The sequence below is a fragment of the Paenibacillus sp. 102 genome (assembly GCF_039549175.1).
In the GTDB taxonomy this organism is placed as follows: Bacteria; Bacillota; Bacilli; order Bacillales; family Bacillaceae_G; genus Bacillus_A.
Map to the genome: position 1 here is coordinate 1 of NZ_JBCGHT010000002.1, position 57,671 is coordinate 57,671.

The 57,671-nt window shown below is 35.4% G+C and carries 51 protein-coding genes, 2 pseudogenes, 1 riboswitch and 2 other annotated features (1 of these 56 running past the window's edge); of the genes and pseudogenes, 18 read left to right on the forward strand and 35 right to left on the reverse strand.

Going from position 1 to position 57,671, the window contains the following annotated elements:
- Window positions 1–334 (forward strand): annotated as a pseudogene (locus AAIE21_RS05990) (hypothetical protein); the annotation flags it as partial.
- 191 nt (window positions 335–525) lie between these two features.
- Here AAIE21_RS05990 and AAIE21_RS05995 read toward each other — a convergent pair.
- The 3 genes from AAIE21_RS05995 to AAIE21_RS06005 form a co-directional block, all read right to left on the reverse strand.
- Window positions 526–1,632, reverse strand: coding sequence for a flavin monoamine oxidase family protein (locus tag AAIE21_RS05995; protein ID WP_343265922.1), 1,107 nt, complete (start codon window positions 1,630–1,632; stop codon window positions 526–528).
- Window positions 1,633–1,724: 92 nt separating this feature from the next.
- Window positions 1,725–3,113 carry an aminotransferase-like domain-containing protein gene (locus AAIE21_RS06000; protein ID WP_343265923.1) on the reverse strand — a complete coding sequence of 463 codons (1,389 nt, stop codon included), beginning with the start codon at window positions 3,111–3,113 and terminating at the stop codon, window positions 1,725–1,727.
- A gap of 314 nt (window positions 3,114–3,427) precedes the next feature.
- Complete coding sequence (locus AAIE21_RS06005; RefSeq protein ID WP_343265924.1) at window positions 3,428–4,351, reverse strand: alpha/beta fold hydrolase; 924 nt, start codon at window positions 4,349–4,351, stop codon at window positions 3,428–3,430.
- A gap of 212 nt (window positions 4,352–4,563) precedes the next feature.
- Here AAIE21_RS06005 and AAIE21_RS06010 point away from each other — a divergent pair, with 212 nt between their 5' ends.
- On the forward strand, window positions 4,564–5,325 hold the full coding sequence (locus AAIE21_RS06010; RefSeq protein WP_343265925.1) for a DODA-type extradiol aromatic ring-opening family dioxygenase: 762 nt from the start codon (window positions 4,564–4,566) through the stop codon (window positions 5,323–5,325).
- Window positions 5,326–5,415: 90 nt separating this feature from the next.
- Here AAIE21_RS06010 and AAIE21_RS06015 read toward each other — a convergent pair whose 3' ends face one another.
- The 5 genes from AAIE21_RS06015 to AAIE21_RS06035 all read right to left on the reverse strand — a co-directional run bounded on the left by AAIE21_RS06015 (window position 5,416) and on the right by AAIE21_RS06035 (window position 10,328).
- Window positions 5,416–6,630, reverse strand: a complete 1,215-nt coding sequence (locus tag AAIE21_RS06015) for a multidrug efflux MFS transporter (protein ID WP_343266464.1) — start codon at window positions 6,628–6,630, stop codon at window positions 5,416–5,418.
- A gap of 154 nt (window positions 6,631–6,784) precedes the next feature.
- Window positions 6,785–7,321 (reverse strand): hypothetical protein, encoded by a 537-nt coding sequence (locus AAIE21_RS06020; protein ID WP_343265926.1) that lies wholly within the window; start codon window positions 7,319–7,321, stop codon window positions 6,785–6,787.
- 109 nt (window positions 7,322–7,430) lie between these two features.
- Window positions 7,431–8,297, reverse strand: a complete 867-nt coding sequence (locus tag AAIE21_RS06025; protein WP_343265927.1) for a GNAT family N-acetyltransferase — start codon at window positions 8,295–8,297, stop codon at window positions 7,431–7,433.
- Between the two features lie 13 nt (window positions 8,298–8,310).
- Window positions 8,311–9,660, reverse strand: coding sequence for a sensor histidine kinase (locus AAIE21_RS06030; RefSeq protein WP_343265928.1), 1,350 nt, complete (start codon window positions 9,658–9,660; stop codon window positions 8,311–8,313).
- On the reverse strand, window positions 9,657–10,328 hold the full coding sequence (locus AAIE21_RS06035; RefSeq protein WP_343265929.1) for a response regulator transcription factor: 672 nt from the start codon (window positions 10,326–10,328) through the stop codon (window positions 9,657–9,659). The genes AAIE21_RS06030 and AAIE21_RS06035 overlap by 4 nt, the downstream gene beginning before the upstream one ends.
- Window positions 10,329–10,505: 177 nt before the next feature.
- Between AAIE21_RS06035 and AAIE21_RS06040 the strand changes: the two genes are divergently transcribed.
- From AAIE21_RS06040 to AAIE21_RS06050, 3 genes are read left to right on the forward strand one after another with little or no spacing between them, the layout of a single operon-like run.
- A complete protein-coding gene (locus AAIE21_RS06040; RefSeq protein WP_343265930.1) occupies window positions 10,506–11,438 on the forward strand; it encodes an ABC transporter ATP-binding protein in 933 nt (310 codons plus the stop codon).
- The gene (locus AAIE21_RS06045) at window positions 11,413–12,129 is read left to right on the forward strand and encodes an ABC transporter permease (RefSeq protein ID WP_343265931.1); all 717 of its coding nucleotides are present in this window, start codon (window positions 11,413–11,415) and stop codon (window positions 12,127–12,129) included. Before AAIE21_RS06040 ends, AAIE21_RS06045 begins: the two co-directional genes overlap by 26 nt.
- Window positions 12,129–12,860 carry an ABC transporter permease gene (locus tag AAIE21_RS06050; protein ID WP_343265932.1) on the forward strand — a complete coding sequence of 244 codons (732 nt, stop codon included), beginning with the start codon at window positions 12,129–12,131 and terminating at the stop codon, window positions 12,858–12,860. Before AAIE21_RS06045 ends, AAIE21_RS06050 begins: the two co-directional genes overlap by 1 nt.
- A 58-nt stretch (window positions 12,861–12,918) precedes the next feature.
- Here AAIE21_RS06050 and AAIE21_RS06055 read toward each other — a convergent pair whose 3' ends face one another.
- Entirely contained in the window at window positions 12,919–13,632 is a 714-nt protein-coding gene (locus AAIE21_RS06055) for a DUF554 domain-containing protein (RefSeq protein WP_343265933.1), read from the reverse strand.
- 497 nt (window positions 13,633–14,129) lie between these two features.
- Between AAIE21_RS06055 and AAIE21_RS06060 the strand changes: the two genes are divergently transcribed.
- A complete protein-coding gene (locus AAIE21_RS06060; RefSeq protein WP_343265934.1) occupies window positions 14,130–15,233 on the forward strand; it encodes a CapA family protein in 1,104 nt (367 codons plus the stop codon).
- A gap of 45 nt (window positions 15,234–15,278) precedes the next feature.
- On the opposite strand, the gene ilvA is transcribed toward AAIE21_RS06060, so the two are convergent.
- The 6 genes from ilvA to ilvE are packed head-to-tail and all read right to left on the reverse strand — an operon-like array spanning window position 15,279 to window position 22,195.
- On the reverse strand, window positions 15,279–16,541 hold the full coding sequence (gene ilvA, locus AAIE21_RS06065) for a threonine ammonia-lyase IlvA (RefSeq protein WP_343265935.1): 1,263 nt from the start codon (window positions 16,539–16,541) through the stop codon (window positions 15,279–15,281).
- A gap of 33 nt (window positions 16,542–16,574) precedes the next feature.
- On the reverse strand, window positions 16,575–18,248 hold the full coding sequence (gene ilvD, locus AAIE21_RS06070) for a dihydroxy-acid dehydratase (RefSeq protein WP_343266465.1): 1,674 nt from the start codon (window positions 18,246–18,248) through the stop codon (window positions 16,575–16,577).
- Window positions 18,249–18,293: 45 nt separating this feature from the next.
- Window positions 18,294–19,307 carry a ketol-acid reductoisomerase gene (locus tag AAIE21_RS06075; protein WP_343265936.1) on the reverse strand — a complete coding sequence of 338 codons (1,014 nt, stop codon included), beginning with the start codon at window positions 19,305–19,307 and terminating at the stop codon, window positions 18,294–18,296.
- Window positions 19,308–19,322: 15 nt separating this feature from the next.
- Window positions 19,323–19,553: an ACT domain-containing protein gene (locus AAIE21_RS06080; protein WP_141526595.1), complete on the reverse strand. Its 231-nt coding sequence runs from the start codon at window positions 19,551–19,553 to the stop codon at window positions 19,323–19,325.
- Window positions 19,550–21,271 carry an acetolactate synthase large subunit gene (gene ilvB, locus AAIE21_RS06085; RefSeq protein WP_343265937.1) on the reverse strand — a complete coding sequence of 574 codons (1,722 nt, stop codon included), beginning with the start codon at window positions 21,269–21,271 and terminating at the stop codon, window positions 19,550–19,552. The genes AAIE21_RS06080 and ilvB overlap by 4 nt, the downstream gene beginning before the upstream one ends.
- A 24-nt stretch (window positions 21,272–21,295) precedes the next feature.
- Window positions 21,296–22,195 (reverse strand): branched-chain-amino-acid transaminase, encoded by a 900-nt coding sequence (ilvE, locus tag AAIE21_RS06090; protein WP_343265938.1) that lies wholly within the window; start codon window positions 22,193–22,195, stop codon window positions 21,296–21,298.
- Window positions 22,196–22,663: 468 nt separating this feature from the next.
- Window positions 22,664–22,909 (reverse strand) — a binding site (T-box leader).
- Between the two features lie 254 nt (window positions 22,910–23,163).
- On the opposite strand from ilvE, the gene AAIE21_RS06095 reads away from it, so the two are divergent.
- Together AAIE21_RS06095 and msrA are read left to right on the forward strand one after the other, a co-directional pair.
- On the forward strand, window positions 23,164–23,922 hold the full coding sequence (locus tag AAIE21_RS06095) for an SDR family oxidoreductase (protein WP_343265939.1): 759 nt from the start codon (window positions 23,164–23,166) through the stop codon (window positions 23,920–23,922).
- A 90-nt stretch (window positions 23,923–24,012) separates the two neighbouring features.
- The gene (msrA, locus tag AAIE21_RS06100) at window positions 24,013–24,549 is read left to right on the forward strand and encodes a peptide-methionine (S)-S-oxide reductase MsrA (RefSeq protein ID WP_343265940.1); all 537 of its coding nucleotides are present in this window, start codon (window positions 24,013–24,015) and stop codon (window positions 24,547–24,549) included.
- Window positions 24,550–24,623: 74 nt separating this feature from the next.
- Here the strand turns inward: msrA and speB are convergent, their stop codons facing one another.
- From speB to AAIE21_RS06115, 3 genes are all read right to left on the reverse strand, one after another.
- Window positions 24,624–25,568 (reverse strand): agmatinase, encoded by a 945-nt coding sequence (speB, locus tag AAIE21_RS06105; protein ID WP_343265941.1) that lies wholly within the window; start codon window positions 25,566–25,568, stop codon window positions 24,624–24,626.
- 227 nt (window positions 25,569–25,795) lie between these two features.
- A complete protein-coding gene (locus tag AAIE21_RS06110; protein WP_343265942.1) occupies window positions 25,796–26,434 on the reverse strand; it encodes a FusB/FusC family EF-G-binding protein in 639 nt (212 codons plus the stop codon).
- A gap of 181 nt (window positions 26,435–26,615) precedes the next feature.
- Window positions 26,616–26,882: a CD3324 family protein gene (locus AAIE21_RS06115; RefSeq protein WP_343265943.1), complete on the reverse strand. Its 267-nt coding sequence runs from the start codon at window positions 26,880–26,882 to the stop codon at window positions 26,616–26,618.
- Window positions 26,883–27,212: 330 nt separating this feature from the next.
- On the opposite strand from AAIE21_RS06115, the gene AAIE21_RS06120 reads away from it, so the two are divergent.
- Window positions 27,213–27,911, forward strand: coding sequence for a polysaccharide deacetylase family protein (locus AAIE21_RS06120; RefSeq protein ID WP_343265944.1), 699 nt, complete (start codon window positions 27,213–27,215; stop codon window positions 27,909–27,911).
- A gap of 51 nt (window positions 27,912–27,962) precedes the next feature.
- Here the strand turns inward: AAIE21_RS06120 and AAIE21_RS06125 are convergent, their stop codons facing one another.
- Window positions 27,963–29,300, reverse strand: a complete 1,338-nt coding sequence (locus tag AAIE21_RS06125) for a sodium-dependent transporter (protein WP_343265945.1) — start codon at window positions 29,298–29,300, stop codon at window positions 27,963–27,965.
- A 301-nt stretch (window positions 29,301–29,601) separates the two neighbouring features.
- Window positions 29,602–29,826, reverse strand: a binding site (T-box leader).
- Window positions 29,827–30,055: 229 nt separating this feature from the next.
- On the opposite strand from AAIE21_RS06125, the gene AAIE21_RS06130 reads away from it, so the two are divergent.
- Entirely contained in the window at window positions 30,056–31,690 is a 1,635-nt protein-coding gene (locus AAIE21_RS06130) for a putative polysaccharide biosynthesis protein (protein ID WP_343265946.1), read from the forward strand.
- 77 nt (window positions 31,691–31,767) lie between these two features.
- The gene (locus AAIE21_RS06135; RefSeq protein ID WP_343265947.1) at window positions 31,768–32,415 is read left to right on the forward strand and encodes a hypothetical protein; all 648 of its coding nucleotides are present in this window, start codon (window positions 31,768–31,770) and stop codon (window positions 32,413–32,415) included.
- Window positions 32,416–32,480: 65 nt separating this feature from the next.
- On the opposite strand, the gene cysK is transcribed toward AAIE21_RS06135, so the two are convergent.
- The 5 genes from cysK to AAIE21_RS06160 all read right to left on the reverse strand — a co-directional run bounded on the left by cysK (window position 32,481) and on the right by AAIE21_RS06160 (window position 39,582).
- Window positions 32,481–33,398: a cysteine synthase A gene (gene cysK, locus AAIE21_RS06140; RefSeq protein ID WP_343265948.1), complete on the reverse strand. Its 918-nt coding sequence runs from the start codon at window positions 33,396–33,398 to the stop codon at window positions 32,481–32,483.
- Window positions 33,399–33,607: 209 nt separating this feature from the next.
- Window positions 33,608–34,813: an MFS transporter gene (locus tag AAIE21_RS06145; protein ID WP_343265949.1), complete on the reverse strand. Its 1,206-nt coding sequence runs from the start codon at window positions 34,811–34,813 to the stop codon at window positions 33,608–33,610.
- A gap of 278 nt (window positions 34,814–35,091) precedes the next feature.
- Window positions 35,092–36,654, reverse strand: coding sequence for a Vga family ABC-F type ribosomal protection protein (locus AAIE21_RS06150; protein ID WP_343265950.1), 1,563 nt, complete (start codon window positions 36,652–36,654; stop codon window positions 35,092–35,094).
- A gap of 332 nt (window positions 36,655–36,986) precedes the next feature.
- Window positions 36,987–38,246, reverse strand: coding sequence for a GTPase HflX (gene hflX, locus AAIE21_RS06155; RefSeq protein ID WP_343265951.1), 1,260 nt, complete (start codon window positions 38,244–38,246; stop codon window positions 36,987–36,989).
- A gap of 538 nt (window positions 38,247–38,784) precedes the next feature.
- A complete protein-coding gene (locus AAIE21_RS06160) occupies window positions 38,785–39,582 on the reverse strand; it encodes a polyphosphate kinase 2 family protein (protein ID WP_343265952.1) in 798 nt (265 codons plus the stop codon).
- 115 nt (window positions 39,583–39,697) lie between these two features.
- Between AAIE21_RS06160 and AAIE21_RS06165 the strand changes: the two genes are divergently transcribed.
- Complete coding sequence (locus AAIE21_RS06165; RefSeq protein ID WP_343265953.1) at window positions 39,698–40,519, forward strand: YwqG family protein; 822 nt, start codon at window positions 39,698–39,700, stop codon at window positions 40,517–40,519.
- A 213-nt stretch (window positions 40,520–40,732) separates the two neighbouring features.
- On the opposite strand, the gene AAIE21_RS06170 is transcribed toward AAIE21_RS06165, so the two are convergent.
- Window positions 40,733–41,425, reverse strand: coding sequence for a DUF3888 domain-containing protein (locus tag AAIE21_RS06170; protein WP_343265954.1), 693 nt, complete (start codon window positions 41,423–41,425; stop codon window positions 40,733–40,735).
- Between the two features lie 346 nt (window positions 41,426–41,771).
- The gene (locus tag AAIE21_RS06175; protein WP_343265955.1) at window positions 41,772–41,966 is read right to left on the reverse strand and encodes a hypothetical protein; all 195 of its coding nucleotides are present in this window, start codon (window positions 41,964–41,966) and stop codon (window positions 41,772–41,774) included.
- 178 nt (window positions 41,967–42,144) lie between these two features.
- On the opposite strand from AAIE21_RS06175, the pseudogene AAIE21_RS06180 reads away from it, so the two are divergent.
- Window positions 42,145–42,587: pseudogene (locus tag AAIE21_RS06180) on the forward strand (arsenic resistance protein); the annotation flags it as partial.
- Window positions 42,588–42,645: 58 nt separating this feature from the next.
- Here AAIE21_RS06180 and AAIE21_RS06185 read toward each other — a convergent pair.
- From AAIE21_RS06185 to AAIE21_RS06205, 5 genes are all read right to left on the reverse strand, one after another.
- The gene (locus AAIE21_RS06185) at window positions 42,646–43,581 is read right to left on the reverse strand and encodes a metal ABC transporter substrate-binding protein (RefSeq protein ID WP_343265956.1); all 936 of its coding nucleotides are present in this window, start codon (window positions 43,579–43,581) and stop codon (window positions 42,646–42,648) included.
- Between the two features lie 17 nt (window positions 43,582–43,598).
- Window positions 43,599–44,465: a metal ABC transporter permease gene (locus tag AAIE21_RS06190; RefSeq protein WP_343265957.1), complete on the reverse strand. Its 867-nt coding sequence runs from the start codon at window positions 44,463–44,465 to the stop codon at window positions 43,599–43,601.
- Complete coding sequence (locus tag AAIE21_RS06195; RefSeq protein ID WP_343265958.1) at window positions 44,462–45,211, reverse strand: metal ABC transporter ATP-binding protein; 750 nt, start codon at window positions 45,209–45,211, stop codon at window positions 44,462–44,464. Before AAIE21_RS06195 ends, AAIE21_RS06190 begins: the two co-directional genes overlap by 4 nt.
- Before the next feature lie 794 nt (window positions 45,212–46,005).
- Window positions 46,006–47,277 (reverse strand): MFS transporter, encoded by a 1,272-nt coding sequence (locus AAIE21_RS06200; RefSeq protein WP_343265959.1) that lies wholly within the window; start codon window positions 47,275–47,277, stop codon window positions 46,006–46,008.
- 177 nt (window positions 47,278–47,454) lie between these two features.
- On the reverse strand, window positions 47,455–48,018 hold the full coding sequence (locus tag AAIE21_RS06205; protein WP_343265960.1) for an undecaprenyl-diphosphatase: 564 nt from the start codon (window positions 48,016–48,018) through the stop codon (window positions 47,455–47,457).
- 447 nt (window positions 48,019–48,465) lie between these two features.
- Here AAIE21_RS06205 and AAIE21_RS06210 point away from each other — a divergent pair, with 447 nt between their 5' ends.
- The 3 genes from AAIE21_RS06210 to AAIE21_RS06225 all read left to right on the forward strand — a co-directional run bounded on the left by AAIE21_RS06210 (window position 48,466) and on the right by AAIE21_RS06225 (window position 50,393).
- The gene (locus tag AAIE21_RS06210; RefSeq protein WP_343265961.1) at window positions 48,466–48,867 is read left to right on the forward strand and encodes an SMI1/KNR4 family protein; all 402 of its coding nucleotides are present in this window, start codon (window positions 48,466–48,468) and stop codon (window positions 48,865–48,867) included.
- A gap of 407 nt (window positions 48,868–49,274) precedes the next feature.
- Window positions 49,275–49,646, forward strand: a complete 372-nt coding sequence (locus AAIE21_RS06220; protein WP_343265962.1) for a hypothetical protein — start codon at window positions 49,275–49,277, stop codon at window positions 49,644–49,646.
- A 285-nt stretch (window positions 49,647–49,931) separates the two neighbouring features.
- Window positions 49,932–50,393 (forward strand): hypothetical protein, encoded by a 462-nt coding sequence (locus AAIE21_RS06225; RefSeq protein ID WP_343265963.1) that lies wholly within the window; start codon window positions 49,932–49,934, stop codon window positions 50,391–50,393.
- A gap of 44 nt (window positions 50,394–50,437) precedes the next feature.
- Here the strand turns inward: AAIE21_RS06225 and AAIE21_RS06230 are convergent, their stop codons facing one another.
- The 4 genes from AAIE21_RS06230 to AAIE21_RS06245 all read right to left on the reverse strand — a co-directional run bounded on the left by AAIE21_RS06230 (window position 50,438) and on the right by AAIE21_RS06245 (window position 55,044).
- Window positions 50,438–51,700 carry an MFS transporter gene (locus AAIE21_RS06230; protein ID WP_343265964.1) on the reverse strand — a complete coding sequence of 421 codons (1,263 nt, stop codon included), beginning with the start codon at window positions 51,698–51,700 and terminating at the stop codon, window positions 50,438–50,440.
- Between the two features lie 203 nt (window positions 51,701–51,903).
- Window positions 51,904–53,514: a YndJ family protein gene (locus tag AAIE21_RS06235; RefSeq protein ID WP_343265965.1), complete on the reverse strand. Its 1,611-nt coding sequence runs from the start codon at window positions 53,512–53,514 to the stop codon at window positions 51,904–51,906.
- 5 nt (window positions 53,515–53,519) lie between these two features.
- Entirely contained in the window at window positions 53,520–54,131 is a 612-nt protein-coding gene (locus AAIE21_RS06240; protein WP_343265966.1) for a DUF4166 domain-containing protein, read from the reverse strand.
- A gap of 4 nt (window positions 54,132–54,135) precedes the next feature.
- Window positions 54,136–55,044: a DoxX-like family protein gene (locus tag AAIE21_RS06245; protein WP_343265967.1), complete on the reverse strand. Its 909-nt coding sequence runs from the start codon at window positions 55,042–55,044 to the stop codon at window positions 54,136–54,138.
- A 200-nt stretch (window positions 55,045–55,244) separates the two neighbouring features.
- A riboswitch (Lysine riboswitch) is annotated at window positions 55,245–55,431 on the forward strand.
- A 231-nt stretch (window positions 55,432–55,662) separates the two neighbouring features.
- Here AAIE21_RS06245 and AAIE21_RS06250 point away from each other — a divergent pair.
- Together AAIE21_RS06250 and AAIE21_RS06255 are read left to right on the forward strand one after the other, a co-directional pair.
- The gene (locus AAIE21_RS06250) at window positions 55,663–56,892 is read left to right on the forward strand and encodes an aspartate kinase (protein WP_343265968.1); all 1,230 of its coding nucleotides are present in this window, start codon (window positions 55,663–55,665) and stop codon (window positions 56,890–56,892) included.
- 213 nt (window positions 56,893–57,105) lie between these two features.
- Window positions 57,106–57,671: the 5' portion of a response regulator transcription factor gene (locus AAIE21_RS06255; protein ID WP_343265969.1), read on the forward strand. 154 nt of this gene lie beyond the right edge of the window; 566 of the gene's 720 nt are visible here — the first part of the coding sequence; its start codon is at window positions 57,106–57,108; its stop codon lies beyond the right edge, outside the window.

Sequence of the window (57,671 nt, forward strand, 5' to 3'; positions counted from 1 at the left end):
TAAAAAAATTGAAACCCGTCAGGGTTTATTTGATATGCCCACTTTTATAAAATCTATAAAAGATAATAATAAACTATATGAAAAGACCGCATTTTGTATGAAAATATACCTTAAGTTGATGGATGTGTGGTGCTACCCCATCATAAAAGATTATTTTCTATTTATTTATCAATCTTTACAAAAAGACACCAAAGAATTAACAAAGATATTGTTTCGTCTGTTCAATCTCTTACAGAAAAACGGACGAAAATCCCATAGGTATGAGAAGAAAACAGTCTTTGATATCTTAGGTGTCGTATATAACTATTCTATGTCTTACAATCATGTAGCGTAATCCAAAAAATTGAAACCCGATAGGGTTTATTTGGTATGTAGATCTTTAAAGAAACTACACTGCATCTTTAGAAAAAAGAAAAAATCTCACGTGAAATTAAACTATTATAAGCTTAGCTTGATGGGCATGTGACTGTACCCCAGATACGACTTATGTTTTATCAAATTTATTGTATTGAAAAGATGGTGTCATTAAATCTTGTTATTTAAATTGACAATTTCAAAAACTGCCTGTTCAGCCGACTGAAGTGCACCTTCAAGATGTCCACTATATTGTGAATTTGTCTCTGTACCAGCAAAAATAATTTTCTTTTCCCATACACCTCCTACAGGTGGTTGACCATAGCTCTGATAGTTTTTAAGAGGACTGAAATCTTCCTCAACAGCCGTTTCAGCATCACTAGACCAATCTTTATAAAGAATAGCCTTTACGTTTTTAGCTTCACTTCCAAAGAGCTTAATTAACTGATCAATTACCAATTTTAAAATTTTATCTTGCCCCATTTTTTTACGTGCTTCTGGAGGCATTCCGAAAAAACCAAATAATGCACCAGAGCCTTTATTAGGAGAGGCATCATAAATTTCTTCTAAGGGACCAACTGCACTCAATACATATCCAGAAAGTCCTAATTCTCTCCAGAAGGGACGATCATAGACTGCAACTACCTTGGCCTGTCCCGCCATCCACGTCGGTTTCTTTACAATGTCAGAAATAAGATTTTTGGGGAGGAAAGGCGAAAATTCTATGTGATGCGCCACAAGACGAGGTGGCAATGCCAAAATTACAGCATCTGCATGAATTTTTTTTCTCTTTCCATCAGAAAGCTCTGCTTCAACCGTGATATCACCAGCTTCATTCAGCTGAATTTTCTTAACTCGCGTTTCTAGATCAACTATTTCTGAAGGAATAGTCTCTGCTAGAGCATCGATAAGAGACTGCACCCCTCCAGTCAATCGGACCCATTTTTCGTCAGAATTTTCTTTCAGAACACAGCGCTCTGGTGGCTTGATTTGGAATCGTTCTAAAAGTATTTCGCCTTTCTTATATTGTTCGAAAGTTTCTAAGTTTAATTCTTTAACAAGGTTAGCAATATGGCTCTCATATTGTGGCCAAAACCACGTCGGGCCAAGATCAAATTTGCCTAGGTCAGGTCTGTTTGGATCAGAAGTACTCAAAACCCTACCACCAATCCTATCTCTAGCCTCTATAACCCTACATTTAATGCCTTTCTCAGTAAGTAATGATGCAGCTCTTAGGCCACTTAACCCCGCACCAACAATGATTACAGGATTGTTCATATTTTAATCCTCCTTCTGACTGTGTTTTAGTTTGAATCAGCATAACACGAACAAAAAAACCATACAATATTAAAATTGTATGGCGAACAATATTAAGAAAACTCGTTTAGTAAACCTTTAAGGATCATTAATCCTTGCTCAAGCTCTTCAAGCGTTTTCGGTGCACAGACAGATAATCTTACAGCTCTTTCTGGAGAACTATTTCCAACTACAAAACGTTCAGCAGCATACACTTGTACTCCTTGCTTTGCAGCTAACGTTTCAAATTCAGCACCTGTAATTTTGCCTGGTAACAATAGCCAACGAAAGATACCTGTTTCAGCACCTAGACACATATAGTCTGCCAAATGACGATTTACGACTTGGTTTCTGCGAATGGTTTGTTCACGATGACCCTCAATTATGACTTCAAATTGATTCGATACAATCGTACGTGCTGTCAGTTCTGCTAATAACGGTGAAACGGTTATATTTATATTATAAAGTGCCTTTGAAATGGATTCTTTGAATTGACTCGGCACTGCTAAATAGGCCAGTCGTAACCCTGGGGCTAATGTTTTAGATAAACTTGCAATATAGATAACCTGTTCAGGTGCAAATGATGCGACTGCTGGAAAAGGTTTCTTGTTGAGAAGATGGTACGATGCATCCTCAATAATGAACTGGTTATATTTTTCGGCTATTGCTGCAATCATTTTTCGATTCTCAACAGACATAAAGGAAGCTGTCGGATTATGATAATCTGGGATCAAATAAATGCCTTTAATATTATCATTTTTACAGGCATCTTCAAAGGACATTGGACTCATTTCATAGTTCTCTGATTTTATGGGTACTATTTGTACACTAAGCATTGCTGCAACAGTTTTCAATCCAGGGTACGTATGATTGTCAACACCAATGCGATCTCCAGGCTTACAGAGGCTTGCCAGTGTAGCAGCAATCGCATTTTGCCCCCCATTGGCAAATAAAATGTGATCAAATGTTGTTTCAAACCCACTTTTTCGGATTAGCTTTATAGCAGCATCCTTTTGCCAAAGGCTTTCACCTGCACGACCATAACCGAACCACTTATCATAATCTGTCTCTTGTAGCATACTTTTTAGTTGGATTAGCAGTGGCTCATAAGAAGCATTATCTGGTAGTGTTGCTCCCATTTCAATTAAATGCTTCGGCTTTGTATCTTCAAGTAAATACGCATTCGATAACGCATCATACGATACAAATGTACCACTTCCAACTGATGCACTTAACAATCCCTTTAACTCGCAGACTTTAAAAGCCTTTGAAATGGTACTCAGATTTAAATCCAAATAATCAGCCAGTTCTCGCTGTGGAGGAAGTTTTGTTCCAGGTAATAAAACTCCGTTTAATATATCCTGTTCCAATTGCCTTGCGAGTGCCTTATAAATAGGCTTTTCATTTTTATCAAATGCTGGCTTCCAACTCATCGGATAGTTTTCAAAAGAATTAATTGGCATCAGAAACATCCTTTTTCACACAATTATATGATTGTGCCTTTTTTACCAATTATAACTTTTGTTATTGGTTTTGAATAAAGTTTAATCAAACTTACTTGGAATTTATTCTGAAAAGACTACGGAAATAGTCTAAAACATTTTTTAATGAAACATCAATGTTATAAACTACTTTTTAATCAAACTTTATTCAAAACCAACACCTTATGTAACTGAACTAATAAGTAAAAGGAATGCCACATATTAGTTATGTATAATATGTGGCATTCCTTTTTTTATAATTTAGGTCTTGATAAATATATAAGTGAGGTTTCTTTTTATATAATATGTTCATCTAACCACGAAATCAAATCTTGGAATACTTCATCCCTATTTACCTCATGGAACATTTCATGCCTTCCATTTTCATATAGACGAAGTGTTACATCTTTCACACCACAATTTTTATACATATTATATACTTCTTTTACACCTTTTCCCATGTCGCCTACTGGATCACGATCTCCAGAAAAAATATGTATCGGAAGGTCTTTCGGCGTTTTCTCATATTCCTCTAGTTTATTCACTTCAAGCACACCGTTAAATAATTCACGGTAAAAACTCGTTGAACAAATAAAACCACATAACGGATCTTCTATGTATCTATCAACTTGACTTGTATCTGAAGAAAGCCAATCAAACTTTGTCCGATTGGGTTTAAAGTTCGAATTAAAATTCCCAAATGATAAAAAGTTCAACATTGGGCTTTTTGTTTTTGCGCCGCGAAGCTTCATTTCAATTGTTGCTACTTTATGACCTATTACACCTAAAAGTCCAGGATTTCCACCCGTCCCAGAAATAAGGAATCCATCATATAGTTCACCACGAAGTTGCACAGCACGTCTTGATAAGAAAGAGCCCATACTGTGCCCTAATAAAAAGAGCGGGCAAGTATGTTCATTACGAATCAATTCCGATACAAAGACTATGTCAGTAACAGCCTGATTCCAGCCAACATTTGGTTCGAAATGACCGTAATCCGCTTCTTGTTTTGCTGTTTTCCCATGCCCCCGATGATCATGAGCATACACACCATACCCAGCTTTCAATAAGGCATCAATGTATTCTGTATATACACCAGCATGTTCTGTCATACCATGTGCAATCTGTACAATTCCACGAGGTTCACTTTCCGGCAGCCACTTGCGCAAGTAAATTTCTGATCCATCCAATACCGCAACAAAGCTTTCCTGTATGTTCATTTTGACAGCCTCCAAATCTATATGCTCTATTACAATCTATATCCTTAAAAATGAATCACCATTCATTCTTCTTACTATGTATTATATGCAATTGCTTCCATTATGACAAACACTGTATTTTTTATTTATTAAACTATTATCTTGACGAAAAAGAAATATAATTATATAGTTACTTACATAAAGTAATTAATATTTTTTAGGAGGTTTCCTTTATGATACCATCATTATTTTTAGCACATGGCTCACCCATGCTTGCCATTCAAGATACAGATTATACACGTTTTCTTAAAACACTTGGAGAAACATATAAACCAAAAGCAATTGTTATTTTTACAGCTCACTGGGAAAATGAAGTATTAACTATCTCATCTTCAGATAATGAATATGAAACAATTTATGATTTCGGCGGATTCCCTCCCGAATTATATGAAATACAATATAAAGCAAAAGGTTCCTCAGCCATCGCAACAATGCTAGAAACAAAATTTAAAAATAAAGGGATTCCAATTCGCAAAGATACAACTCGAGGATTAGATCACGGGTCATGGACACTATTACATCGTATGTATCCAAAAGCCGATATACCTGTCGTCCAACTTTCAGTAAATCCATTCCTTCCTGCAAAAGAGCAATATGAAATTGGACAGGCAATCCAAGGACTTGGACAAGAGGATATTTTAATAATTGGTAGCGGTGTTACTGTACATAATTTACGTGCACTCAAATGGGATCAAACAACACCTGAAAGATGGGCTGTCGAATTTGATGACTGGATTATAAATCATATGCAAAATAACGATAAAGATTCATTGTTTAACTGGGAAACTGCTGCTCCTCACGCACATTTAGCTGTTCCAAGAGCAGAACACTTTGTCCCCCTTTTCATCGCTATGGGGAGCGGTAATGCTGAAGGAAAAGTCATTCACCGTAGCTATGAACTTGGAACATTAAGTTATCTTTGCTTCCAGTTTTAATTGATTTCAAACAAAAAGGATGAGGCACCGTTGCTCCATCCTTTTTGTTTTATTTCTATTCAATACTTATACCGTATATTCTTCACCTAATTAACTAACTTCCAAATGCTCTTTCTTTGGTACCTCTGCCCTTCTACTATTGAAATATACCCAAATGCAGGCCAAAAATAAAAGTGATGATGTAGAGAAAAATACATATTGAAACCCGGCATGCGCAGCAATCTGCCCTCCGAGTACTGGTCCAATCATATTTCCTAAAAACTGAAAGGATTGATTATAACCAAAGATACGTCCAGTTACATGATGTGGTGTATGTTGTTTTAGTAGAGTTTGTACAGAAGGTAACAATCCAGCTTGTGCAATCCCTAATAGAAAACGCAGTATTAATAATTGCCAAGCAGCTGTCACAAATGCTTGTGGGATAAAAAGAATTCCTGCAAAGAACAATGCTACAACTAACGTTTTTTGAGGACCAATATGATCCGATAATCTTCCTAGTTTAGGAGCTGCTAAAATGACGGCTAAACCTGTTGCAGATATCACCGCCCCCGCAATCATTTCAATATGATCCGTATGAGGACCCGCTAAATGTTTTACATACAACGTAACAATAGGTTGTATGGACATATTTGCAAGTTGAATCATAAAAGTTGCTACAAACAAGCTCGTAATAAAATGTTTCGCTGGAACCATCGTCCACACTTTTTTCGGTTGCGCTCTTTTTGCTTGAACAGAATGATTCGATTCATGCAAGAAGAAAAAGACGATTATGAAGGAAAGAAACAAAAAGGCTCCTGTAACTAAAAATACGTGACGCATTCCAATAAGTTCAGATAAGTATCCTCCAAGTATCGGGCCGAGTAAGGAACCACTTACACCACCAGTTGATATCGTAGAAATCGCCCAACCAGAATGCTCTTTCGGTGTTTCCGCTGCTATAAATGTCATTGCAGTCGAAAGAAACCCTGACACTGCCCCCATCAAAAAACGAAGTGCAACTAATTGATATACATTTGTAACAAATCCCATAAGCGTCATAATCATTGCCATCCCAAGACTCGCACGAATGAGCATCAATTTCCGACCATGTATATCACCAAGTTTCCCCCATATTGGCGATACAATCGCGCCCATTAAAAAAGTTACACCGAATGCAATTCCCGACCACTGTGCAATTTCGGATGTACCCGTTACGCCTAGATCCTCAATATAAAAGGATAAGAATGGTATCACTAAGCTCATACCCGCTGCCGTAGTAAAACAACCAAGCCAACAAATCATTAAATTTCTTTTCCAGCTGGCCATTTCCACACCTTCTTTCTTAGATACCCATTCTACACCCTTTTTGTTAAAAAGTTTAGCAATATGATTCATAGATTAAACGTCATGTGCTTAAAGAAAATTTAAACAAAAATAAAAATTGCCAATAAGGGTATACCTTTATTAGCAATTTTCATTTTTAACTAGAATGTTCTACATCTTCCAACATGAACGATTCGAGTTGATTCAAAATTTGTACCCATTTATGAATGGCTTGTTCCATAATTTCACCATAAGTTGTTCCATTTGACATATAACCTAAAAACTCTTCCGTACGATACACTCCATTTAATAAAGCCTCCTGCATTTGAATGTCTTTCGGAATCCTTACTTCGTCTTGTTCGTAGCATAAGCCAATTGCAAGTAAATAGGCAATTGGAGGTAAAACATGATCCCCAAATTCAAAAATAAATGAAGTTTTCAAAAGTGGGTTTAAATAGGAGTATGTTTCATTTTTAAACTGTATACCTTTAAAAAATGGATGTTGGTCATACTCTTCTCGAATTCTTAAAAAGTCTGTTATGGAAATCTCTCCATACTTCTGGACATGTTGTATTAAACTCGTCTCGAATAAATGAACCCCATATGTAGATAAGACAACCTGATGTACTCTTTTTACATACTGACTTGCAATTTCTTGCCTTAATTCTAAACTTATGTCCCTATTCTGTAACATTGCCTGAACACAATTAAATTCAAAGTAGTATATCATAATTTCATTTAATAATTGAGTACTATCATCAAAGAATGTATGTTCATAACTTTGATTAAAATATACATTAAAATTACGTTATTGTAATTGGTATTAATTGAGCCTGACAGCCTTCCTCATAAAATTCAAGTGGACCTGCTTGACCAATAATTGCATATTCATAACCAATTTGCTTCATGTCAGACAAGCATCGATGTAACAGTTCTCTTCCCACACCTTTTACACGATGACTTTTAGCTGTTCCCATTGGTCCAAACAGCCCTTTCTTTCCTCTTACAACATCATAACAGGCAAACCCAATTATCGTTTCATTTTTCTTTGCAATGTAAATTGGCGGTTCTTTATATTCTCGAAAACCTTTATTCACCGTTCCGAACCATCTTTCGCCAAATTCATTCATAACAAACTGGAGAAGCTCTTCCAAATCAGATTGATTTGCCCGATTAATATTGCAAATTAAATCATCCATACTCGGTATTTTATAATCTTTCAAATCTACAGTCATATCTCTTGGTACGGAAACAATGTGTAAAATCCTTTGTCTCATATCTTCTCCTATTAAATTTTGAATCTCCTCATCTCGCTGAAGGATTACGCTTACAATATGTCCTTCATTTACATATACTTGATTAAACCTTTCCATCTTACGTTTAGCTAATTGTAATATCTCCATTGTCCTATAAGAAACATTGTACTCTTGTACTTCTATACATCTTTTATCTTGAAATTCCGTCTGTTGTAATTGTTTGAATTTCGCTACAAAATCTATTCCTATAGAATGAAATAAATACATATACAATTCACCACAAACTCCCGTTCCTTCTTTACACGCCCCTATAAATAAATCTAGGGGTTGAATAATACGCTCATGGTATTCAGCTTCTTTGCTTGCAATTTGAAAAATCCTATTTACTCGTTTTGTAAACTTAAATTCTTTCATATGTATTCTTCCTTTATAGTAATTTTTTAAATGTAAACCTAGCTCCCGTATCATCAGAATCAATATCCCATTCAATCTCCATCTCTTTCGCCATAACAGCAATAATGGATAATCCAATTCCTACACCTTTATTTGGCGAATGAGCATTTTGAAAACCTGGCCCATGGTCAACAACTGTAATTGTTTTTTCCTCATGGTTTACATATACTCCTATAAATTTCCCATCATCTGCATGCCTAACTACATTTTGAATTACATTATCTATAATTCTTTGAAACCAATTTTCATCGATATTCCAAAATAATTGCTTTTCTGGAATCACAATATCAATCTCAAAGCCTTTCTCATCTAATATGTCATACCATGATGCAACAAGTTTTCTCGTTAAACGTGTCATATCCGTTTGCTCTGGATGATAAGGATATTTCTTTGCCGTTATTAATGAATACGATAGTAAGTTCTCTATTAACTCCGCTAAGTAATTAATTTTTTCATCCATTCGTACAATTGTTTTCTGTCCTTTGACTGAGATGGCTTCTTCTTTTAAAGAATCAATTTGTGCACGCATTGCTGTTAAAGGTGTTCGCAAATCGTGAGACAGATCCGCAATTAGTTTTCTACGAAATTGTTCCTCCTCCTCCTCTTTCAATTTACTTTTTTGTAAAGCCTCTACCATGCGATTAAAGGACTCCTCTAATAAACCAATCTCATCTTGCTTTGATATGGAAATTCGCAATGGAAGTGTCTGGTCTTGTGGAAGTTCCATCGCTTTTTGTAGCATTAATAACCTTTTTCTAATCTTAAGAAAAAATATGATGGAACAAACAATAAATATTGTAAAACATCCAATAATAACTATTTCAAAAACAACTTCATATCTTTCGCGTATTTGAACGATTGGTGCATTTACATATTTCCTCGAAACTTGAAATACCATAAATGCGCCTTGTTTCTCTTTTCCAATGTAAGATACAACTGTAAATGGATCCCCTTCAAAACTCTTTTTCATAAATGCAATTGCATCACTTGCACTCCACTCTTGTGGTATATTTTGTTTTTCAGGAATTTTAAGATTTGTTTTCCCTTGACTATCTACCCAAAACATTGTTCCTTCTGAGTATTTTTCTTGAAATGATTGAAAAGCTTGCTCAATTTTCTCAGGATTGTTTTCATCTAAATTTTCCGCATTATTTCTCCATTCCTCTTCTATTTCCACACTAGAATACGTAACTTGTAAACCCTCCATCCATTCGATAGATTTAATGAAGAGAAACGAACTGAGTGGAACAACAAGAGGCAACAACATAATCGCTGCAAATATAATAAATAGGTACTTTCGTAATAGTGATGTACTTTTTATCATGTCTTACACCGATAACCTATTCCACGTATGGTTTCTATTATTTGAGGACTACTTGGATTCTTCTCTATTTTTTCGCGTAAATGACGGATATGAACCATCAATGATTTATCCCCTTCTATGTAGGATTCATTCCACACTGCCTCAAAAATTTGTTCTTTCGTTAATGTACGATTCATATTTTTCATCAAATAAAAGAAGATTTGATGCTGCTTTCCTGATAAAGTAATTTCTTCATCCGTGTCTGTATCAACAATCCGGTATTCTTTCATAAATATTTTTAAATGTTTCACATGCTGCACCTCTGCTCCATCTTTGTTGTACCGTCTTAGTAAAACTTCAATACGTGCCATCAACTCTTTTGGGTGGAATGGTTTTGTTATATAATCATCAGCAAATGTTAATCCATATATTTTATCTTCTAATGTTGTTCTTGCAGTTAGCATAATAATCGGGATATCTGGGTATTCCCGTTTAAAACGTTGACCTAGCGTAAAACCATCAAGCCCTGGCAACATAACGTCTAAAACAATGACATCTGCGATTTCACATACTTCATTCGTACCCTTCTCTGCAGTAAACCATGTAACTTCATACTCTTGTTTCTTCAACTCTCTTTTGACCCATTCTCCAATCTCATGATCATCCTCAACATACAAAATGTGTGTCATTTTTTCACCTTCATATATAAATTTAACCCTTCTCTTCCATCATAAGGAATACTACACAATTTGAAAACTAGTACACTCCAAAATTAGGGAATACTGTATAAATTTAAACAAAACTTAAACTCTTCTAACATTAACATTAACCTTTATTTCCTATACTTCATTTGAGGTGATAGGAACATGAATTATATTTTGAAAACGACTGGGTTAACAAAGAAATATCGGAATGATTATGTAGTACATAATGTAGATTTAAAAATTCCGAAAGGAGAGATTTATGGATTTCTCGGGCCTAACGGAGCTGGTAAAACAACCAGTATTCGCATGCTATTAGGCCTTATTAAGCCAACACAAGGAAATATCGAGATATTTCAACAAGATTTGGCAAAAGAACGTTTATCTATATTATCTAAAATTGGAGCTCTCGTTGAAAATCCCTCTTATTATGCCCACCTAAATGCCATTGAGAATTTAGAAGTTTACCGGATTTTGAGAAATGCTCCGAAAGAAAAAATTGAGGAAGTACTGCAGATTGTTGGTTTACAACATGCTGCCAAGCAAAAGGTAAAAGAGTATTCATTAGGAATGAAACAACGGTTAGGAATTGCCATTGCCTTACTTGGCGATCCGCAGCTATTAATTTTAGACGAGCCGACAAATGGACTTGATCCAGAAGGGATTCACGAAATTCGTATGCTAATTAAACAACTGGCGAAAGAAAGAGGGATTACCATCCTTATTTCTAGTCACTTATTAAGTGAAATTGATCAAATGGCAACCTATGTTGGAATCATTGCAAAAGGCAAGCTTATTTTTCAAGATAAAATAGGAAGATTGCGTCAGCACGCTCATCATTCTATTACACTTATGACAGACAAGCCAGATGCAGCTTGGAAGCTCATTCTCGCTAAAGGAATTCCTTCTTTACAAGAAGAGGAGAAAATCATTCTATCAAATGTATCAAATGAAACTGTTGGAGAGATTGTCAAAACACTTGTAACACATAACATTTCCGTGTTTAGAATTGAAGAAAATAAAAAGTCACTTGAAGAGATATTCTTACAGCTTATAAAGGAGGAAGAGACACATGTACAAACGCCTCTTTCAATCTGAGCTTTTAAAAATAAAAAGGAAGTGGGTTTGGTTTTTAATCTTTTTAGGGCCAATAGGTGTTATTTCCCTTCAAGCATGTAACTTTTTTCTCCGCTATGATTGGTTAACAGAGAAATATGCGAAAGACTTATGGGGAGGTCTTCTTTCTGAGGTTCAACCTCTTGCTTTAGTAACCTTGATATTAGGTACTACTATTATTACTTCTTTAATCGCTCACATAGAGCATCATTCTAGTTCATGGAAACATCTCTTATCCTTACCTATTAATAAGCGACATATTTTTCTAGTAAAATTCATACTGGTATTTTTCCTACTTACTGTTTCTTGTTCTTTATTATTGATTGGCATAGTTGGATTGGGTTTAACATTACAATTCGATGATTCAATTCCATGGTTTTCTATATTTAAAATAAGTTTCTATCCTTACTGGTCGGCACTACCAATTGTAGCTCTTCAATTATGGATTGCTATCATATTTCAAAACCAAAGTATCGCATTTACAATCGGACTTTTAGGAACTATTTTCACTATGTTTTCAGTAGCGCTTCCCAATTGGTTCATATGGAGATGGCCAAGCCTACACATTGACTGGGGACCTCCATTTCTATGTGTAGCAATAGGTCTAATCGTTGGTATATGTATGTTATGTATTGAAACAGCCAATTTTACTAGAAGGGATGTGCATAAATAATGCTTTGGCTTAAAAGTATACAAGCTGAATTTTATAAAATAAAAAAAACTAAAATATGGGCATTACTATTTTTAAGCCCCATTTTAGCAGGAGTAATTGCTTATGCGAATGCCTCAAACTATCCTGATTATAAACAGCATTGGGAGTTAATTTATAATATCATGGTAGTGGTGCATGGCACGTTACTTCTCCCACTATTAACAGGTATTTTCACTTCATATATTTGCCGATATGAACATTCAAATGGTGGTTGGAAACAACTTTTAGTACAACCAATAGCAAGGTATCACACCTATATCATAAAATTTTTCTTTATTCTTTTATTTGTAGGTACAATGCAACTTCTCTTCATCATAAGCTATGTTAGTGTTGGACAACTGTTGCATTTATCTAGTCCTTTTCCACTCATTCCTACACTTAAAAGTATTACAGGAGGGATAATCGCCACTTTACCTTTAATTGCTTTACAATTATGGGTATCAACCATCTGGTCCAGTTTTGCTGCACCGATTGCTTTAAATGCTATAGCTTCTATACCAGCTCTAATGATTGCAAATTCCGAAAGATTTGGTCCTTTTTATCCATGGGCACAACCATTTCTAGCTATGCTTCCTAAAGAGGACTCACAACTATTTTATATTTCTTTTGAAACACTCATATTTGTCGTAATTGGTAGCTTTGTTATTTTATTTATAGGCGGCTTCGTTCATTTTATGAAAAAAGCATATTAACCTTTTACATACCAATAGCCCAAAGCTATTTAAAATAGTTTTGGGCTATTCAACATAACTAAACATACAAATGATATCCATACATAATAGAAACAATTATTCCAACTACCAATATTCCAGGTAATAAATTGGCTACTTTAATTTTAATAAATCCAAGTAAATTTAATCCAATTGCAAAAATCATAATCCCACCAGTAGCTGTCATTTCCACAATAAACTGATTCATCAGCTTCTCTGGTACAAAACTATTAATTTGCGTTGCGAAAATCGCAATCCCTCCCTCATATAAAATGACTGGTATTGCTGAAAATAGTACGCCTATTCCAAGCGTTGTCGTTAAAATAATAGAAATAAATCCATCAATAATTGCTTTTGTAAATAGCACATCATGATTTCCGCGAATGCCACTATCTAAAGCTCCAAGTATCCCCATTGCTCCGATGGCAAAGATTAATGTCGCTGTCACAAATCCAAGGGATATACTCCCTTCCCCTTTTGAGCCAACCTTTTTTTCTAGCCAATCTCCTAAACTTTTTAACTTCTCTTCTAACTCCAGCCATTCTCCAATCACTGCACCAATGACAAGACTTATAATTACAACAAGAAAGTTTTCACTTTTCAATCCCATTTGAAGACCAAGTACAGTAACAGCTAAACCAATTGTATGCATAACTGTCCCTTTCATACTTTCTGGAATATTGCTTAATAATCTACCTAATATAGTACCAATTATGATACAAATTCCGTTCACTATTGCTCCTAATATAACCATTATGCTTTCTCCATCCTCTTCAACCATTATTTTTTTAATTTTTATATATAACATACAACAAAATACAAAAAACTTTAACGGAATTTTCAAAACTTTATAAGTAAAATTAACTTATGTATTGTATTTTTTCATCGTTTCATGTTACCGTAATATTGCATACACTATGAGATGAGCTCACAACACATACCTATAATCTAACAGAAACATTTTTCGTCCTACATATCATGTCTAGCATACATAAACGATTAAGCACTTACTCATTTTCTTACATACTATATGAAACTCTTATCAGCGGATTTTCTAAAAGTCATTTATTATATAAAGTGAAACTTTAATGAATGGGTGGTTCTTCCTCCCCCACTGATTATCAGCTCTCACCAATCGGGCTTTTATGGGCAGCTCGCCTCCCACCTATATTCTTTGCTTTCTCTGAATTTTGAAGTGAGGGTCTTACTGCCTCCAAATAGCGGGATAAAAATGAAAAAGGAAAGATAACTATGACAACTTTATTTAAACGATTTATTTTAATAGTAATTCTTATTACACCGATTGTTTTATTAATAAATAACTCCTTTACATCAAAAGCAAAAGATACGGCTGGAGTAGAAAATAAAAAAGACAATACAAAGAAAACCGAAAAAAAGAAAAAAGAAGATCCTGAAATTACTCTTACTTTTTCTGGTGATACAATGTTTGATTGGCAATTGCGACCGGTTATTCAAAAAAACGGTGCGGATTATCCATTCCAACATGTAAAAGATGAAATAACAAAAGCTGATATTTCCTTTATAAACTTGGAATCTGCATTTACAGCACGGGAGAAAAAGGCTCCTGGCCAGTTATTTTGGATTAAAAGTGATCCTTCCACATTACAAGCTATTAAAAACACAGGCTATGACATTGTGAATATTGGTAATAACCATACGCTTGACTATGGACAAGATGGTTTAATGGATACAATCTCTCACGTAGAAAAACTAAAACTTCCTTATATCGGAGCCGGAAAAAATGCAGATGATGCATACACAGCTAGAGAAATTACAGTAAAGGGGAAAAAATTCAAATTCCTTTCCTTTGTTCGCTTTATGCCTGATTTTACCTGGGTAGCCGGTAAAGACAAACCAGGTGTTGCAAATGGATATGATATCAATCTAGTAACAAAAACGATTCAAGAACAAAAGAAAGACGCCGATTATCTGATTGTATATATGCATTGGGGCGTTGAAAAATCAAATAGACCTATAGACTATCAAAAACAATATGTGCCGAAAATAGTCGAAGCTGGTGCTGATGCGATTGTTGGGAGTCACCCGCATTGGTTACAAGGATTTGAATACTACAACAAAGTCCCTGTCGCTTATTCGTTAGGAAACTTCTTGTTCCCTAACTATGTAAAAGGAAAAAGTGCTGAAACAGGTGTATTAACCCTTACTTTTAAAGGAAAAGACGTACAAATGTCATTTAACCCTTATATCATTCGCAATAATCAAATTTCACCAGTCACTCCTGATGAAAAGAAAAAAGCTTTACAATATTTACAAACCGTTTCAACTGATGTAGAAATTGATGAAACTGGAACAATTAAAAATAAACATAGTTAGAAAGAAAGGAAGCTTTTTACTAAAAAGCTTCCTTTCTTTTGTATATTAAATTAACAAATCAAACAATACCGGATTTTTATTTAACTCCATAAATTGAATATTATTTTCTTGAAAACGGGTAATTAATGGCTCATAATCTTCTTTATGTTTTAGCTCCACCCCAACAAGCGCAGGCCCATTTTCTTTATTATGTTTTTTAATATACTCAAAACGAGTGATGTCATCCTCTGGTCCTAAACCTTTATCAAGAAATTCTCGCAATGCTCCTGAACGCTGCGGGAATTCAATAATAAAATAATGTTTTAACCCTTCATAAATGAGAGAGCGTTCTTTCATTTCTTGCATTCTATCAATATCATTGTTTCCACCACTTACTATACAAACAACTGTTTTTCCTTTCAGTTCATCCTTATAAAAATCGAGTGCAGCAATAGAAAGAGCACCAGCTGGCTCCGCAACGATTGCATTTTTCTTGTACAATTCTAATATCGTTGTACAAATTTTCCCCTCAGGAACCAATACAATATCATCTAACACTTCTTTACAAGTTTCAAAAGTTAATTTCCCTACTTTTTTAACTGCTGCCCCATCAACAAAACTATCAATTTTTTCTAAGGCCACGTTTTCATTTTGTAAAAAAGCTTCTTTCATCGATGCTGCTCCCTTTGGTTCCACACCGATTATTTTTGTATCGGGACTCACACCTTTTACATATGTACCAATACCTGATGCTAAACCACCGCCACCAATTGCTGTGAAAACATAATCAACATGTTTCTCCATGTCATGTAATATTTCAACGGCAACCGTCCCTTGGCCCGCAATTACATACGGATCATCAAATGGATGCGCAAACGTCATGCTATTTTCCTCACAATAGCGCTGTGCTTCTTGGAAGGAACTATCAAATGTGTCTCCAACTAACACAATTTCTGCATAAGCACCTCCAAAAAATTGTACTTGAGATACTTTCTGCTTAGGTGTTGTTGTTGGCATAAATATTTTAGACCGAATCTTCAATAAATTACACGTATAAGCAACCCCTTGCGCATGATTACCAGCACTCGCACATACAACCCCATTTTGTAGTTGTTCTTTCGATAAGCTTTGAATTAAATTGTAAGCACCTCGAATTTTAAACGAACGAATTACTTGTAAATCTTCCCGTTTCACATATACATCACATTCATATTTCTCAGATAAAACGGAATCTCTCTGAAGCGGTGTTGTATTGACGATATCTTTCATGTGATTATGAGCCACAAGGATATCTTCGATTTTCACTCTCTCCCTTACATTTTGCACCATCTCGTATCATTCCTTATCTCTTTTTATATGGATTCAATCAAAATTTTGCATTTTTAGCACTGCACCTGTATTCGCTGATGTTACCATTTGTGCGTAGCGTCCAAGCCATCCTGTTTTCACTTTCAACTCTGGTTTTTTCCATTCTTTCCTGCGCTTTTCCAGTTCTTCATCACTTACTCTCACTTCAAGTAAACGTTCCTCTACATCAATACATACAATATCACCTTGCTCTAAAAGCGCAATTTCTCCACCAGCAGCAGCTTCTGGTGAAATATGTCCTACTGAAATACCGCGTGATGCACCTGAAAAGCGGCCATCTGTTAACAGAGCAACATCTGCACCTAATCCCATACCTGCAATTGCTGAAGTTGGTGCTAACATTTCTGGCATACCAGGTCCACCTCTTGGTCCTTCATAACGAATAACAACAACATCTCCTTTTTTCACTTTTCCAAGCATAATCCCTGCAAGCGCCTCGTCTTGAGATCCGAAAATAACACATGGCCCTTCAAATCGTTTTACCTCTGTTGCACCACTTTTAATGACAGCACCATCTTTTGCAAGGTTTCCTTTCAATATACGCAGGCCACCTTCTTCACTATGAGGATTTTCGAGAGAGTGAATTACTTCCTTATCTTGAATTTTTGCATGAGCGATGTTTTCTCTTAGTGTCTGACCAGTAGCTGTAATACGGTCTAGATGGAGCACACCCTCTTTTCTGCTTAACTCTTTTAAAATAGCGCTGATACCACCCGCACGATCAATATCTTCCATATGCCAATTTGAAGCTGGACTCACTTTACATAAATGAGGAACACGTCTTGAAACTGCATCAATGCGGCTCATGTCATAATCGAGCCCCGCTTCTTGTGCGATTGCTAGCGTATGTAATACTGTATTTGTTGATCCACCCATCGCCATATCTAATGCAAACGCATCATCAATCGCTTCTTCTGTCACGATATCGCGTGGTTTAATATCGCGTTCAATTAATACTTTTAATTTTTCAGCTGCCTGTTTGATTAGTTCCTCACGCCTTGGGTCTGTTGCTAAAATACTGCCATTACCAGGAAGCGCAAGCCCTAACACTTCGCATAAACAGTTCATAGAATTCGCTGTAAACATACCCGAACAAGAACCACAAGATGGACAACCGTGATCTTCAATATCCTTTAATTCTTCTTCTGAAATTCTCCCAGATTGATAGGCACCTACTCCTTCAAAAACAGAACTTAAGTCGACTACTTCACCTTTTGATGTCTTTCCAGCCGCCATCGGTCCACCTGAAACAAATACAGTCGGAATGTTAACACGTAATGCTGCCATCATCATACCTGGTGTAATCTTGTCACAGTTTGGAATACAAATCATCCCATCAAACCAGTGAGCATTTACTACGGTTTCAACTGAATCTGCGATAATTTCACGACTCGGGAGAGAATAACGCATACCAATATGTCCCATCGCAATCCCGTCATCTACTCCAATTGTATTAAACTCAAATGGAACCATTCCCGCTGCACGTACTGCTTCCTTTACAAGCCGACCAAATTCATTTAAATGTTTATGCCCTGGAATAATTTCAATAAAAGAATTACAAATTGCTACAAATGGTTTATCAAAATCTTCATCTTTTAAACCAGTTGCTTTTAATAAACTACGATGTGGCGCTTTGTCAAATCCCTTTTTAATCATGTCACTTCTCATCTTTTCCAAATCCCTTCCTGTTCATTTTCCCTTATCTATTTTCTACTACTTTTTCACTAAACCTTTCCCCTCTGGTTGCTGAATCCAAGTCATCATTTCTCGTAATTCTGCTCCTATTTTTTCAAGCGGATGATTTTGTTCTGCCTTTTTCATTGCATTATAAGTGGGACGCCCTGCTTGATTTTCTAGAATCCATTTCTTCGCGAATTCTCCTTTTTGAATCTCCGCAAGAACTCGTTTCATCTCTTTCTTCGTTTCATCTGTAACAATTCTAGATCCTGTTACATAATCACCAAACTCTGCTGTATCTGAAATAGAATGGCGCATATTCGTTAATCCGCCTTCGTACATTAAATCCACGATTAACTTAAGCTCATGTAGACATTCAAAGTAGGCAATTTCCGGACGATATCCACCTTCCGTTAATGTTTCAAAACCAGCTTTCACAAGTGCAGTTACCCCGCCGCATAGTACAGCTTGTTCGCCAAATAGATCTGTTTCTGTTTCTTCTTGGAAGGATGTTTCAATTACACCAGCACGTGTACAGCCAACTCCTTTGGCATATGCAAGAGCAACATCAAATGCTTTTCCAGTCGCATCTTGATGAACTGCCACTAAAGCCGGAACGCCATTTCCTTCTTGGAAAACACGACGAACAAGATGCCCTGGACTTTTTGGTGCAACCATCGCTACATCTACGTAACTTGGCGGCTCGATTTGCCCAAAATGAATATTAAATCCATGTGAGAAAAGTAACATTTGTCCTTCGCGAAGGTTCTTTTCAACTTCATTTTGATATACATGTGCCTGCTGTTCATCTGGCAATAATACTTGTACAACGTCTGCGGTTCGCACCGCTTCTGAAACTGCCATTACTTCAAAACCATCTGCTTTCGCTACCTCAAAAGATTTCCCTGGGCGGACACCTACTACAACATGAACGCCAGAATCACGTAAATTTTGCGCTTGCGCATGACCTTGTGATCCATAACCAACTACCGCCACTGTTTTTCCTGCTAATACCTCTAAATTTGCATCTTGTTCATAATATGTTTTCATCTTTTCATACACTCCTTATAATTTATTTACTTGCAAGACATCAATTAACTTTTTCAACTGATTTACGAGCAATGTCGCTTCATTTTCTGTACAAACTGTTGTAAGTTTCATTTCCGAAATCTCTCTTGTTTCTCCTTCATTTAAATTTAAAGAAGAAATATTATAACCACGCCGAGCAAAAATTCCACTTACTCTTAGTAAAACTCCAGGATCATTATTGACAACGAGCGAAAAAGTATGACTCATTCTTCCCACCTCTTCATAATCATTTCATGATTCCCTTTATTAGGAGGAACCATTGGAAATACGTTTTCGCCCTCTTCTACACAAAAATCAACAACAACTGGGCCTTGATGACAAAATGCTTCTAACATGATTTGTTTCGCTTCAATCGGATTGGTAGCGCGCAAACCTTTTACTCCGTATGCTTCTGCTACCTTCACAAAATCAGGTGATCCAATCTGTGATTCTGATAAACGATTTTCATAGAACATCTCTTGCCATTGTCTGACCATACCTAAAAACTTGTTATTAATAATAAAAACTTTCACTGGAATATTGTTTTCTGCAATTGTTTGTAATTCTTGAATGTTCATTTGAAATGAAGCATCTCCCGCAATACAGACAACTGACTTATCCTTAAAGGCAAGCTGAGCACCGATTGCCGCTGGGAATCCAAACCCCATTGTTCCTAATCCGCCAGATGTAAGAAATGTTCGCGGTTTTTGTGCCTTATAAAAGTGTGCTGCCCACATTTGATGCTGCCCAACTTCTGTGGTCACAATTGCTTCACCATTTGTTAATTCACTTACTAAATGAATCACGTGCTGCGGTTTTAATTTTGATTCATTCTGTTCATATGAGAGCGGATATTCTTCTTCCCACACTCTTACTCTCTCTATCCATGCATCAGTTTGACACTCTACTCTCATATTTCTTAACATGTGTAACGACCGCTTTACATCCCCTACAACCGGATATTCTACCGTTACATTTTTATGAAGCTCAGCTGGATCAATATCAATATGTACCTTTTTCGAATGAGGTGAAAATAGCTCTAACTTTCCTGTGACTCGATCATCGAAACGGACTCCAAATGCAAGAAGCAAGTCACATTCCGTCACTGCCATATTTGCAGCATATGTCCCATGCATACCGAGCATCCCTAAAAACAGCGGATCACTAGGTGGATAAGCACCAAGTCCCATTAAAGTTGAAACGACTGGAATACGGTTCTGTCTTGCAAATGTTAGAAGTTCTTCGGATGCATCGGCATGAATGACACCACCTCCGATATATAGGAGCGGGCGATTTGCTTTTGAAATTGCCTCTGCCACGCTCTCCAGCTGCATTTTATCTGGTTCAATCCGTGGCTTATAACCCGGAACTTGAACTTCCCCTTCAAAAAAGTTCGTTACAATAGAATTTTGAATATCCTTTGGAATATCAATTAATACCGGACCTGGCCGTCCACTTTTAGCAATATAATATGCCTCTTGCAATATACGTGATAGCTGATTTACATTTCGTACTTGATAATTATGTTTTGTAACCGGCATTGTAATTCCCACAACATCCGCTTCTTGAAATCCATCTTTTCCAATGAGAGATGTCGCCACTTGACCTGTAATTACCACTAAAGGAATCGAATCCATATACGCATCTGCTAAACCAGTAACTAAGTTTGTAGCTCCTGGGCCGGAGGTAGCAAATACTACCCCGACCTCTCCAGAAGCTCTCGCATATCCTTCTGCACCATGAATTGCGGCTTGTTCATGACGCGTTAAAATATGCTTCAAACCACTGCCATACAGCGCGTCGTAAATTGGTAGAATAGCTCCGCCCGGATAGCCAAACACAGTTGTTACACCTAATTTCTTTAAACAGTGAATCACATGTCCTGCACCTGTTACTTTTTTTACTCCTCCGTGACGCGCTTCCTTACACACTGCATGTTCCACCATTTCACTAACTCCTTCCCCTATTCGTTAAGCTAAACTTTCTGCTAGTCCCGGAACGCGCACTCCTCGCTCTCTCGTTAACTTTTTAAATTCTTCCGTTAACTGCTTCGTTACTTCTCCTGGTTTTCCATTTCCGATTTCTCTTGAATCCACTTTTACAACTGGAATTAATTCAGCAGCAGTTCCTGTTAAAAATACTTCATCTGCTACATATACATCGTGACGAGTAAATGGTCTTTCTTCACAAGGAATACCTAGTCTTTCACAAAGTTCAATGACACTATTTCGTGTAATCCCTTCAAGAGCCCCTAAGTATGCAGGTGGCGTCACTACTTTTCCATCTTTCACAACGAATACGTTATCTCCCGATCCTTCACAAACATATCCTTGCTGATTTAACATAAGCGCTTCTAGCACACCTGCTTGTGCTGCTTCAATCTTTACTAATACGTTATTTAAATAATTCATCGACTTAATACGCGGATCAAGTGCATCGGGCATATTTCGGCGAGACGCAACAGATACAACACTAAGACCGTTATCATAAAACTCTTGTGGGAACAACTTTAACTGTTCAGCAATGATGATGACACTTGGTTTCGTACAGCTTCTTGGATCAAGTCCTAAATCCCCTTTTCCTCTTGAAACAATTAATCTAATATATGCATCTGCATATTCATTTTTTTGTAGTGTCTGTAAAACTGCTTGTTCCATCTCTTCGATTGTCATCGGAATCGTTAGTAAAATCGATTTTGCAGATTCATATAAACGCTTTAAATGCTCTTTTAAACAAAATACATTTCCGCTGTAGCTACGAATCCCTTCAAATACGCCGTCTCCATATAAAAAACCGTGGTCATAAACAGATACAACAGCCTTTTCTTTTTCTACTAATTCCCCATTCATATAGATATATTGGTTTCCCATCCTACATCGCTCCTCTTTTTTATCTCTTTATTTATGTGCAATCCACCTTTTTATCGATTGCTGAGAAGAGTATATTTTATCTAAATCTTCTGTAAATTAATTATAAAAATATCCTCGCCTCAGCAATCGATTTTCTACAAACGTGTAGCAATCCATTGCTGAGACGAGGGAATCGTGGTACCACTCAGCTTCCTTATACTTCTCGCGAAATACAAGCTCTGTAAGTCCTATTAGACTTTTGTTCTTTTATCGTGAACAACTCCGCTGCTCTCTACTCATTTTTTTCGAAGGCAGTGCTCTGAGGTGATCTTCAACAAGTACAATTGTTACCACCCTCACAGCCACGGGGCAGCTCTCTGAAACAATTTATATCGTTTACTCTCCTCTTCTTTGCATTCTTCTATTCTCTTTTTTTAAAATAAAAACTCTCGCCTCAGCAATCAATCACTACATTATAGTAGCTTTGATTGCTGAGGCGAGAGTTTCGCGTTACCACTCAGCTTCCTTATACTTCTCACGAAATATAAGCTCTGCAGGTCCTATCAGACCCTCGTCCATTTACCGGAGACGATACCGCCGCCCTCTACTCGGTTTCCCTTTCGCAAGCGATGCTCCGAGGTGATCTTCAATGATTCGACCGTTACCACCCTTTCAGCCACGGGGCAGCTCTCTAAAACTATCATAATCATCTACTTTCCTCTTCTTTGCATATAAAATATATTAAAGTTAGAAAATTCTTAATTAACTTTTAAGTTGTTACACGTATTATAGGACTTTGTTCTTTTCATTGTCAACATGTTTTTTGAAAATTTATATTTTAAATTATAATCCCAATATTTAAATCTAATTTTTTTATCAAAATAAAAAAGGAATGAATCTCAATCAAACACTCATATATTACTTAAGGCTTGTCTGTTAAAAAAGCCAGCTTCATACATATGTAAAATGATTAAGGAGATGATGTGAATATGTTAAAAGGAAAAGTTGCATTGGTTACTGGAGCAAGTCGTGGAATTGGATGTGCTATTGCGAAACGCTTAGCAAGTGATGGTGCATTAGTTGCTGTGCATTATGGAAATCGTAAAAGTGATGCAGAAGAAACAGTACAGGAAATTCAATCGAATGGCGGTTCAGCTTTTTCTATTGGAGCAAATCTTGAATCCTTGCATGGTGTAGAATCTCTTTACAAATCTTTAGATTCTGAATTACAAAATCGCACTGGTGAGACTCATTTTGATATTTTAATAAACAACGCCGGAATTGGTTCTGGAGCTTTCATCGAAGAAACAACTGAAGATTTTTTTGATAGAATCATTTCCGTAAATGCCAAAGCACCTTTCTTCTTAATACAGCAAGCATTACCTCGATTACGTGATGAAGGCCGTATTATTAACATTTCATCGGCTGCAACACGAATTTCTTTACCCGATTTCGTTGCCTATAGCATGACGAAAGGTGCAATCAATACAATGACTTTCACACTAGCAAAACAGCTTGGAGCACGAGGGATTACAGTAAACGCAATCCTTCCAGGTTTTATTAAAACCGACATGAATGCTGAACTTTTAAGTGATCCGATGATGAAACGATATGCAACTGAAATCTCTGCTTTCGGCCGTTTAGGAGAAGTAGAAGATATTGCAGATACTGCTGCATTTCTTGCTTCCCCTGACAGCCGTTGGGTTACTGGTCAATTGATTGATGTGAGCGGTGGTTCTTGCTTATAAAAAACATATAGTTTTAAATCTTTTTTATTGCGCAATAAAACAATTTATATAATACTAGATAAAACATATCTATTTAGGAGGATTACAGCAATGACAGAAAAAACATACGAACTCGCAACCTTTGCAGGCGGCTGCTTTTGGTGCATGGTAAAACCATTTGATGAACTTCCAGGCATTCACAAAGTTGTTTCCGGCTATGCTGGTGGCCACACCAAAAATCCAACATACGAACAAGTAAAAACAGGAACATCTGGACATTTAGAAGTTGTTCAAATTACATTCGACCCTTCTATTTTCCCTTATCAAAAATTACTAGATTTATATTGGCCACAAATTGATCCAACTGATGATGGCGGACAATTTTTTGACCGCGGTCCATCCTATCGCACTGCAATTTTTTATCACAATGAATATCAAAAAGAGCTAGCTGAAAAATCAAAACAAGCTTTAGCAGAAAGCGGTATGTTTAAAGATCCAATCGTAACGGAAATTCGTCCAGCAGCTCCTTTTTATGAAGCAGAAGAATATCATCAACATTTTTATAAAAAGAATCCCGAAAAATACGCACAAGAACGTAAAGAATCTGGACGTGAAGATTTTATTAAAGAAAACTGGGAAAAGAAATAAAAAATCAATATTTTAAGGTCTATGAAAAGTAATTTCATAGACCTTTATTGTATTTTGATATAATAATTCCCCACTTACTTATTCGTCTCATTTTTCAACTGCAACGCAATTAAACTAGCAAAATCATGAACAAGTGTTGCAGCTAAAAGAGATGTAATTTGTGCTTGATCATATGGCGGTAATACTTCTACTAAGTCAAAACCAATATAATTAAAACCGCTTAAAGAACGCACCATATTTAACGTCTCTCGACTATTAAATCCTCCCACCTCTAATGTCCCAGTACCAGGCGCACAAGATGGATCTACAAAATCAATATCAAATGTTAAGAAACATGGTGTATCGCCAACCGTTTCTCTCATTTGCCTAAGAACGCTTTCAAAACCACGATTGCATAATTCTGCTGTTGTAATGACGTTATATCCTAAGTCACTACTAGCGTCTATATCACCAGGGTGATTCAATGTTCCACGAATTCCAATTTGAAATACTTTTTCCGGTTGTAATAACCCTTCCTCATGCGCACGTATAAACGGCGAACCATGCCAATATTTTTCTTCATAATATGTATCCCATGTATCTGTGTGCGAGTCAAAGTGAATCATCGCAACTGGGCCATGAACTTTTGCTGCTGCACGAAGACTTGCTAATGTAACTGAATGATCTCCACCAAGCCCGATTGGAATGATCCCTTGCTTCATTAATCCAAAAACAGCTTCTTCAATTAAATCATAGCTACGATGAATATTATGCGGGATAACAGAAACATCTCCAATATCAATCGCATTTGTATCATCAAACGGGTACACATGATGAATCGGATGATATGGAAACAACGTCATAGATGCTTGACGAATTGCTTGTGGAGCAAAACGCGCCCCAACGCGAAACGAAGCTGCAGTATCAAACGGCATTCCTAAAATAGCAACCTTTGCTTGCTCATTACTTGATGGCAATCTCATAAATGTACCTGTCGTACAAAATTCTGGTTTTACATCAGGTGTTAGTGGATATTTCATTTCTCATTTCCCCTTTTAAACATGATTTTTACATCCAAAAGAAACTTCCCTTAAATAATTTTTTCTTTTATTACAATGCAAAAATCATGCCATGCAAAAGAATGATTCATTACTCTATCCGCCCTTTTTTGACTATGCAAAGTTGAATAGTCCATGCTATAACGCATAAAAAAAGAGCAAAAATAATTGCCCTTTTTGTTTTCTATATTTATCACTTCAATTATAAGTTATTTTCTCAACCTCTCAATAAAATCATACAACTTATCAAGTGAAGTCATATTCTGATTACACGCTACACTATCTTTACAAATATAGTTCCCCTTCTTAACAAAGGTACCTGGCACATCACCTTTTATTTCAACTAGAAACATACCTACTTCTTCGTGACCGTGGCATAATGAACAAATACTCTTTTTATTTATACTTTGAAACGTTCCCTGCAGGCCAACAAACTTATTTCCATTTTTCGCTATAATAAACTTTCTGCTGGTTCCTTTATCAATCCAACCTAAATAAGACATTTCTTTCATATTTATTTCTTCCATTTCAGGAAGCTTTAGTTTTTTAACCTTAGGAAATAATTTTTTTAACGCTTGTGGTGTAATTTCTTGAAACGGAATAACATATGGATTTAACTTGAGTAAAAACGATTCTGCGTCCTCTCTATTTTTAACCGTCAAAATTGTATCAATTAATTCTTTTTGTTCGCTAGTTAGATTTTCAAAAACATGTAACACTTTTTCTATCGCAAGAGACTTCAGAGCAGCAATAACTCCTCTATCATTTGCTGTAGCATGCCCATTCGCTAGAATATGAGCTTGTGATTTTATAAAATTATATTGATCACTTCTAATAAATGCTTCCATTGCTATCACTCCATACAAATTGTTAATCTCTTTTTATTGTATACAATACACTTGTTTTATAAAATGCCAAACATGATTCATAAACAAAGTATACATAAAAAAACTACACCTCCAATTGTTAGACTGTGTCTAACAATTGGGGTGCAGTTCATACTTCTAAAAAAATAATCAGTGCTTTTTATTATGATTTTGAATACACGATTTTTTTTATCGTTTCCATAGAAAGAAAGTATTCTTCTGCTAACTGATGAATGGAAGTTCCATTTTTAAAAGCATGTTTAATGTCTCTATTTCGTTCATCAATTTGCTTTCTCACGCCAGATTGTGTACCCCATTTATAATATTCCTTTTCTTGTTTCGGAATGTAAATTGTTTCACCTTGTACATACTTTTGAATTTCTATAATTAAACTTTCTGGTAAAACAGTCGTTGCTTTTACGTATCTCATTTCTGCTCGCCCCTTATTTTTTATGGTTCATTTCAATAAGGTGCAAAGCCAAATATAAAACAAATGATACGAGCTCATTTTGGCGATTGAATATTACTTGTCTACCTCACGCAAAGTATCGCCATTTCCATACTTGGCTTTGCATGAGACGCTGCAGTGTCTGGCAATTGTATTATAATCGCCATATGAACACCTCCAATATACCGTTTGTTTTTTATTATATGACAATTCTTTCTTTCTTGCATCCTCATGCTTTTTAGACAAGAAATAATTTATTCATTTTGATATAATACATACGAATTGAAATTAAAGATAATGTGAGGTCGCTTTATGAAAAAAAGAATCATTACATCATTCATTATACTAATCACTCTTCTCATCTTACTATTCGGAGCCTATAAACTCATGAATTCACGAACGTATCAATTATTTGGTGAATTAACAAATCGAGTAGAAACAAATCAAAAGGTTATTGCGCTAACCTTTGATGATGGTCCTACAAAAAAGGTAGAGGAAATATTACCACTCTTAGATAAATATAATGCTAAAGCTACTTTCTTTGTAATTGGAAATGAATTAGAGAAAAACTTAAAATTTGGCCGAGCAATCGTAAGATCTGGACATCAACTTGGAAATCATACGTATACTCATAATCGAATGATTTTTAAGACACCTTCTTTTATTAAAGAAGAAGTTGAAAAAACAAATACATTCATTCGTGCAACAGGATATACAGATCAAATTGATTTCCGACCACCTAATGGAAAAAAACTAATTGGTCTACCCTATTATTTAAACAAACATCATATCGAAACAATTACATGGGATCTCGAACCTGATACGTACTACAATTCTCCTTCTGACAAAATAAAATATGTAAATGAAAATGTAAAACCCGGATCTATCATCTTATTACATTCCATGTATGATGATTCTGAAAAGTATTTACAGACTCTTGAAGGCATTTTAGATTCTTTATCTAAAAAAGGGTATCAATTTGTTACAGTAAACGAATTGCAGAAAAGATAATTCTACAATGAAAAGGCTCAAGCATAGCGTTATGCTTGAGCCTTTTGTCCTTTAAATCACGCCAATTACATTTAAAAATACGATAATAATTGCAATTGGTGCTATATAACGAAGTAAAAACAACCATAATACAAATAGTTTATATCCTTTGTTTTTACTTACACCTAGTTCTTTCATTAATGTGTCTTTCTTCATTTTTAATGGCACGAAGATTGCAACTAATAATACGCCAAGCGGCATTAGAACGTTACTTACTGCAAAGTCTGCTAAATCAAAGACTGTTTTTCCAAAGAACTTTACATCACTTAATACACCATATGATAGCGCCGATGGAATCCCAACAACGAAAATTAATAATCCAACAATCAATGCCATCTTTTCACGTTTCCCCTTACCTTTTGTTGTCAAAGAGGCAACGCTAATCTCTAACATAGAAATCGCAGATGTTACAGTGGCAAAGAAGAATAGCAACAAGAAAATAATGAAGAATAATTTTCCGAATGCCATTTTACTAAAAATAGCTGGCAGTACGATAAATAGTAGTCCTGGTCCTTGAGACGGTTCCATTCCAAACGCAAATACAACCGGGAAAATTGCAAGTCCAGCAAGTAATGTAATAACAAGTGTCAAACCAACAATTGAAAATGCTGAACGTGGTAAGCTTTCTTCTTTCGGTAGGTACGAGCTATACGTTACCATTACGGCTACACCGACAGATAACGAGAAGAATGATTGTCCCATTGCATATAAAACAATTTCAGATGTTACATGCGAGAAGTCCGGTTGTAAGAAGAAGCGAACACCTTCCCCTGCTCCATCTAATGTAAGTGCACGAACAATTAACACAAAGAATAAAACAAATAGTGCTGGCATAAAATACTTATTTACTTTTTCCACACCATTTTGTACGCCTTTACTTACGATAAAAATAGTAATAAGAATAAATAATAACTGTGATCCAACTGCTAAATATGGATTGGAAATGATTTCACCAAATGTTGCTTCGTATGCGCCATTTCCCTCCCATAGTCGACCTGTAATTGCATTCCATAAATATAATAAAATCCATCCTCCTACAACACTGTAGAAAGAAAGCAATATGAAACATGTTACAATTCCTAATTTACCAAGCCACGGCCATAATGTTTTAGGAGCGATTTCTCTATACGCATCAACAGCCTCTTTTTGTGTGCTTCTTCCAATCACAAATTCTGCTAATAATAAAGGTAAACCAATCAGTAAAGTAAAACCGATGAAAATAAGGAAGAACGCTCCGCCCCCTCCAATACCGGCCATGTATGGGAACTTCCAAATTGCGCCAAGGCCAATTGCTGAACCTGCTGCAGCTAAAACGAAACCTAATTTCGATGTCCATTGCTGTGAATTCATCTTTCTATCTCCTCTCTTTTTCTATTTTTTTTATGACATTTCATCCTTATGCCTATTGTTCTATCCTCTTCCCTTTCTAATGTAACCACTTCCTTTCAGAAATAAAAAATCGTCCCTACGCAAACGTAGGGACGATAAAAATATCGCGGTACCACCCTAGTTGTGAAGAATACTAAGAAACTACCGAAATAAAAAACGCCCCTACGCAAATACGTAGGGACGATAAAATATCGCGGTACCACCCTAGTTATGAAAATACAACTAAAATAATCCCTAAATAAAAAACGCCCCTACGCAAATACGTAGGGACGATATATATCGCGGTACCACCCTAGTTGTGAAAAAAATTCTTCACCACTTTATTTGATAACGGTATACACTACCGTCTTTCATTTCCTCACAGTATGAGATTTATGAAAGATGCTCCAGGACGAACTTCATGAATAATCTATATACTGATTCACACCAACCATCAGCTCTCTGTCATAGGGAGATTTTCACTACTTTACCCTTTCATTGCCCAAATATTATTTTCCGAATTGATTACTATCATTTTTACCACACATTAAAAATAGTGTCAACTCATTTTTTGAATATTTATGTATTCATTCTTATTTTCCCATTATAAAAATTCAAAATATGACTTTTCAATACATACTATTATACCACATATGGTTTATCCTTTATTAAATATACCGACAGGTTTATAGTAGTATAAGATAATTGTAACGCAACACGAGTAGGAGGAAAAGATTTTGTCTACTTCAAAAGTTTTAAAAGGAACTGCTTTGCTAAGCGGTGCCACAATGATTTCGCGTATTTTAGGTTTTATATACTTCTTCCCTTTTCAACTATTAGTTGGTACACAAGGGGTTGCTTTATATGGATATGCATATTCTTGGTATGGCATCTTGCTTAGCTTTTCAACAGCTGGCATTCCAATCGCTGTATCTAAATTTGTAGCAAAATACAACGCATTAGGCGACTATAGTACAAGTAAAAAACTGTATAATTCTAGTGTGAAATTGATGCTATTAATGGGCTTTGCTGGATTTTTAATCTTATTTATCGGAGCTCCTTACATATCACAATTTATTATTCGTTCAGAGACACCAGATCCTGAGTTTATCGCTGACGTCACACTTACTATGCGAGCATTAAGTTTCGCACTTATTATCGTACCAGCAATGAGTGTTACACGCGGTTATTTCCAAGGTTTTCAACATATGAAGCCAAGTGCTGTTTCCCAAGTTGTCGAACAAATCGCCCGCGTCGTTTTCATTTTAGTTGGTAGTTTTATCGTTTCAAAATTGCTAGGTGGTTCTGTGGCATCTTCTGTCGCGGTCGCTACGTTTGGCGCTGTCATCGGGGCAATTGCCAGCGTTTCAATTTTAATCATGTATTGGAAAAAATACAATCATTTAAAACCGCCGGCAGGTGAACTAAAATCAAGATCATCTAATATATCACTAAAAAATATCTATATGGAATTGCTTCGCTATGCTATTCCAATTGTATTTGTAGGGATTGCCATTCCACTATATACACTAGTGGATCAATATACAGTTGCTGATGCGCTTAGAGCGCTTGGAGAACCTTTAGAAACAGCGAACGCGATTTTCGCTTATATAACCAATTATGCGCAAAAACTCATTATGATTCCTGCTTCACTTGCAACAGGTTTTTCACTTACAATTATTCCAGCAATCACAAAATCATTTACAAGCGGGAAACTAGATGAATTACAAGGACAAATCACAAAGATTTTCCAAGTGTTATTATTCTTTACAATCCCTGCTGCATTTGGACTCGCTAGCATCGCATATGATGCATTCCGCATGGTTTATGTAAGTCCTGATAAAGCTTTAGAAGGATCTCAATATTTAATTTCTTATGCACCATCAGCTGTATTAAGTGCGATTTTTACTGTTTCAGCAGCCATTTTACAAGGAATTGATTATCAAAGAAAAACAATGATTGCTTTCTCCATTGGTATTCTTGTAAAAGTTGTAGTAAACACACCACTTCTATACTTATTAGGTGGACATGGCGCCGTACTTGGCACAATTCTTGGGTATCTCGTTTCTGATATCATGATGCTATATTACATCGTTAAATTTGCAAAGTTTGATATTAGAGAAACGGCTAAAACAGTATTTCTTATTACAATTTACTCCACAGCAATGTCCGCTGTCGTAATGGGATTAAAAGCAATTGTCGGATGGCTAATTCCGGGACAATCTTATATCGAATCATTATTAATCGTTATCGTTTGTGGCGCGGTTGGAGGAATTGTCTATCTGGCTTTCGTATCAACAAGTGGACTAGCATCACATATTCTTGGTGATCGAATTGGTCGTTTACCTGTATTGAAAAAATTAGTAAAATAAAACAAAGAAGAGGTGTAACTCAGATTAATATTACACCTCTTCTTTGTTTTTAAATTATTCCTTACAGGGAGGAACCCATGACAAAAGTATGGATTCAAAAAAAAGAAATGAATGAACACTTTTTAGACAGACTCAATCGCTCTTTAAAGATATATGGGCATATATGTGCCATTTATTTTATAAGTAAAGGTACCGAAGGGGATTATGTCGAAGAGAATAAAATATTTCTACAAAATTTTTTAATTACTAATAATACATATCCCCTTTACCTTACATTTACTTATTACGCTGACTATGAAACGATACAATTCACACTTGATAAATTAGAGATTACCTATACACTAAACTTTTTAGATGAAGTACAAACATATTGGACTTCTAACCAACATATACACTATCACCCGCCTTGCTTTACAATACAAATTGCTAATTCAAATGAATTGACACTCGCTTTAGAAGCAACATTTTGGATAGCTTCTCAAAATGAGTTTTATGCCATTTCAAATTCTCAAAATTTATTCTTTTCACTAGAGACCACCTACGAATTCAGACGAAAAAAAGAGCGTTCAGTTCCCCATTTCAAAACAGAAAAAGACACTACCTTTATTACGATTGCTCACGATGGTTTAGGGTATTATTTATTTTCTAATCTAGAAAAATATTCAACATTAGAAAGTTTATGTGCTAATTTACCTAAAGGAACTGCACTTGAAGAAATAGACTAAAGTCATATTCTTAAAATATAAAAAGAGATTGTATATAGTCGATACAATCTCTTTCTTTACGTTTCTTATTCAAATAATCCCATACTTAAATAACGTTCTCCCGTATCAGGTGCAATACATAACACTTTCTTACCAGCACCTAATCGTTTCGCTATCATGATTGCGGCATAAACTGAAGCACCTGAAGATGGCCCTACTAATATTCCCTCTTGCTTTGCTAGATTTTTCATTGTACCAAGCGCTTCTTCATCCGCAATTTGAATGATTTCATTATACACTTCCGTATTTAAGTTTTTCGGAATAAACCCAGGGCTTGTTCCAACTAGTTTATGAGACCCCGGCACACCACCAGATAAAACAGGAGATCCTTTCGGTTCAACTACTGCAATATATAAATTTGGTAGTTTCTCTTTCAATGTTTCTCCTGTACCAGTAATCGTCCCACCAGTTCCAGCAGTCGCTACAAAGGCATCTAAATTCCCATCCATTTGCTCATAAATTTCAAGTGCTGTTGTATAGCGATGAATATCCGGGTTGGCTGGATTCTCAAATTGCTGCGGAATAAAGCTATTTGGTATTTGTTTTTGCAGTTCTACTGCTTTTGCAATTGCTCCTGGCATTCTTTGTTCTGCTGGCGTCAAAACAACTTCCGCTCCATATGCCTTAAGTAAATTAATTCGCTCTTTTGACATATTATCCGGCATAATTAAAATCGCTTTGTATCCTTTCGCAGCTGCATTCATTGCTAAACCAATCCCTGTATTTCCACTTGTCGGCTCTATAATCGTATCACCTGGCTTAATGAGACCTTGCTCTTCCGCCATATGAATTAAATTATACGCAGCACGGTCTTTCACACTCCGAGACGGATTAAACATTTCTAATTTCACATATACATCTGCTGCATCTTCTGGAACAAATCGTGATAATCGTACGACAGGTGTATCTCCAATTAATTCTGTAACGTTTGGACATAGTTTCATAGCGCATCCCCTATTCTATATAAACCTATTTTGATTTTTCCACATATTAGCTGCGGCTATGAAAACAAAAACAGTTCTCCACTTATTTCCTCTTTTTGTTTTCACATGGCATGGGGCTAAAAAGGCACCGACCGCTTCTATGCACGGCCGGATGCTTTCGCTCACCTAAAAAGAATGGCTTGATGTGTTTTTTAATTTTGTTATATATATCATGATTTCCGATCACTCGGCAATAACCATGATGTAAGTCCAATTAATGGTAAACAACTACATAATACCATAATAAATTGCAAACTATATACATCTGCTAATTTCCCAAGAACAACGGCCCCTAATGCTCCAAGACCAAACGCAAGACCGACAATTAATCCTGATACCATTCCTACTTTTCCAGGAACAAGTTCTTGTGCATATACAACGATAACACTAAAGCTACTAGAACTAATAAAACCGATACATACAAATAACGGTACAACCCACGATAGAGAAACATGCGGTAATAAAAGTGCAAGCGGTGCAGAACCTAGCATAGAAAATATGATAATATTTTTCTTACCAAATCGATCTGCCAAAGGTCCACCAAAGAATGTGCCAAGCACCCCAGCAATCATAAATGCAAACACAAAGTACTGCGCATTTTGAATAGACAAACCATAGTGCTCGATTAAATAAAACTGATAGAAATTCCCGATGCCCGCTCCATACCAAGACCGAACGAAAGTTAAGAAAACAAGAAGAACAATGACAAATTTAATATGTTTACTCACAATTGTATTTTCAGCTTCAAGTGCAGCTCGTTTCTTTCTTCTGACAGCACCATTTACTAACTCATTTTTGTACCAATTTGAGACGAAAATTAATAACACAATACCTACTGCCGCAAAAGCTGTGAATCCAAGTGACCCAATTTGCCCAAGCGGAACAAAAATTAACGCTGTAAAAATGGGCGCAAGAGAATTCCCTGTATTTCCTCCTACTTGATAAATTGACTGTGCTAATCCACGTTTTGCACCAGCTGCCATATAAGCAACACGTGCTCCTTCAGGATGAAAGACTGCTGATCCTAACCCGATAAATAAAACAGAAATAATAACGATAATAAAGTTGGGTGCAAATGCAAGGCCAATCATCCCAAGCATACTTGAAAACATACCAAGTGGCAGTAAAAATGGCGATGGCTTCTTATCTGAATACATCCCAAATACCGGTTGCATAATCGATGACGTCATATTGAGCGCAAATGCAATCCACCCTACCTGCATATAGGACAAATTCATCGCTTTTTCCAAAATTGGAAAAAGCGCCGGCACAACAGCTTGCATCGAGTCATTTAAAAAATGACCGAAACTAATTGCAAATAGAATACGATAAATCGTCGGTGAGGCTACTGTATTTTCCTTTGAAACGGCTTGCATATTTCGTTCTTCTCCTTCCCTAAAAAAACAGAAAATGCAACTTATTAACATTACACTTCCTGTAATAATTTCTGATTTTTAAAACATTTCCTATTCTATACTGGTTTTATTTCTTTTTCCAGTAACACCACTTAGATTTCATATAAATCATCTAATCCATTATACTTATATATTAATAAAATAATTTTATTGCATCAGTAGACTTCTTTATTTTATAAAGGTTGTTCAAAAAGGAAAAAAGCACATCACCCCATGTGCTTTTTTCCAATCAACTTTAATTATAATTCTCGTTTTTCTTTTAAAAGTTTTTGAAATTCTATTTCTAATTCTTCGGACGGCTCAATACTTAAGCGACTTAGCACTTCCGATATTTTTGTTTCAAGTAACAGAAGCTTATCTTCTTTCGTATCTCGCGTCTTTTCTACTTGCCCTAGTTTATATTGCTGGTAGTTCCCTTCAAATAATGCAATCTTTTGATTACAAATTGCTAAAATTCGTGTAGCTATATTTTCAATGAACCGGCGATCATGTGAGACAAAGATTACACTCCCTTCGTACTCTTTTAGAAGAGACTCTAACGCTTCAACAGCTGCCATATCAAGGAAATTTGTCGGTTCATCTAAAACTAACGTATTAATATCACTTAAAAATAGCTTTGTTAATGCTACTTTCACTCGTTCACCACCGCTCAAAACCCCTACAGGCTTATAGACATCCTCTCTGAAGAAATGCATTCTCGCAAGAACCGTTCGAATCAGTGTTTCATCCTGCTTTGAAGAGGACTGGACATTTTCAATAATTGATTTTTCCGTATCTAATATGTTTAAATTTTGACTAAAATAGCCGATTTTCACAGCTGGAGCAAGCCTAATCCCATACTCTTGATTCATGATTTTTTTTACAAGTGTCGTTTTCCCACTTCCATTTGAACCGATAATTGCTAATTTATCCCCACCTCGAATATGAAAACTCGTTTTGCTCCAAAGTACACGCTCACCCACTTTTCCCGCTACATCGTTTACGCGAACAATAATTCGATTTTTGAATGTTTCCGCATTCGGCAAGTTCATCTTAAGCGGTGGAATTTCTTTTACTTTTTCTACTTTTTCAAGCTTTTCTAATCTCGTTTCAATAGCCGATGCTGTTTGTTGTAACTTCTTTTGCTTTTTTGCAAAATATGGCTTTGCTCCTGTAATTCTCGCTTCTGACTTACTCACCTTTTTTGGAGTCTTTGTTGCTCTTTCCGCTTTTTTCTCCTTTAACTTTAATGCTTCTTCCAACTGTCTTTTCTTTTTCTCATACTTTTCATACGCTAATTGTTCTTGACTTAGCTCTATTTCTTTTTGTTTTACATAATCGCTATAGTTACCTGTATACTCTTTTATCTTTCCTTCATCCAATTCCCATATCGTTGTACAAAGAGCATCTAAAAATGCGCGGTCATGTGAAATAATGATAAATGCTCCTTGCCACATATTCAGCTTCTTCTCCAACCATTCGATATGTTCTGTATCGAGGTTTGTGGTCGGTTCATCTGCAAGTAAAAGCTCTGGATCTTTCAGAAGAGCTCCTTGAATATATTCTTGCGTCACTTCACCACCACTTTTTGTTGTATCCGTTCGTTTAAGCTGCGGTAAAAGTTCACACCTAGTACGTTGAATAACATTCCCTTCTTCTGGAGAAATTTTTCCAGCTAACATTTGGAATAACGTCGTTTTCCCGCTTCCATTTCTACCAACTAACCCAATTCGAGCATTTTGCTGAATTTGCAATTGATCCACATCTAGTAATAAACGATCCTGTACATAGTACTTTATATGATTGGCTTCTAATAAAAACATAGTAACATCTCCCTTTTATCAAGTTTAGGAGACAAAAAATGCCCCCTATATCCATTCAGAATAGGAGGCATAAATCATTATATAGGTGTATACCAAAAGAGACTATCCCCTTTAGATCCAACTATACAAAGCCAATCCTATTCTGAAAAACGCAAACTAAAGGCATCAAAAATAACAGCATAATCATCTGTTAAAAATAACCTTCAATTGTTTGTTTTCGTAAATAGGATTAGTACTTCATGTAATTGGGTCACCCTTCCGTTCTTTTCATTTCATTCATGATACTTTTAGTATAACTAAAAATTCTAAATAAAATCAACGTCTTTTTTATTTTAAATGACAAAACATTTATATTTTTCAAAATCACTCGTCTTACATTCAAGTGAAATTTTCGTACCTTCATTTTCATAACTCGTAGATGTAACATGTGCATAATCATTGAAATAAGAGACAATTTTCCCTTGATCATAAGGAATTAACATTTCACACTTTGTATATTCTTTGTAAATGTGCGAACGAATCATTTCTACAAGTTCTTCAATCCCAATTTGTTGTTTTGCAGACAGATATACTCGGTCCTCCTGTATTTTTGGGATTTCAACATCCATCATATCTGATTTATTATACGCATATATTGTCGGGATATTTTCAACACCAATTTGTTTTAGTGTTTGGTTTGTAATCTCAATTAATTGTTCATAATTTGGATTTGCATAATCGACCACATGAATCAATAAATCCGCCTCCGCCACTTCTTCTAACGTAGAACGGAAGGCCTTAACAAGGTGATGCGGTAATTTACTTACAAAACCAACTGTATCCGTTAATAAAAACGATTTATTATCTGGAAGTTCAATATTTCGCACTGACGTTTCTAACGTCGCAAATAACATATCCTTTTCGAATACTTGCTTCTCTACAGATCCGTTAAAAATCTCAAGCATCGTATTCATAATCGTTGATTTACCAGCATTTGTATATCCTACTAATGAGACGACAGGAATTTCATTTTTCTTACGTTGTTTACGCTGCGTTTGACGCTGCGCAACAAGTGCTTCTAGCTCTTTATTTAATACTGCAATCTGTTCTTCAATTTTACGACGATCGAGCTCTAATTTCTTCTCACCAACACCTTTATTTTTCGTACCAACTCCGCCGCTCTGTCTTCCTAAAGATTCACGAAGGCCAATTAAACGTGGCATCATATATTGCAGATGCGCTACTTCAACTTGCAACTGTGCTTCTTTCGTCTTTGCACGCTGCGCAAAAATATCTAAAATTAAAATCGTACGATCAATAACTTTACAATCTAAATCGGCTTCTAAGTTTCGAATTTGCGAAGGCGATAATTCATCATTAAAAATCACCATGTTCGCATCTGCTCCCTTCACAAAAGCGGAAACTTCTTCAATTTTACCTTTTCCAATATAATGTGATGGATTCACGCGGTGTAAATTTTGCGTAACTTGCCCTACAACTTCCACATCACACGCTTCCGTAAGATTTTTTAATTCCTCCATTGAATATTCAAAATCACTTTCATTATTTAAATTCACTCCGACTAATATTGCTTTTTGTACTAGTTCTTCCATATATTCATTCCTCCATTTCGATTACGTAAAATAAAAAACACAGGTCACTGCCTGTGTTTTTCGTAAACGGATGAAAGTACGACAAATAAACAAAAGAAAGCATAACTTTCAAATTGCTACATGGTCAATACGTTACAAATGATATACGTATCCCTAAAAAACATACACATATATCATATCACATCATTCTATTATAAAGGCAAAACAAAAAGAGGGCGTATTCGTCCCTCCCTCTTTTCACATATTCGTTCAATAAAGGGTTCCTTTAAAATAGGCAGACCAATCCCGTTCACTCTGCACACAGACAGAGCCTTTGAGCGCTATTCAATTATCGGCACAAAGTATTGAGACGTAATCTGATTAAAATCAAAGGAGACCCCTCCGTTCATTAAAAGTTACATAAATCTTAGCATAATTATGTTGGTTTCACAAGAATAAACTTCAATTACGGGCATAAACAAATTCATTAATTTTCGGTTATATTCTTCATTTTTTGTGTACACTTCTTATGATGAATAGCGTTTAATCCCTTGAAAATTTAATGACTTATATTTTGCACACGTTCGCTTTCCTCTTTCATTTCATGATAATATGATGGCAGTTCTATTCCATGCTCTACAAAATAATCCTCAATTAATGAAATAATCACTTTCAACGTTTTCACACGTGCATATAATTTATCGTTACTAGCGATAATATTCCAGCTTGCATTCGGTTTATCTGTTTTCTCAAACATGTCTTCCATTGCCCGGGCGTATTCATCCCACTTTTCACGATTGCGCCAATCCTCATCTGTAATTTTCCATCTCTTCAAAGGATTGTTCTCTCGATCTTTAAATCGTGCCAGTTGCTCTTCTTTACTAATATGGTAGAAAAATTTTGCTACTATGTAATGATCATCTGTTAATAGTTTTTCAAAATCATTAATTTCATCATATGCTCTCTGCCACTCTTCTTTTGTAGCAAACCCCTCTACACGCTCAACCAATACACGGCCGTACCAAGAGCGATCAAAAATCGTAATTTGACCATACTGAGGAATTTTGCGCCAAAAGCGTTGCAAATAGTGATAACGTTTTTCATGAGGAGCAGGCGCACCAATTGGATTCACCTGAAAGCCGCGCGGATCAAGATGCTCCGTAACTCTTTTAATTGCTCCCCCTTTCCCAGCCGCATCCCATCCTTCCATCGCGATAATCACAGCTATTTTTTCTTTTTGTAAAATTTGCTGCAACGCTAATAAGCGCCTTTGATACTTTTCAAGTTTCTTATTATACCTCGATTTTGATTCCATTCTTTTCGTTAAATCTACTTGGGCAAGACGATCTTTTTTCATAAAATAATCCTCCTTTTCCTACACTAACGCTATTTCAACATAATTTTCACCATTTTCTTCTTTATTCGGAAAATACAACTAAATTGTTGTACAATTAAGAATGAGGTGATACATAATGAAACAAGCGCTACAAGATGTGCTCGAAAAGTATGGTGCCCTGCATCTAGAAAAACATATTTTAAAATCTCTTGAGCCAACAATTCAAATTCATCTACGTAAAGAATCTGATGAACAAATAGCAGTGGGAACATCAAAATTAGGAGGTTTTCCAGATTTACCTGATGAATTAAAGATTCCAACATACAACGACATACCGTTACACTTTATTGGACAACTGAATTTAGAGGATGTACAACCCTATCACAAAAGAAATCCACTACCTACAAGAGGCATGTTATATTTCTTTTATGACGCAGAAGAACAACCGTGGGGATTTGATCCAAGAGATACCGGAGGACACCGCGTTCTGTACACGGAAAATACAGAAAATCTAAAACGACGAGAACTTCAAACAGAAGTGTTCCCTCCCTCCATCATCTCCTTTCAAAAAGCGTGGACATTAGCAAAAGAAAAAGTCGGCGAAACAGGTTTATCACATGATGATGAATGGGATCTTTATAAAGAAATAGAAGAATTGTATATCGATGGATTGCATCATTTACTCGGCTCCGCACAAGCTATACAATCAGAAGAAATGGCGGAAGAGTGTCATCTTGTTACAAACAGAATCTATTTAGGAAATGGATACCCTTCAGATGAAGAAATAAAACTTTTGCCTGGCAGCCCTAAAGATTGGATGTTACTGTTACAACTTGATACCAATGATGAGTCGGAAATGGATTGGGGAGACACTGGTCTATTGTATTTCTGGATCAAAAAAGAAGATTTATTGAGAAGAAACTTTGAAAATACATGGTTGATTTTACAATGTTGCTAACCATACATTTTCAACATGTACCCCCTGTTCCTATACTGTACTTCGTATAAAGAGAAGAAAAATAGAAAAATGGCCAACTTTTTCTACAAAGTTGGCCTAGTTAATATCACTCAAATTCCACTATACGAAGAAACATGATAACTATTTTTGAACTCTTTTACCCTTAACTTTTGCATTACCATAGTCCTGTTTCGACTTCAATAAAATTTATTTTCATCTTAATTTCAGCTTTTTCAGCTCTTCTTCAGGAATTTCTCTATGTTTGTAATGAATCGCTTCTACATCATTTCCCCTTATACGGAAAGTAATTGTGTCTTCGCCATAAGGGGGATTATGTGCACCTTCAAACGTTTGAACTTGAACAGTTACATAAAAAATGTAGTTCTCTTCGTCCTTTTTTATTTCAATTACTTTTTCAAAACCTCGGTCCCAAAGTTTGGGTTCTTTATAATACTTGTTCACTTCTTTACTTATCGGCTCTAATAGGAGATTTATCATTACCTCTTTTAAAAATTCTTTCTTTACTGGTATTCTGTTAATTCTCTTTCTTTTAACATCTATAATCTTCCAAATACTGCCGTTCTTTTCGACTGTATAAAGTACATTTGTACCATCTTCTTTCCAAAAGTGAAAATACCCTTTACTCCCTTTAATATATAATCTTGGTTCATCAATCCACTCCCGCTCTGTTTGAACGATTCCTAAAAACAATTGAGTCAGTGGCGTTATCCTATAACCTAATTGATTGAAGTCACCAAACGAATACAGTTCATAGCTGGTTAAATCAATATCAAAATCATTTATTTTATCATCTTTCATATACTTGACTTCTTTTGCTTGAACCGAAGGAAAAGAAATTAAAGTCATTATACTTACGATTATGAACAGGCTAAATGTTTTTTTCATAAAATCACCTCATTTTATTATGTGAAAATTGAGATGATCTATAGATTTTTATTCAATTCATTTTGCTATGAATCCAATCTAACTGAATCAAGATACGAACTAACATATGCAAAGTTCGTATAGTCATATGAACACAGGTTAGTTAAGCCCTTACAATTGATTTCAAGAAAGAGGTATCCGTACGGCAAACAAAGAATTTTAATAAATAATTTAAATTGTTGATTAAAAGGATGACTCACAAAATGAAAAAAACTAAGAATCAATTCATACTAACCTCTATGTCAATTGCATCAAATTTAATAGTAATTATCTACATCATCATTACTTTTGTTAAAAGTTTTCATGATCATTCATTACCTCGTGAACAAATAGAATCTGCATTACCTTTCGTTTTACTCATACTCGTATCAATTATTTTATCTTTCAAAATTAATATTAAGCCAATAAAATATACGCTTGTTTTTTCTTCACTAACATTATTTTGCATACTAACTTTATATGGAGTCCTTATACCTTTCATATTTTTAGATGGTATAAACATCCCTTGAAACCCCCCTATGGAATCACCATTGCTGTTATTCGTATGACATGAAAGTAGATAGAAGAAGAGATCAACTTTTGAGAAAAAGTTGGCCCCTCCATTATAATTTCAGTTTTTCTATACGAAGTGGCTCGATAGTCGCTTATGAATTCCTTTAACCCTTAGTCTTCGTATCACATTTGTATTAGCACATGGAACAAAGTTCATTATGAATAAAATGAAAAAGACGGAAATATTAGAGAATAAAGTAATTCCATTTTTAAGTTTAGCGATTGTTTCAATGTTTGCATCACAAGGTAAATATTTATAACAAAACATGAACGTAGTTCTATTATTATATCTGTATTACTGTTCTTTCTTATTAACTTTATACTAGGACAATTTGTAGGACGTATCATGCACTTATCTTATCAAGATACAGTTAGTCTAAGCCTCACAACTTTAGCTAGGAATTCACCTGTTGCTCTTGCGATTGCTGTAACAGCATTCTCAAATAAACCTCTTATCACTTTAGCATTAGTAATTGGACCATTAATCGAACTTCCTGTACTTACAAGTATTTCTCAAGTATTATTAATAATCAGGAAGAAGAAACAAGTAGTAGTAACTACACCTCAGTAATATAAATAAAACAAGCACCTTCGTAGGTGCTTGTTTTATTGTTTTATTCAACTTAATACTACTTCTGTAATCCATTAATAATTGTATCTGTATTCCACTTCATCATTTTCAAGTAAGTGTCTCCATCTTCACCTGATTTACCAAGTGAATCTGTAAAAATTGTACCAGCAATCGGTACATTCGTTTCTTTTGAAACAGTTTCCATGCTACGTCTATCTACACTTGTTTCCACAAATAAAGCTGGAACTTTATTCGTTTGAATTAAATTTACAACATCTCGAATTTGATCTGGTGTCCCTTGGTTCTCCGAGTTAATTTCCCAAATGTATCCTGTCTTAATTCCATATGCTTTTCCAAAATATTTAAACGCACCTTCACTAGAGATTAGGAAACGTTTTTCTTCAGGAATTTGATGGATTCTGTTCACCGTTTCATCATGTAATTCTTGAAGTTCTGCTATATACTTTTTCGCATTTTCAGTATAGAATTCTTTGTTTTTAGGGTCTTCTTTAATTAATGCTTTCTTCACATTTTCAGCATATAGAATACCATTTTTTATATTCATCCATGCATGTGGGTCTGGTTCTTTTTCTAATCCCTTTGTTTCTAAATAAATAGGCTCTACACCTTTACTTACCTTATAAACAGGTGCATCTTCCCCTGATTTATTTGCAGTTTTTAATAGTTTTTTAAACCATGCTCCACCTTCTTCTAAGTTTAAACCATTGTAAAACACTATATCTGCATCTGTCATTTTCATAACATCTTTTGGCAGCGGATCATATTCATGGGGATTAGCGCCAATTGGAACAAGACTATGAATCTCAACTTTATCTCCACCAATTTGCTTCACCATATCATAAATAATGGAATATGTTGTTACAACTTTTAATTTCCCACTTTTTTCTTCTTTTCCATTTGTATTACTAGAACATGCTGTTAGTGCAAAAACAAAAATACAAAGTATCGAAAACAACACATTTTTTAATTTCATCTTTATCCTCCAATCAATTATGACAACTCTGCTCTATTTTTTCTAATTTTTATAGCTCTCCAAAATAAACCTTGTGACGGTGAGAAAAAGAATGCCAATCCGAACAAGAATGTTGCAACAAGAACAATTGTTGCACCTGAAGCAAGATTGTAAGAGAAGCTAAAGTATAGCCCTACTACAGATGAAAGTGCACCAATACCCGCTGCTAGATAGATCATGACCCACAAACGGTTTGTTAATAGATACGCTGTAGCCGCTGGTGTGATAAGCATAGCAACAACTAGAATAATCCCTACAGTTTGAAGTGAAGCAACTGTAACCATCGTAAGAAGAATCATTAAGCCATAATGAATTAATTTGTTCGGCAATCCATAACTTTGTGCCATTGTTGGATCAAATGTAGACACCAATAATTCTTTGTAAAATAGAAACACAAGACCAATAATTACAACTCCGATACTAAGTGTCATCCACATATCAGAAGAACGAACCGATAAGACATTCCCAAATAAAATATGGTACAAATCAGAACTACTCTTCATAAAGGTAATTAAGATAATCCCTACAGCAAATACAGAGGTAAACATAATCCCAATCGCCATATCATGTTTAATGCGACTGTTTTGACTTACAAATCCAATCCCAACTGCAGTGATAACACCTGTTAAAACCGCACCTATAAAATAGTTCATTCCAATCATATAAGAAAGCGCTACTCCTGGAAGAACGGCATGTGAAATGGCATCTCCCATTAATGCCATGCCTCGTAAAATTATAAAACATCCAATTACACCACAGATGATCCCTACCATAACGGAAGTTAATAACGCCTTTTGTAGAAAACCGTACTGCATTAATGCATCTATAAATTCTACAATCTTCATGATGAGTGTACCTCCGCTGACTTATTAAAGAATATCCCCTGATTCACATACGCTTTTGACATAACAGTTGGCTCCAATACTTGTTGTACTTCTCCATAATGGATTAAACATTTATTCAATAATAATAATTTATCAAAATAAGATTCAGCTTTACTTAGATCATGATGTACAACAATAATGGTTTTTCCTTCTTTTCGTAATTCTCTAAGAATTTTAATAATTGTCTCTTCACTTGTTACATCTATTCCAACAAATGGTTCATCTAAGAAGAAAATCTCTGCCTTTTGCGCTAAAGCTCTTGCTAAAAAGACACGCTGTTGTTGTCCTCCTGAAAGCTCACCAATTTGGCGATTTTTAAACTCTTCCATTCCGACTTTTTTTAGACATTCAAATGCCCAATCCCGATGTTCTTTCTTTGGTCTTTTCATCATACCTAAAGATGGATACGTTCCGATTAGCACGACATCTAAAACTGTAATAGGGAAATCCCAATCTATATCACTTCTTTGTGGTACATACGCAACACGCTTTCTAGCGCTTCGAATATCCTCTCCAAGAATCCGAACATATCCCTTATCATTTGGAATTAAATCTAATACAGCCTTCATCAGAGTAGATTTCCCTGCTCCGTTTGGACCAATAATTCCAACGAGTTTTCCTTTTTCAATATCAAAGGAAACGTTTTGGACCACTTGATTCCCTTGATATGATACAAACAAATCTTTGACAACTATAGCCTCAGCCATTTTTTATGCATTCCCCTTTCTTTTTTTCGTTCATATAAGTATTTTGCATAAAGGCAACTTTAAGGCAAAAAAATATAAGATAAATTATATTATACATTTGAACTTATGTTTCCTTAAGGAAACTTTTTTATATGAGTCAAATTATATAAGCCGAACACAAATTTGTAAACTGTTTTTTTATTAGTTTATGAATACCCTTACAAAATTCATCTAAAATATATTACTTTCACCTCAATACGCACAAGTTTTATTATAAGCATCACTATTCCAGATAACCCCCTTTAAAAAAGTAATTTAAAGTCACTGTACGACATAGTTAATACCCCTATCTAATAGTTATTCGTTTTATAACGGATTATACTTTCCCTAAAAATCTAATGATTATTTTTCGTACAAAATAATATAAAACATACAACAATCAGCACATAGGGAAGGAGCATTCATATGGCAAAAAGCGTTGAACCTTGAAAAGGACGTATTGGTGCAGGATAAGGTCATAGTCAATTGCAAGGTCCAAATAGGAAAATAAAAAAAGAGAACTGCCCATAAGTCGGTTTTAACGACTTATGAGACATCTCCCAATCATTACAATTCGAGTTCTCCCCTACGAAAAAGCCCAATATCCGCTTACAAACGCCCTTTAACCCCTAGCTTTTGTATTGCATTACTAATATGATTACAGACAAGCCCCCTAAGAAACTACAACTTGAATCAAAAGAAGGGTATCTCCCCCAAAACAGAGACATAGCCCTCACCATTTTATAAAAAACACTTTTATATTCTTTTAGTGAACGCTATCTATTCCCTTTCCGAGACCAAATCACAACAGGAATAAGTAACAAGGCTAAGGCTCCTCCAGCTAATGATAATGCTGCATAACTTGAATTCGCTACCACCATTCCTGACATCGCTCCACCTGAAGCTCCTGCTAGCGCAATAAAAACATCTACTTTTCCTTGTGTCTTGGCACGCGTTAAAGGTTCTGTTGCATCAACAATTTGAGCAGTACCACTTATTAATCCAAGATTCCATCCTAATCCAAGTAAAGAAAGAGCAATAATTAGAAGTATTAAAGAATCACTCGGCGCAATGGCAGCTACCACACCCGCACTAAGTAGTATAACTCCGGCAGCAACGCTCATTGCCATTCTACCAATCTTATCAACAAGGATTCCAGTAACAAGTGAAGGAAGGTACATCGCTCCTACGTGAAATCCAATAACAAGGCCCACTTCACTTAATCCATGACCGTGGTGTTCCATATGTACAGGAGTCATCGTCATAATTGCGACCATTACGATTTGTGTAAGTATCATAACAACCGCACCAACTATAACGCCTCTTTTATTTTCTATCGACGTCTTAGTCATCGAATTTCCTTTATTTGTTTGTTCCTGTTTATATGTTTCTATCATGTTCGCTACTATTAATGGATCTGGGCGAAGCATAATGAAAAGTATGAGCCCTGCTAGTAAAAATGCAGCTGCTGATAATAGGAACGGCCCCGCAAGTTTTGGAATACCAATGGAAAGAGCGAAATTCCCCATTACACCCACTAAATTAGGTCCCGCAACTGCACCAAATGTCGTCATAACCATTGTAATACTAATAGCTGTTGCCCTTTGCTTCTTATTCGCTAAGTCCGTACCAGCATAACGAGCTTGTAAATTTGTGGCCGTACCTGCACCATAAATAAGCAAAGAAGTAAGTAAGAGAATAATACTATTTGTTAAAGCTGCAAATACAACACCAATAGCACCAAGCCCCCCTACCATAAATCCTGTCGCAAGCCCAATTCGGCGCCCATAACGTTGAGACAGCCTTCCTACTATTAAAGCTGCTCCTGCAGATCCCATTGTAAACATCGCTGCTGGCAGTCCCGCGAATGCATCTGTTCCAAGCATTTGCTGCGCAAGCAGTGCACCTACTGTAATTCCTGCAGCTAACCCTGCACCACCGAACATTTGTGAAATACTTACGATTACTAATGTTCTTTTATATAGCTTTTGTTGTTCTTCAGCTGTATACATATGACTTCTTATTGAACCATCAGCTGTATCAAGCATTTTCTCACCTTCTTTTTGAAAAATTTTCCCCTTGTTAAATGTACTATGGTTAACAATTCATATTCAATAACATTTTCATCCGTTCTTTTCGTTCTAAAAGAGACCAACAAAAAAACTGTCTAAATACTTTGATTTAGGACAGTTTTTTCTTAGATATAAGCATCTTACTTTATAAAATTAGTTTCCCCCTTGAAAAATGGGTTTCGCAATTAATCTAGCAATAGGACGTATTTTAAATACAACATACTGTGTAAATAGAGCTATCAATACTCCATGTACAATTCCTGCAATTACATCAAGTGGATAATGTACGCCTACCCATACTCTCGAAAAAGCTACACCAAGCGCTAACAAAAACCAAGTATATTTAAAACGATATGCAGATAGCAATAGTGTAGCCGCAATGACAACAGCTGATGTTGCATGATCACTTGGAAAAGAAGAATTGGCAGCATGATCTACGAGTTGTGTGATGTTATGGGAAACAAAAGGTCGATCTCTATACAGAAATTGTTCAATAATCCTATTCATCGAATACGCCAAAGTAAATGCGACCATCGCTTGAAAAGCCATTACACGAAAATTAGGTTTATTCCTTATCCATAATAGAGCAAGCAATAACACGAAAGCATATTGTACATATTCTGCAAGTAGTATCATTACATTGTCAATTAGTGGATATTGCTGTACTTTATCATTTATAAAGTGGAACCATTCATAATCTAAATCTTTAAAATTCATTACATAATCTCCTTTAATTCTTTCGTTCACGTTACATGTTAATAAAATATACCTCTTGAAGTAATTTAGCAGCAGACTATATTTTCCGTTGCTTTCCAGCCAAAAAGCATAATCTATTCCATTTTAATAAGATTGCTCACGATGTACTATCTTATTTCGTGACATAAACATTACATTTTTGTAAGGTTCCTTTCCATTTTGACAGTTCAACTTATCTAAAGTGTTTATATGAAACACTTTAAGGTAAATATAAATAGTACATTCCAGAAAAACAGAATAGTATGTTAACATTAAAACACTAACAAACGAAGTATGTAGTTGGTATGGATATCTTTTGTTTCAATACTTCGCTAGTCTATATCTCTATAATAGTTTGTAAAAAATATGGTAGGTAACGAATCAACCACCATTATACTAAAACTCAAAATACGTTTGGAGTGTTTACAAATGGTATACAAAGATATTATAAAAAAAATTCATGATGCACCAACTGATTATGATTTTAGTACATTAACTGATTCCATTATTGAGGAAGAATCCATGCTTAACGGTGTACCCCAAGACTATATTTCCTTCTTAAAGGAAGTCGGCTATGGATTTGTTTCTAATTCCTATTTTATGTTTTTCGGAGGACTTATTGAAGCAGATGAAATATATGATGTAGATGACAATCCAGAACTGAAAAATGTTTTACTATTTGGTGATAACTATGCCGGCGATGCTATAGGCTTTCATAAAACAAACAACTGGAAAATTGTTGAGATTTGGCATGAGGACTTATCAATCGTACCAAGGGAGGAAAAGAATTTTAAAGAAGTTGCTCAAAACATATTTTGGAAAAAGCTTTGAGATAGTAACCATTTTATATAAAATAGAAAAAACATTCCACTAATGCATCTGTGGAATGTTTTTCTCTCATTAAACTTACTTTCTAACCTTTACTTATTAAAACTTTTCTTCTCCTACCAACCCAGAACTCCCCTTCATACAACACCAAGCTAACCAAACCACAAATCAAAATAATCGGTACACTCGCTTTATATAAACCTGTAAAGCGCATTGTCATCTTTTTCTCTGCATAGTGGCTAACATCATTTGAGAATGCAAGAATCTCTCCCTTACTTTCTCTTCTTTAATTTTTACTAATAACATACATCATGAATTTTATTAGACAAGCATACAAGAAAAACAAACCAAATTTAATACATTAATACTAAGAGATATACCAAATCAAAGAAGAAAGAAGGAAAAACTCTATGAAAAACGATAAAAAACATAAAAGTGATAAAAGCGATAACCACTATGATAAAAATGAATCAAACGAAAATATCTATTTCGAACTCGATAAAAACAATTTTTCAATTCATATTACCATATATAACATCTATAATCTCGCAGACCGAGGCAGTAATGCTGGTAACATTGAGCAAAGGGCAGAAGGCGGCGGACAAATTAATAAAGATGTTGGAACAAACGCAAATCAAGGTGGACAAAATGCTATAAATGGTAGTAAAAGCGCAAATAATAAATCACAGTTCGCAAATGGAAATGGGAGAAGCGGAGTTGCTGGAAAAGGAAACGACGAGCAAGGCGGACAGGAAGCAATAAAAATAAAAAAGAAAAAATGAAAAAAAACATCCACAAACGATGAAAGATGAATATATTGTAAAATAACGGGACAGCTATCAGGTTGTTCAAGAAAAAGCGTCCCCATTCTTTTTATATTTATAGCTAAAAGATGAACTTATATCTAAAAAACAAGAAGTAAATAGTTACATATAGTATATAAACTTAAAAAATGTAACATCACATTTCTATAACTACTAAACCAAATATTTATGTATAACTTTTTTACCTTTAGAACATGCTAACAAAATCAAAATAATCAGCTATAGCAAATTGGAGAATGGTACATGAAAAGAAAAATATTGTTGTTACTTTTTTTCATATGTTTTGCAGTTCCACTTCAAACAAGCGCCTTTACTTTTACAGAACTCCCTGTTACATCAAAATCTAAGCAGTGGCGTATTGAAGTTGATCAGGCTAAAGAGCCTCAAGCATTGCAATCAAAAGAAGATATGTATCATACACACAGCTTACTTGTAAAGAATATCGGTAAGGACGTAAGTAACGTATCAATTGAAATTCGTCACAATAACCCAAAATCAAAAGCTGCTTTCAAACCTTTCAATCAGTCTGATATGAGTGTGTCATATAGTCAAACTAGTTTTTCAAAAATGAAATTCCCATTATATAAAGATGCCAATTCATTTGAAGTTTTTATTAGCTGGGAAGACAGTCAATTTAGTTATAACGGTCATCCTGAAAAAGAAGCAAAGCAGTATTCACAAATATTTTTCTTTCACGAACAGTAAGCTCTGCCCTTTAGCAGAACTTACTGTTTTTTTGTAAATATACACTAATCAAACTGGCGAATACTCGGAACAAGCAGCGCGATTGCTACTACGACAATTGCCGCAATAGCTAAAATCGTAATTGTCACAGTACCACCAATTACACTTGCTAACCACCCAACGACTATATATCCTAGCGGTAATAATGCAAAAGACCCTAACATATCAAGACTTGCTACTCTTCCAAATGCCTCTTCTGGCACTAGCTCTTGTAAGCTCGTTTCCCAAATTAAACCGAAAATCATGATTCCAAACCCTTCAAGTGCCATTAATCCTATTAATCCCGGAGCCCATGAAACAAAAGGCATAATTAAAAGTGCTACCCCACTAATGAAGACACCTCCATAAGCAAGCAATCCTCGTCTATGCCATCTCTGTCTCCCGCCAAAAATAAGAGCTGCCACAACAGCCCCTGCTCCAGAACACGCCATTCCAAGTCCGTAGACAAATGGTTCAAAATGATGATGTATATTAAATAACCAAGGGATTAATACAACGATAATTCCAGCATGGCAAATATTAATAAATGAAAATGCTAAAATTGTAATCCATAGCCACGGGTGACTTTTTAAAACAACGATCCCTTCTATAAAATCTTTTTTGAAATTCATTTTTTGATTTGTCTGTTCCTGTACTTTTCTAGCTGTTACATCTTTTAAAAATAATAAACAAATAAAAGATAGCAAATAAGTCAATGCATCTAAACCAAATCCAATTCCGGCCGATGCAACCGAAACAATGAGACCACCAAGCGCTGGACCTATTAAACGAACGCCTTGATTACTCATTTGTGTTAATGCGTTAGCCGCATTACGAATTTCCGGTACAAAGACCCTTGCTCGCACTGCTGCATATGCAGGTTGAAATATCCCCTCCATTAGTCCATATATCGCTACTAGCATATATAAAATTGTGATTGTTAAAGTATTTGTAAACATAAGTACCGCAAGTGTGATCATCACTATGCACCGAACAATATCCGTAAATAACATTAACTTCACTCGATTTATACGATCAACGATTAGCCCAGAAAACGGTAAGACAAGAATATTCGGTAGCATATACATAGCCATCGTCGTTCCCATAACAACTGTGGATCCAGTTAATGTATATACAACTACCGGAAGGATTACCATCGTAATAGAACTTCCTAGAACGGAAAGAAGCTGTCCAATCCATAAAAAAGTAAAATGACGTGATTTTGTAACAGGCAACAATAAATTACTTACATAACTCCCCTTATTTTCTGTCTGTATCTCTCCTTGCATATGTATCCCCTTCCTTTAAATATCTTCCTTCTTTTTCCTTTTATTATAACATTTAATTTTCTTTTTTTTCACCCAATTAAGACTTTTAAACCTTAAAGTGTATAGGACAAAGATTTGGATAAACAAGTGTCCGTTACAAATACACATACATAACACAAGGCTTAGAAGATTCTCCAAGCCCTGTACAGAAACGTATTTTAATGTCATTTCTCTTCCATTCTCTCAATCTCATAATCGATTTCTAAAAACCTCACACCAAATATCCACATTTGATGATTTGCTGTCAAAGTCCTATCATTTTTTTCTTTTATCGTAAATGTCTCAGCTAACGGTAATCGAAATGTAAAGAAACGAGTATGTAAGTAAACCCCTTCGTCTCCTTTTGTGCTTTTTCTTAACCTGCTAGTAATGATAAGGTCCTTATTATCATTACGTAATTTTAAAATGCCTGTCATATTCGAATATGGTAATGGCAATGCGATATTCATATAGGTTTCTCCGCTATATGTATGCTGCGAGTAAAGGGCTACAAAGATTGTTTTATCCTGTTCATTTTTTCTGATCCATGCTCTCACATCTTCTCTACCATCGCATTCATCATTTATCGCAATGATATCCCCATGCATAGCTTCCCATCTATGCCCCATCCCTAAATGAATTTGTTGCATATGCCTACTCATTTTTTCATAGAGAAAGGCAAAGGGACGAAACCAGCGAGACCACTTAATATTCGCTTTTAATTGATAATTTTTCGTATGCTCATAGAAATCTATGATAAGCGGAGATACTTTCCTTTCATCAAACTGCATACTATGAAAATCACTCATTTGATTTACAAGACCTGTATATATCTTCTCTTTTACACCATTCGTTCCTTCCACTTTCATTTTTCCTTTCATACGACTCATCGGTTTTCCGTAGTGAATATAAGCTGGCACATTCTTTTCAATCATCCAGCAGGCAAAAGCAGGTAATGCGACACCAATCCCATTCACAACACCATGAATCCAAACCATTTGTGCAATGGTGATCGTCATAACTTGTTTCAAGTTTCCATATGAGTATACGAGCGAAAACAAAATCGTTATCATAAGTGTACTTGATGAAATGATAAGAAGAATTTTTGCACTTATAGAAGTGAATTTTGTTTTCCATACATAAATACCATAAGCATAAAGTGAAATGAGATAAACTAATACCGCAAAGAACTCGAATGTCCTCGAATAAGTAATACCAATTGCTACTGTCATCGGAGAAATCATAATAATACATGTAACAATCTCAAATAATTTACTTTTCTTTTGTTGCTTTCTCCCAAGTAAGCCTACAGATAAAGGCAGTAAAAAGGCTGAATAGTGAAAGTGAGCTGCTGTAAGTAAAACAATATCAGAACTAAACTGCATAATTGATATATTTGCTACAGAAGCATAGAACCAAAAACCACCTAAAAACAAATAAATAAATCCACTATCAATTGCAGTCTCTTCTAACGGCTTCCATCCTCTTTCTAACAGTCTACTTACACCGAATAACGCAATAATGCCTGTATATATGTACCAAATAATTGCAAATAAAAAATATTCTGTTACGAAGGCAAGCATCGCACTGATTGCAGCAACCGGATAAAGTAACGATACCGTTTTATAAAATAAAACCTGTGATCCATCTCTTTTCTCCTTATCAACAATGCACAATGACATTGGTATGAACAGAAGAATAGATAGTAATATAATCGATTCAACAGGATTTAGTACGGACCATTCTAATATAAGAAAAATCATATAACAAATAAGTCCAACAACTATATTTTTCATCTATTTTAATCCCTTTCTATAAACGTTCCCTTATAAAAGAAAAGCGGCCCAAACAATGGATTTCGTACTTGAACATGAATTTTGTAACGATTTAACACATCATCATAGCTCTCTGTAATTTTCGCCTCTCCATATAAAAATTTTGGTAGTGGTATTTTCTTCCCAAATATGTAAAACCATTGTTTTTTTGATGAGATATGCATTGCTCCTTCTTTATCCACATAAAATGCAAGTGTTGATACAAGCAAATGCGGTTCACCAAAGTAATCAATAATTTCATTCTGCTTCGTATCCAAGTACATAACAGCATTGAAGTAACGTTTTTTGTTGCCAAACAGAAACATCCTATTCCACCTTACAAAGATAGTTCCTTTCGCATCCTTTTCAGCAGTATTATGTATCGTAAACGGTACCTCTTTTCCTCTTTCTGAAAAAAACATGCGAAATTTCGATGCCACTCTTAAAAGTATTTTGACAAAGAACGATCCTTCATCAATTTCATCCATTTTCCCTTCACCTATAAAAGGATTGTTTTCCGTAATTGCATAACGTTTTTGTAATTTTGGATGTAGCTGCTGATAAGATTCTCCTAATAATCGTTCATAGATGTTAGTCACGCATTTACCCCTTTCTTTTTCTCTTACAATTTTTCGCTCTTGGTAAATCATCACTGTTCATATAACCAATAACTGATAATCCAATTAATATAAGATTTAAGGTAATGGGGTTAAATGGTTGGATAAAACTCAAAATATTTGTGAATCCTGCTGCAACGGTCAAGCCTATTAGAATAAAAATATGAAATAAAAACAATCTCCTTTTTTTGAACGGCAACAACCATATGATCCCGAATACTATTTCTAAAAAACCAATTATTTTAAGAGCAAGAATGCTATTTTCGTTTGAACTAATAAGTATAGAAAGCATCCGTATCTCTTCTGGATGAGCAAATAATACTTTTGGTACAAGCCCTTGATACATCCATACAAATGCTAGTAAGAAACACGTAAGCCAATGCGTAATCGTTCTTCTTATTAATAAGCGAGGATGTAGTTCCTTTTCTAACCATAACTTTAAAGCATCAAAGCTCCATGCTGTTGCCCATCCTAATAGCGGCCGAAATACATATGAATCTATAATTCTCCCGACAACGCCGAACTTCGTCTCATAATCATACTGCGTTTCAAAGCAAATCTTTTTTCCATTCGGTGTATATTTCCAATAGCCCCTTCCTATTTTTATCAATGAAAGTTTACTGTCTGTCCAAAATTTTAACGAAGATATTCTTTCCCCTGTTTCCTTTTGTAATTCCCCTACCGATTCTCCTTCACCAGCTATTTCGAGTCCAAAACCAATTTTCGTTTTGTATAAAAAACGTTGCGGTTCATCCTCTTTTCTCTCTAGATATGATATTTCAGTAAACCTTGCATCCCACTCTGTATGTAACGTTGGATCTTGCGTATACCTCCATAGTTCCTCCATTGATGTTTCCATTTCTGTTTGAACATAAAGCGGTTTCTGCCTCTTCATCCTCTCTCCCTCCACTCCCTCTATATCACTAATGTATACGTAAAATTCGATTCCATCTATATTTTTCAAACAATTCTTTCATTTTATAAAAAGACTTAATTTTCAAAATATTAATAAAGCACTTGATTTCCTAAAATATTTTAATTATTATAAAACAAATGTTACCAAATAACTTCATAAACCAAACACTCTCGCCCAAAACGTGAGATAGAGGTTGCAACGCTTATAAGTATTCTAAAGGAGACACAGAGATGTCGATGAGTTTAGAAGAAAGGAATCGTTGCCGAAATTGATAAATTTCTCTGCATTTATCAATTGGGGCTGTTTTCGAATAGAAACAGAACTGTCATATGTACAGACGTGTATGTATGAAGAGCTATCTACAAAAAAGAGATATCATGTTTTATTATGATATTCCTTTTTTGGCGGTTTTTTTATTAGCTCCTTTTTCTGTTTCCCTTTTCCTGTAACAGCACCATCCTCACCTATTTGAGATGGTGTTTTTTGTTTTTCTTTCCGGTAACTACAGGAATATTTAGGGACTTATACATCTCTCTTATATGTTTTTTACACCTTTCCTGATTGATTAATAAAAATGGACGAAAGAAGGAATTTGCAATGGAAACGATTGTTCAAAAATTCGGTGGTACTTCTGTTGGAAGTATCCAGCGCATTCAACATGTAGCAAATTTAATTATTGAAGAATATGAACGAGGAAACGGCGTTGTTACAGTTGTTTCTGCAATGGGCAAAAGCACAGATGAGCTTGTTGCACTTGCTACGGCTATTACCGAAAATCCAAGTAAACGCGAAATGGATATGCTTTTAACAACTGGCGAACAAGTTACAATCTCTTTATTAACAATGGCACTACAAACAAAAGGATATCAAGCTATTTCACTAACGGGCTGGCAAGCTGGTATCACAACTGAATCTGTACACGGAAGTGCAAGAATCACTGATATCAATACAGAACGGATTCAGTCCTATTTACAAGAAGGTACGATTGTAATTGTCGCTGGCTTCCAAGGATTCAGTGAAGAAAACGAAATTACAACACTCGGCCGCGGTGGTTCTGATACAACTGCTGTTGCCTTAGCGGCTGCGCTTAAAGCGAAAAAATGTGATATTTATACAGACGTCACAGGCGTTTACACAACTGATCCACGCGTTGTAAAAGACGCATATAAATTAGATGAAATTTCTTATGATGAAATGTTAGAACTCGCAAACCTTGGAGCTGGTGTACTGCACCCACGCGCTGTTGAATTTGCTAAAAATCATAACGTCGTTTTAGAAGTTCGTTCCAGTATGGAACGAGAAAATGGAACAATTGTAAGGGGAGAATGTAACATGGAACAACAATCGATCGTAAAAGGTATTGCATTTGAAGATAATATTACACGTGTAACAATGAAAGGATTAGAACAAGGATCGCTTTCAACTGTTTTCTCTACATTAGCTAACGCTCATATTAATGTTGATATCATTATTCAAAGCATTACAAATGAAGGTACTGTACACCTATCCTTCTCTATTCATTCGAGTGATTTAAGAGAAACATTAGAAGTATTAGAACAAAATCAAGAAACGCTTCATTATAAATCGGTAGAATATGAAAATCACCTAGCTAAAGTATCTATTGTAGGATCTGGCATGGTATCTAATCCAGGTGTTGCGGCTAGCATGTTCTCTACACTAAAAGAAGAAAATATTCATATTAAAATGGTAAGTACTTCTGAAATTAAAGTATCTGTTGTAATTGATCGTCTACACTTAGTCGATGGTGTAGAGGCGCTCCATCAAGCATTTATGGCTAAAATTGAACCATTAGTACAAATGCACTAATTCTATATTCGTTTTCAAAAACAACAACGATAAATAGTCTCGTTGTTGTTTATTTTATTATTACCATTTCCTCTTCAAAGAAAACATATTATTCTACACGAAAATTCCATATTTTCAAACACTTCAATTATGATAAACTATTTAAGAAGAAAACAATCCTATATATTTTATAGATAAAACATAAAAATATAATATCAGAAAGTAGGTTACATAATGAGGACAGAAAACATTCTTTTAGTAGATGATGAAAAAGGAATATTGGACATGCTTTCAATTACACTGAAAAAGGAAAACTTCACCCATATTACAACAGCTGAAACTGGAAATGAAGCTTTAGATTTAATTAAATCTCGCGTATTCAATATTATTATACTAGACGTCATGCTTCCTGATATAGATGGCTTTGAGTTGTGTAGGCAAATACGTAATTATACGACCACCCCCATTCTATTCATTACAGCACGTTCCAGTGATTTAGATAAATTGACAGGCCTCGGAATCGGAGGAGATGATTACATTACAAAACCTTTCAATCCTCTAGAAGTTGTCGCAAGAATCAACGTACAACTTCGCAGACAAAATATGTTTCAAATCGAAAACAAAGAAGAAAGATCTGAATTACATTTTCACTCATTTTCAATCTACCCAGATGAAGGTCTTATTACCGTCAATGAAGAACCTGTTCATTGTACAGCAAAGGAATTAGAATTACTGACGTTTTTGTGTACACATCCAAACCGGATTTTTACTGCCGAACAATTATATGAATATGTATGGGG

What these genes read in the sequence shown, in the direction of transcription:
- msrA (WP_343265940.1), top strand. Translation starts at nt 24,013, where the DNA reads ATGACAGAAAAAACATACGAACTCGCAACCTTTGCAGGCGGCTGCTTT.
- AAIE21_RS06165 (WP_343265953.1), top strand. Translation starts at nt 39,698, where the DNA reads ATGAAACAAGCGCTACAAGATGTGCTCGAAAAGTATGGTGCCCTGCAT.
- ilvA (WP_343265935.1), bottom strand. Translation starts at nt 16,541, where the DNA reads ATGGTGCAAAATGTAAGGGAGAGAGTGAAAATCGAAGATATCCTTGTG.
- hflX (WP_343265951.1), bottom strand. Translation starts at nt 38,246, where the DNA reads ATGGAAGAACTAGTACAAAAAGCAATATTAGTCGGAGTGAATTTAAAT.
- AAIE21_RS06225 (WP_343265963.1), top strand. Translation starts at nt 49,932, where the DNA reads ATGAAAAGAAAAATATTGTTGTTACTTTTTTTCATATGTTTTGCAGTT.
- AAIE21_RS06135 (WP_343265947.1), top strand. Translation starts at nt 31,768, where the DNA reads ATGACAAAAGTATGGATTCAAAAAAAAGAAATGAATGAACACTTTTTA.
- AAIE21_RS06205 (WP_343265960.1), bottom strand. Translation starts at nt 48,018, where the DNA reads ATGAATTTTAAAGATTTAGATTATGAATGGTTCCACTTTATAAATGAT.
- AAIE21_RS06010 (WP_343265925.1), top strand. Translation starts at nt 4,564, where the DNA reads ATGATACCATCATTATTTTTAGCACATGGCTCACCCATGCTTGCCATT.
- AAIE21_RS06040 (WP_343265930.1), top strand. Translation starts at nt 10,506, where the DNA reads ATGAATTATATTTTGAAAACGACTGGGTTAACAAAGAAATATCGGAAT.
- AAIE21_RS06145 (WP_343265949.1), bottom strand. Translation starts at nt 34,813, where the DNA reads ATGCAAGCCGTTTCAAAGGAAAATACAGTAGCCTCACCGACGATTTAT.
- AAIE21_RS06000 (WP_343265923.1), bottom strand. Translation starts at nt 3,113, where the DNA reads ATGCCAATTAATTCTTTTGAAAACTATCCGATGAGTTGGAAGCCAGCA.
- AAIE21_RS06060 (WP_343265934.1), top strand. Translation starts at nt 14,130, where the DNA reads ATGACAACTTTATTTAAACGATTTATTTTAATAGTAATTCTTATTACA.
- AAIE21_RS06110 (WP_343265942.1), bottom strand. Translation starts at nt 26,434, where the DNA reads ATGGAAGCATTTATTAGAAGTGATCAATATAATTTTATAAAATCACAA.
- AAIE21_RS06125 (WP_343265945.1), bottom strand. Translation starts at nt 29,300, where the DNA reads ATGAATTCACAGCAATGGACATCGAAATTAGGTTTCGTTTTAGCTGCA.
- AAIE21_RS06185 (WP_343265956.1), bottom strand. Translation starts at nt 43,581, where the DNA reads ATGAAATTAAAAAATGTGTTGTTTTCGATACTTTGTATTTTTGTTTTT.
- AAIE21_RS05995 (WP_343265922.1), bottom strand. Translation starts at nt 1,632, where the DNA reads ATGAACAATCCTGTAATCATTGTTGGTGCGGGGTTAAGTGGCCTAAGA.
- AAIE21_RS06035 (WP_343265929.1), bottom strand. Translation starts at nt 10,328, where the DNA reads ATGACACACATTTTGTATGTTGAGGATGATCATGAGATTGGAGAATGG.
- AAIE21_RS06190 (WP_343265957.1), bottom strand. Translation starts at nt 44,465, where the DNA reads ATGAAGATTGTAGAATTTATAGATGCATTAATGCAGTACGGTTTTCTA.
- AAIE21_RS06150 (WP_343265950.1), bottom strand. Translation starts at nt 36,654, where the DNA reads ATGTTTTTATTAGAAGCCAATCATATAAAGTACTATGTACAGGATCGT.
- cysK (WP_343265948.1), bottom strand. Translation starts at nt 33,398, where the DNA reads ATGAAACTATGTCCAAACGTTACAGAATTAATTGGAGATACACCTGTC.
- AAIE21_RS06170 (WP_343265954.1), bottom strand. Translation starts at nt 41,425, where the DNA reads ATGAAAAAAACATTTAGCCTGTTCATAATCGTAAGTATAATGACTTTA.
- ilvB (WP_343265937.1), bottom strand. Translation starts at nt 21,271, where the DNA reads ATGGTGGAACATGCAGTGTGTAAGGAAGCGCGTCACGGAGGAGTAAAA.
- speB (WP_343265941.1), bottom strand. Translation starts at nt 25,568, where the DNA reads ATGAAATATCCACTAACACCTGATGTAAAACCAGAATTTTGTACGACA.
- AAIE21_RS06235 (WP_343265965.1), bottom strand. Translation starts at nt 53,514, where the DNA reads ATGAAAAATATAGTTGTTGGACTTATTTGTTATATGATTTTTCTTATA.
- AAIE21_RS06120 (WP_343265944.1), top strand. Translation starts at nt 27,213, where the DNA reads ATGAAAAAAAGAATCATTACATCATTCATTATACTAATCACTCTTCTC.
- ilvE (WP_343265938.1), bottom strand. Translation starts at nt 22,195, where the DNA reads ATGGGAAACCAATATATCTATATGAATGGGGAATTAGTAGAAAAAGAA.
- AAIE21_RS06025 (WP_343265927.1), bottom strand. Translation starts at nt 8,297, where the DNA reads ATGAAAGAATTTAAGTTTACAAAACGAGTAAATAGGATTTTTCAAATT.
- AAIE21_RS06230 (WP_343265964.1), bottom strand. Translation starts at nt 51,700, where the DNA reads ATGCAAGGAGAGATACAGACAGAAAATAAGGGGAGTTATGTAAGTAAT.
- AAIE21_RS06200 (WP_343265959.1), bottom strand. Translation starts at nt 47,277, where the DNA reads ATGCTTGATACAGCTGATGGTTCAATAAGAAGTCATATGTATACAGCT.
- AAIE21_RS06080 (WP_141526595.1), bottom strand. Translation starts at nt 19,553, where the DNA reads ATGAGTCATACTTTTTCGCTCGTTGTCAATAATGATCCTGGAGTTTTA.
- AAIE21_RS06075 (WP_343265936.1), bottom strand. Translation starts at nt 19,307, where the DNA reads ATGAAAACATATTATGAACAAGATGCAAATTTAGAGGTATTAGCAGGA.
- AAIE21_RS06220 (WP_343265962.1), top strand. Translation starts at nt 49,275, where the DNA reads ATGAAAAACGATAAAAAACATAAAAGTGATAAAAGCGATAACCACTAT.
- AAIE21_RS06005 (WP_343265924.1), bottom strand. Translation starts at nt 4,351, where the DNA reads ATGAACATACAGGAAAGCTTTGTTGCGGTATTGGATGGATCAGAAATT.
- AAIE21_RS06055 (WP_343265933.1), bottom strand. Translation starts at nt 13,632, where the DNA reads ATGGTTATATTAGGAGCAATAGTGAACGGAATTTGTATCATAATTGGT.
- ilvD (WP_343266465.1), bottom strand. Translation starts at nt 18,248, where the DNA reads ATGAGAAGTGACATGATTAAAAAGGGATTTGACAAAGCGCCACATCGT.
- AAIE21_RS06160 (WP_343265952.1), bottom strand. Translation starts at nt 39,582, where the DNA reads ATGAAAAAAGATCGTCTTGCCCAAGTAGATTTAACGAAAAGAATGGAA.
- AAIE21_RS06030 (WP_343265928.1), bottom strand. Translation starts at nt 9,660, where the DNA reads ATGATAAAAAGTACATCACTATTACGAAAGTACCTATTTATTATATTT.
- AAIE21_RS06245 (WP_343265967.1), bottom strand. Translation starts at nt 55,044, where the DNA reads ATGAAGAGGCAGAAACCGCTTTATGTTCAAACAGAAATGGAAACATCA.
- AAIE21_RS06050 (WP_343265932.1), top strand. Translation starts at nt 12,129, where the DNA reads ATGCTTTGGCTTAAAAGTATACAAGCTGAATTTTATAAAATAAAAAAA.
- AAIE21_RS06095 (WP_343265939.1), top strand. Translation starts at nt 23,164, where the DNA reads ATGTTAAAAGGAAAAGTTGCATTGGTTACTGGAGCAAGTCGTGGAATT.
- AAIE21_RS06115 (WP_343265943.1), bottom strand. Translation starts at nt 26,882, where the DNA reads ATGAGATACGTAAAAGCAACGACTGTTTTACCAGAAAGTTTAATTATA.
- AAIE21_RS06020 (WP_343265926.1), bottom strand. Translation starts at nt 7,321, where the DNA reads ATGTTACAGAATAGGGACATAAGTTTAGAATTAAGGCAAGAAATTGCA.
- AAIE21_RS06045 (WP_343265931.1), top strand. Translation starts at nt 11,413, where the DNA reads ATGTACAAACGCCTCTTTCAATCTGAGCTTTTAAAAATAAAAAGGAAG.
- AAIE21_RS06250 (WP_343265968.1), top strand. Translation starts at nt 55,663, where the DNA reads ATGGAAACGATTGTTCAAAAATTCGGTGGTACTTCTGTTGGAAGTATC.
- AAIE21_RS06210 (WP_343265961.1), top strand. Translation starts at nt 48,466, where the DNA reads ATGGTATACAAAGATATTATAAAAAAAATTCATGATGCACCAACTGAT.
- AAIE21_RS06195 (WP_343265958.1), bottom strand. Translation starts at nt 45,211, where the DNA reads ATGGCTGAGGCTATAGTTGTCAAAGATTTGTTTGTATCATATCAAGGG.
- AAIE21_RS06175 (WP_343265955.1), bottom strand. Translation starts at nt 41,966, where the DNA reads ATGTTTATACCATCTAAAAATATGAAAGGTATAAGGACTCCATATAAA.
- AAIE21_RS06015 (WP_343266464.1), bottom strand. Translation starts at nt 6,630, where the DNA reads ATGGCCAGCTGGAAAAGAAATTTAATGATTTGTTGGCTTGGTTGTTTT.